The following is a 43,509-nucleotide window of genomic DNA, read 5'->3' as shown; positions in this document are numbered from 1 at the left end:
CAGGCCGCACAGGACCAGGCGCCGGAGCCGGTCGGCACGAGACCGGGCGGCAGGCAGCGGGCGAGGCCAGAGCGGGCGGACGTTGCCCATTGGCGCCCCCACCCTGCGACCCGGCTCAGGCCGTCCGCGCCGTCCCCGTCCCCTTCTCCGCGTCCAGCGCGTACACGCAGCGGTCCTTGCTGCACGCGTACACCACGCCGTCCCTGACCACCGGGGCGCCGGTGATCTCGCCGCCGGTCGCCAGTTTCCATCTCAGGCGGCCGTCGTCGGCCTTCAGGGTGTACAGGAGGTGGTCCGTCGAGCCGAAGTGGATGCGGCCCTCGGCCACCGCCGGGGCGCCGACGATGTCGCCGCCCGCCTGGAAGCGCCACTTGGGGGTGCCCGTCACCGCGTCGAGGGTGTAGAGGCCCTTGCCGCTGCCCACGTGGACGTGTCCCGCGGCCACCAGTACCGGTTCGATCGACGCACGGGACTCCGTCGCGATCCGCCACCTGTCCCGCCCGTCCGCCGCGTCGAGGGCGTACACCGTGCCGAGGTAGTCGGCGAGGTACACGCCGCCGCCCGTGACCGCCGGGCCCGGCGCGAAGGTGGGCGGGGAGAGGAACACCGCCGGGGCCTCGAAGTGCCAGCGGACGTGGCCGCCGGAGACGTCGATCGCCAGGACGCGGGTGCCCGCGGAGACGTACACCTGGCCGTCGGGGCCCGGGGCCGGCCGTACCGGGACTCCGCCGCAGGAGGCGGCGTCGCCGATCGGGTAGGACCAGCGCTCGTCACCCGTACGGGCGTCCAGGGCGCGCAGCCGTCCGTCCTGCCACACGAACACCGTGCCCTCGTGGACCTGGGGCCCGGCCTCCGGGGACTCGAAGTCCGTCTGGGCGCCGGTGTGCTCCCACAGCTTCTGGCCGGTCGCCGCGTCCCAGCCCTGGACGCCGCCGCCGCGCGTACCGGTGACGACCGTGCCCCGGTCGGCCTTCAGGGAGTACACCCAGGCGTCCGTGGACACACGCCACAGGTCCATGCCCTCGCGGGCGTCGAGGGCGAAGAGGGTCGGGCCGTCGGAGGCGTGGATACGACCGTCCGCGACCGCCATCGACCAGGCGACGTCCCTCGTCTTGAAGCGGCGCCGGCCCGTCATCACGTCCAGGGCGTGCACCTCGAAGGAGGTGACGTAGACGAGGTCGCCGGCGACGGCCGGGGTGCCCCACACGTCGTTCGACATACGGAAACGCCAGGGGCGCCAGCCCGCCGGGGCCTCCGGGGGCAGCGGCGGCGCGACCGGGACGGGGCTGGGGTCGGCGCCGTTGACGCCGGGGCGGGGGCGCGACCAGGACGCGACGAGGCCGGCCTCCGGAGGGGGCGCCTGTACGGCGGCGACGCGGGCGTCGGCGACGCGCGGACCGGGGCCGATGGGCACGGGGGCGCCGGCCAGCCGTACGGGGCCGGTGTCGGGCGCTCCGGTGGGTACGGGGGACGGCATGGGGCCGGGTACGAGACCCGGTCGCGCGCCGGGACCGAAGCCCGGCGGCGGGTCGTGGGACGGCGGGGGCGGGATCGCCGGCCTGCCGCCGCCGCGGCCACCGGACGACTGCGGCTTCGCGGCCGGGCGTCCCCCGCGCCGCGTCTCGATGAGGCTCACCGCCCGTTCGGGCAGCCACGCGGACGCCGTACCGCTGTCGTCGGAGCCGGAGCCGAAGAGGTGGGGGGCCAGCTGGGCCTGGAGGTCGGCCGGGTTGGGGCGGCCCGTCGCCTCCATCTGCATACAGGACTCGATGAGGGGGCGGAGTTCGTCCGGGAGGCCTTCGAGGTCCGGGCCCTCCCGCAGCAGCATGAAGACCGTCTCCACCGGGTTCGCACCGTGGAACGGGGCGTGGCCGGTGGCCGCGAAGACGAGCATCGAGCCGAGCGAGAACACGTCGCTCGCGCCGGTCACGCTCCGCGAGTCCTTCGCCTGCTCGGGGGACATGTACGCGGGCGTACCGACGGCGACATTCGTCATCGTCAAACGTGTGTTCGAAACACCTGACGCGATACCGAAGTCGATGACCCGGGGGCCGTCCTCGACCACGAGCACGTTGGACGGCTTGAGGTCGCGGTGGACGAGTCCCGCACCGTGGATGGACTGCAGCGCCTCCGCGACACCCGCCGCGAGCCAGCGCACCGCCTGGGCCGGCAGCGGCCCGCACTCGTTCACCAGTTCTTCGAGGGAGGGCGCGGGCACGTACGCGGTGGCCAGCCACGGCACGGCGGCACGCGGGTCGGCGTCGACGACGGCGGCCGTGTAGAAGCCGGAGACGGCCCGCGCCGCCTCCACCTCACGCGTGAAGCGGACCCGGAACAGCTGGTCCTCGGCGAGCTCCGTCCGGACCGTCTTGATCGCCACGCGCCGGCCCGAGGCCGAGCGCGCGAGATAGACCAGCCCCATGCCGCCGGCACCCAGCCGTCCCAGCACCTCGAACGGCCCGATCCGCCGCGGATCGTGCTGCGTCAGCTGATCCACCACTTGCCTGCCACCTCCCCGTACGAGCCGCGTCACCTACATATGTACGCGACCCCGTGCAGCGTCTCACCACCGCCACCGCCCTGGCGGCACGCACCCCGATTCTTCCTGGCTCGGGCACAGGTTGCGAACTCGGGGCCGGAACGGGGTGTCTCCATATAACCCCGGGCAAAACCCTCGCACAGGGGTACCGCCGGACAGCCCCGAGGCCGTTCATGACGGCTGGTGGCAGCTCATTTTCGGAGCAGTGCGAACGACGCCCCCTGATTGTCCGTGACGACCGCCACATTCCCGTACGAAGTGTCGAAGGGCGGAACCTGGACACGGCCGCCGATCCGGTTCACCGTCCCGAGCGCCGCCTCCATGTCCTCGACGGCGAAATGGACCAGGAAATGCGGCGGCATCTCGGCCGGGAACACCTCCGCGACGGCGGCCCGGCCGAAGTCGGGTGCCGCGTCCGGGCCGAAGAGAGCCTCGCGGAAGAGGTTGCCGTAGAAGGCGTTGGCGACGGCCGTGTCCCGGGCGTACAGCTCGGCCCAGGCGAAGCTGCCGGGCTCGTGACGGCGGCCGAATCCGGGGTGCGTACCGCCCTGCCAGAGACCGAAGACGGCACCCTCGGGGTCGGCGGCCAGCGCCGTCGTCCCCAGCTCGCCCACGGGAACCGGCGCGGTGATCACCTGGCCGCCGGCCGCGTGGATCCGGGCGAGGAGGGCATGGACGTACGGGGTGGCGAAGTACACCGTCCAGACGGTGGGCATCCGGCCGTCGGCCTTGTGGGCGAGGGAGGCGACGGGTTCGCCGTCGCACAGGGCCTGCACCAAGGCCCCCTTCTCCTCGAAGGACCACCCGAAAAGCTCACCGTAGAAGCGCTTGCCCGCCTCGACGTCGGGCAGCTGGGCGTCCACCCAGCACGGGACGCCCTCTGTGCGGACGGATGCCCTGTTTTCGGCCATACCGTCAAGCTAACGGTCCTTCACGCATCCCGCAGAGCAGACGCGGGTTCAGGGCGCGGGACCAGGCACAGCCGCCTCCCACCACCCTTTCCACGCCCTCTCCACGCCCTCTGACCTCCCGCGCACCCCATTTGCAGTCGGCCGAATCGCGCTCCGATCACCCCTCGGTAAGCTGACGGCATGACAGGACAAGTGCGTACCGTCGACGGCCGCGTGGCCGGCCGGCGTGGGCAGGCGACCCGGCAGAAGCTGCTCGACTGCCTCAGCGAGATGCTCAGCTCCTCCCCTTACCGGGACGTCAAAGTCATCGATGTCGCCCGGAAGGCGGGGACTTCGCCCGCCACCTTCTACCAGTACTTCCCGGACGTCGAAGGCGCCGTCCTGGAGATCGCCGAGCAAATGGCCACCGAGGGCGCCGGGTTGACCCAGCTGCTCGCGGGGCGGTCATGGGTCGGCAAGGCCGGGTGGCAGACCGCCCAGGAACTCGTCGACGGGTTCCTGGACTTCTGGCGCAGGAACGACGCGATCCTCCGGGTCGTCGATCTGGGCGCCGCCGAGGGCGACAAGCGGTTCTACAAGATCCGCATGAAGATCCTCAACTCCGTGAACAACTCCCTTACGGACACGGTCACCGAGCTTCAGGCCAAGGGCAAGGTCGACAAGGACGTCAACCCCGCCGCGATGGCCGGCTCCCTCGTCGCGATGCTCGCGGCGGTGGCCTCCCACCAGAGGGGCTTCCAGACCTGGGGCGTGAAGCAGGCCGAACTGAAGCCCAACCTGGCCCTGTTGGTCCACCTGGGCGTGACCGGCAGGAAGCCGACGAAATAGCCCACACCCCTTTGTCCCAGGTCCGGCGGGCCCCCTCAGGCCCAAGTCCTGTCACGCAGGCGGTGGTTCACTCAGGTGGACCACCGCCTGTCGCGCATCACCGTCCGGGACCAGGCACGTTCATCGCCGTACGATCCGGAAGATCCGTATCTCCCGCTCGATGCGCGCCTGGTACGTCGCGTACGGCGGCCAGAACGCGAGCAGTGCCTTCCAGGCGGCGTCCCGTTCCTCGCCCGCCAGCAGCCTGGCGGTGACCGGGATGTCCTCCCCTTTCCAGCTGACCTCGGCGTCCGGATGGGCGAGGAGGTTGGCGGTCCAGGCGGGATGACCGGTGCGCCCGAAGTTGGACCCGATGAGCAGCCAGCTGCCGCCGCTCCCCTTCCCCTCCCCCTCCGGCATGCAGGCGAGCGGCGTGCGCCGCGGCTGCCCGCTCTTCGCCCCGCGCACGGTGAGCACCACCCCGGGCAACAGCTGGGCACTGAGCAGCACCTTGCCCCGGGTCAGCCGGTGCACGGCACGGTCGAGCGCGGGGACGACATGCGGAGCGATCCGCGCGAAGGCGGGCGCCGAGGACACCTTCTGGACCGCTTTCACGACCCTCGCCGCTGTCACAGGCATCAGACCGCCACCTCTCCCGCGTCGAAGAGCCGCGCGGCCTCGGCCGCATGCGCCCGGAGCCGGTGCGCCGGCCCGAACAGCAGCTCGTCGCCGGCGGCACGCTTGAAGTACAGCTGGGCCTCGTGCTCCCAGGTGAAGCCGATACCGCCGTGCAGCTGGATGCCCTCGGCGGCGGCGGTGCGCAGGGAGTCGAGTGCCTGGGCGAGGGCGAGACCGCCAACGTGCTCCCTTTCGTGGGCGGTTGCCGCAGTCGCCGCAGTCGCCCAGGCCGCGTAGTAGGCGGCCGAGCGCGCCGCCTGGACCTGGACGTACACATCGGCGAGCCGGTGCTTCACGGCTTGGAAGGATCCGATCGCCCGTCCGAACTGTTCTCGCGTCAGGGCGTGTTCCACGGTCAGCTCCAGAATCCTGCCGGCGGCCCCGACGGCTTCCGCGGCGAGCACGGCGGCGGCTGTGTCTCCGACTCGGGCCAGGTGCTCTGCCAGATGTGCGGTTCCTTCCCCGCGGCCCGGTGAGGGCTGGTCGCGCCCCTCTGGGGGCGCGCCCCCCAGCAACTCCGCCGGAACGTCCCGCAGTTCGAGGCTCCCTTGCGGCCGGGTGGTGTCGAGGGAGGTCTGCCGGGTGCGGGCGAGGCCGGGGGCGTCGCCGGGGACGAGGAAGAGGAGGGTGCGTGACCGGGCGTATCCGCCTGCGTGCGCGGCGACGAGGAGGAGCCCGGCGCTGTGTCCGTCGAGGACCTGTCCGACCTGCCCGTACAGCCGCCAGTCACCTGCCCGTCGGGTCGCCTGCACGCCACCGGCCCGCCCGCCTCCGGCCCAGTCCCGGCGGGGTTCGCCGGTGAGGGAGAGAACGGTGGCCAGGGCGGTGCCGGAGACGGCGAGGGCCGCGGTCAGGGCACCGGAGGCGATGCGCGGAAGGAGGCCGGCTCGCTGGGCGTCGGTGCCGAGGGCGGTGATCAGGGGGGCGGCCAGTACGGCGGTCGCGAGCAGCGGAGTGGGCGCCAGGGCCCGCCCCAATTCCTCTGCCGCGAGGGCGAGTTCGGTGTTCGTACTGCCGTCGACCCCGCCGTGGGCCTCGGGCAGGGCGAGGCCGGGCAGACCGAGGTCGCGGGCGAGGGCACCCCAGAGGGCGGGGTCGTGTCCGGCCGGGGTGCCGACGGCGGCCCGTACGTCACCGGGCGAGCAGCGCTTGCGGAGCAGCTCGCGGAGGGTACGGCGGATGTGGTCCTGCTCGGGGGTGAAACGGGCGTCCATGACCAGTCCCCCTGGTTCGCTCTCCCGCACGATGTCTGACGGTCCGTCATATTAGGGCGGACGCACCCTGCCGCACAGAGCCCGAGCTGATATACCGTCAGATTCATGCTGAGTCGACGACGGATGGGCAGCCGGTGAGCCGGAAGGTCGCGATCGTCGGGGTGGCCCTGTCGGACTGCGGCCGGGTGGACGACGTGACCCCGTACGCGCTGCACGCGCAGGCCGCCCGGCGGGCGCTGGCGGACGCGGGGCTCGGCCGGGAGGTGGTGGACGGTTTCGCGTCCGCGGGTCTCGGCACGCTGGCCCCCGCCGAAGTGGCCGAATACCTCGGCCTGCGCCCCACCTGGGTCGACTCCACCTCGGTCGGCGGCGCGACCTGGGAGGTCATGGCGGCGCACGCGGCGGACGCGATAGCGGCGGGCCACGCGAACGCCGTACTCCTCGTCTACGGCTCCACGGCCCGCGCGGACGTCAAGGCGGGCCGACGCACCGGGAACCTCTCCTTCGGCGCGCGCGGACCCCTGCAGTTCGAGGTGCCGTACGGCCACACACTCATCGCCAAGTACGCGATGGCCGCCCGCCGCCACATGCACCAGTACGGCACGACGATCGAGCAGTTGGCGTCGGTGGCGGTCCAGGCGAGGGCGAACGCCGCGCTGAACCCGGAGGCGATGTTCCGGGCGCCGATCACCGTCGACGAGGTGCTCGACGGCCCGATGATCGCGGACCCCTTCACCAAACTCCACTGCTGCCTGCGCTCCGACGGGGGCGCGGCGGTGCTGCTGGCGGCCGAGGAGTACGTACGTGACTGCCGTACGCGCCCGGTGTGGATCCTCGGGACCGGTGAGCACGTCTCGCACGTCAGCATGTCGGAGTGGGCCGACTTCACGGTGTCCCCGGCGGCGGTGAGCGGGCGGATCGCCTTCGAGCGGGCGGGGGTTCGGCCGGACGAGATGGACTTCGCGGAGATCTACGACGCGTTCACCTATATGACGCTGGTGACGCTGGAGGATCTCGGGTTCTGCGGGAAGGGCGAGGGCGGGGAGTTCGTGGATACCGGGAAGGGCCGCCTGAGGGTGGAGGGCGGTGAGCTGCCGGTCAACACGGACGGGGGCGGGCTGTCGGCCCAGCACCCGGGGATGCGGGGGCTGTTCCTGCTGGTGGAGGCGGTGCGGCAGTTGCGCGGGGACGGAGGCGCGCGACAGGTCCGTACGGCTGCGGGAGGGCCGCCGGAGCTTGCGGTGGCCTCGGGGACGGGCGGCTGGTTCTGCTCGTCCGGGACGGTGGTGCTGGGCCGGGGATGAGCGGCGGCCCGGCGGCTCACGTCACGGGCGCAGCTCGGGGATCTCGTCCGCCGGCAGGACGTCGGCGACGCGCCACAGCCCGACCCAGCTCTTCGGGGCGACCGACTCGTCGAGCAGCAGGGCGTTGACCTGGGGGTCGGGGTCGTCGCAGGCGTCGGCGCAGACGGTGCCTGTACCCGGTGTCGACCGCCCACCGGGTGGTGGACAGCACGGTCCCGGACGTGGCGACGCCCGCGACGACGATCCGGCCGACACCGGCGGCCTCCAGCAGCTCCCGGAGGTCGGTGGTGGCGAAGGCGCCGAAGCTGGTCTTGGTCAGCACCGTCTCGCCCTCGGCAGGGGCCTGTTCACGGTGCTCGAACGGCTGGTGACGGACGCGGTGACGAAGGCGGACCTGATCGACGCGATCGCCCACGCGGGCCCAGAGGTCCAGGCAACGGTCGACGCGACCTCCGCCGACCTCCACCGCACGCTCGGCCACCTCCTGAGCCGCGCCCAGTCCGCCGGCCCGATCCGCGCCGACATCGGCATCGCGGACCTGATGGCGATCCTGTCGGGCATCCTGCTGGCCCTGCGGCACCGGGCGAACGCGGGGGCAGACCCGCGGCTGGCCCTCGCGGTGCTCTGCGACGGACTGCGGGCGGGACACCGACCCCGCAACGGCGACCTACCGGACGCAGACCCCGCACAGACCCCGGATACGCCACCTCCACCCGGGACACCGTGAAACCGAAGCACTCCTCCGCACCGGGCGAACACGGGAGCAGACCCACGACCGGCCCCCGCCATGCTCTGCGACGGACTGCGGGCAGGACACCGACCCCGCAACGGCGACCTACCGCGCGCAGGCCCCGCACAGACCCCGGTACGTCACCTCGACCTGGGACACCGTGAAACCGAAGCGCTCCTCCGCGGGGAGGTCCGCCAGCGGGTTTCCGGTGGGGTGGACGTCCCGGATCATGCCGCAGTTCGAGCAGATCAGGTGCTGGTGGGGGTGGTGCGCGTTCGGGTCGTAGCGCTTGGCGCGGCCGTCCGTGGCGACCTCTATGACCTCCCCGAGGGACACCAGTTCACCCAGGGTGTTGTAGACGGTCGCGCGGGAGATCTCCGGCAGCCGCTGGGCCGCGCGGGCGTGCACTTCGTCGGCCGTGAGATGGACGTGCTCGCCGTCGAGGACCTCCGCAACGACACGCCGCTGGGAGGTCATGCGCCAGCCGCGTCCACGCAGTCGCTCCAGCAGGTCGCTCATATCGTTCACCTATTCAGGTTCGGTGGAATACACGGATTTTACCAGTGGACGTCCGGGTTCCGATAGGATATGGATTTGTCACACTTCTTGACTTGGACCTTGTCCATTGTAGGATCGCTTACGGCGATGGCCAAGGGACAGGATGAGACTCCAGTACGGCAGGAGACAGCAGAGACGTGACAGCGTGTGTGACCTCCTCCATGCGCTCCGCGTCCCCCACCCCCCAGTTCCTGAGCACGCAGTTCGTGAGCAGTACCAAGATCTGCCCCGTCCGGAAGGATTCCCATGTCTGAGAACCATGACGCGATCGTCACCGACGCGAAAACCGAGGGCACGGGTGGCTGCCCGGTCGCGCACACGCGCGCCCCGCATCCGACCCAGGGCGGCGGCAACCGCCAGTGGTGGCCCGAGCACCTGAACCTGAAGATCCTCGCGAAGAACCCCGCCGTCTCGAACCCGCTCGGCGAGGAGTTCGACTACGCCGCCGCGTTCCAGACCCTCGACCTCCCCGCCGTCAAGCAGGACATCGCCGAGGTACTGACGGACTCGCAGGACTGGTGGCCGGCCGACTTCGGGCACTACGGCCCGTTCATGGTCCGTATGGCCTGGCACAGCGCGGGCACCTACCGCATCAGCGACGGGCGCGGCGGCGGTGGCGCCGGTCAGCAGCGCTTCGCCCCCCTGAACAGCTGGCCGGACAACGGCAACCTCGACAAGGCCCGCCGTCTGCTGTGGCCGGTCAAGAAGAAGTACGGCCAGAACCTCTCCTGGGCCGACCTCATGATCCTCGCGGGCAACGTGGCCCTGGAGTCGATGGGCTTCGAGACCTTCGGCTTCGGCGGCGGACGCGCGGACGTCTGGGAGCCCGACGAGGACGTGTACTGGGGTCCCGAGAAGGTCTGGCTCGACGACGAGCGCTACACCGGCGACCGTGAGCTGGAGGAGCCGCTCGGCGCCGTCCAGATGGGCCTCATCTACGTCAACCCGGAGGGCCCCAACGGCAACCCGGACCCGATCGCCGCGGCCCGCGACATCCGCGAGACGTTCCACCGCATGGCGATGAACGACGAGGAGACCGTCGCTCTCATCGCCGGTGGCCACACCTTCGGCAAGACCCACGGCAACGGCCCGGCGGACGCCGTCGGCCCCGACCCCGAGGCCGCCCCGATCGAGCAGCAGGGCTTCGGCTGGAAGAGCACGCACGGCTCCGGCAAGGGCGGCGACGCGATCACCAGCGGCCTTGAGGTCACCTGGACGAGCACGCCGACCGAGTGGAGCAACGGGTTCTTCAAGAACCTGTTCGAGTACGACTACGAGCTGACCACCAGCCCGGCCGGCGCCCAGCAGTGGGTCGCCAAGGACGGCGCCGGCGCGGGCACCATCCCGGACGCCCACGACGCGTCGAAGTCCAAGCCCCCGATGATGCTGACGACCGACCTCTCGCTCCGGTTCGACCCGGCGTACGCGGAGATCTCCCGTCGCTTCTACGAGAACCCGGACCAGTTCGCGGACGCCTTCGCCCGCGCCTGGTTCAAGCTGACCCACCGCGACCTGGGCCCGGTCGCCCGCTACCTCGGCCCCGAGGTCCCGTCCGAGACGCTGCTGTGGCAGGACCCGCTGCCCGAGGTGACGCACGAGCTCGTCGACGCCGCCGACGTCTCCGCCCTCAAGGCGCAGATCCTCGCCACCGGCCTCACGGTGTCCCAGCTGGTCTCCACCGCGTGGGCGTCGGCGTCCTCGTTCCGCGGCAGCGACAAGCGCGGCGGTGCCAACGGTGCCCGTATCCGCCTCCAGCCGCAGGCCGGCTGGGAGGTCAACAACCCGGACGAGCTCGCCACGGTGCTGCGCACCCTGGAGGGCGTCCAGCAGTCCTTCAACACCGCCCAGTCCGGCGGCAAGCAGGTCTCGATCGCCGACGTGATCGTCCTCGCGGGTGCCGCGGGCGTCGAGAAGGCGGCCAAGGACGCCGGCTTCGACATCGAGGTCCCCTTCACGCCGGGCCGCGCGGACGCGACGCAGGAGCAGACGGACGTCGAGTCCTTCGCCGCCCTGGAGCCGACCGCCGACGGGTTCCGCAACTACCTCGGCAAGGGCAACCGCCTTCCGGCCGAGTACCTGCTGCTCGACAAGGCGAACCTGCTCACCCTGAGCGCCCCCGAGCTGACCGTCCTCATCGGCGGTCTGCGCGTCCTCGGCGCGAACCACCAGGGCTCCACGCACGGTGTCCTCACCGACACCCCGGGCCTGCTGACGAACGACTTCTTCGTCAACCTGCTCGAACTGGGCACGGAGTGGACGGCGACGTCCGAGGACCAGAACACGTTCGAGGGCCGCGACGCCTCGGGCCAGGTCAAGTGGACCGGCACGCGTGCCGACCTGGTCTTCGGCTCCAACTCCGAGCTGCGCGCGGTCGCGGAGGTCTACGCGAGCGACGACGCCAAGGAGAAGTTCGTCAAGGACTTCGTCAAGGCGTGGGTCAAGGTGTCGGACCTCGACCGCTTCGACCTCGTCTGATCGGTCTCGGCTGATCGGTCTCGGCTGATCCGCAGGATCGTCGAACGATGACGTCCAGGCCGGCCTGTACGGGTCGGCCTGGACGCTTTTCGTCGCCCCTCGCACCGCGGGCGATACTCGTCCCCATGCGACAGCCACCGCGACCGGAACCGACCCTCCACGACCTGCTCACGACCCTGCGGGTGTGGTCCCCCGACGCCACCACGCTGCCCGCCTTCGACCCGGACACGGCGCCCGCCGAGCCCCTCCCCCTCTTCACCGCCTGGTTCGCGGAGGCGGTGGCCGCCGGGCAGGCCGAGCCGCACACCATGTCCCTGGCCACGTCGGCCGTGGACGGCCTGCCCGACGTACGCACCGTGATGCTGCACGGCGCGGACGCCGACGGCTGGTCCTTCGCCTCGCACTCCGGAAGCCGAAAGGGACGCCAGCTGGCGGCGCGGCCGTATGCGGCCCTCGGCTTCTACTGGCCCGCGCTGGGCCGGCAGGTCCGGCTGCGGGGCCCCGTCGAGTCCGCCTCCTCGACGGAGGCACAGGCCGACCTGCACGCCCGCTCGACGGGAGCACTGGCCGCCGCGCTGACCGGCCGCCAGAGTGAAGTACTGGGCTCGCTCAGCGAGTTGGCGAGCGTCTCGCGGGCGGCCTGGGAACGGGCGCAGCGCGAGCCGGACGCCCCCTCCCCGACCTGGACCCTGTACCGCCTGCGCCCCGCAGAGGCCGAGTTCTTCCAGGGAGACGCCCAGCGCCGCCACGTACGGCTCAAGTACCGCCGTACGGACACGGGTTGGCTCAGGGAGTTGCTGTGGCCTTGAGTGCTCTCCCGGCTGAAGCCGGGAGATTCCTGCTTACCTCGCGGTAGCGGGCTTGACGCGCTGTGCGCGCCTGACGACTGCCCTCCCGGCAGCCGGGATGAGCGCGTGGCCCATCCGGTACAGGTGCAGGACGTTGCGGGCTGCGTTGTGATCGGCGTTGCCCGACCAGCCGTAGTCCGGGTTCTTGCACACGAACACGGCCTGGGACTCCCGGCTGCCGGGCGTGGTGCAGCCGCAGGCGGAGCAGCGTCCAGAGGTACCGGGGGCAGGGACCTTGACCAGGGTGCCGCCGTGCTGGGCCGTCTTGTACGTCAGCATGGTGACCGTCCGGCCCCACGCCTCCCCGCTGATGGAGCGGTTCAGCCCGGATTTCTGGGCGACGTTCTTTCCCGGCTCTTCGACCGTTCCGCTGGCGGACTTGACCATGTTCGTGATGGTGAGTGCTTCGACCACGACCGTGCCGTAGGTGCGGGCGATGTCGGTGGTCGCCTGGTGCTGCCAGTCAAGGGCCCGGCGCTTGGCTTTCGCGCGCAGTCCTGCGATCTGGTCGTAGGTGCGGTGCAGCCGGCGGCTGGTGCGCTCACCGTGCCCGCGGTGCCGCTTACGCCGTGCGGCACGCTGCTCCAAGTGCATGAGCCTGGCCTTCTCCTTCTCCGTCAGCCATGCGCCGTGCTCGTACGTTTCGCCGTCGGAGAGGGCGATGGGCACGGTGACGCCCACGTCGATGCCGACATCCGGCCCGGTGTGGGGCTCGGGCTTGACCTCCAGGGTCTGAACACGGAAGGCGAGGTGCCAGCCGAGCGCGTCCTTGACCAGCCGTGCCCCGGTGATCCGGTTCTCCGCGCTTGCCCGCTTGCCCACCGGCAGATCCTTGGTCCACCGGAAGCGGACCCGGCCCACCTAAGGATGGCCTTCACCCCCGCCCTGAAGGACAGAGCACTGGCCAAGATCAGAGGTAGACGGCCACCCTCACGCTCCCGCGCCCTCCCCCTGATCCGGCGCCGGGTCCGGGTCCTGGGCGATCCGCGCGTGCAGGTGCACATCCCGGAACGCGTCCTGGCGTCCCTCCTCGAACATCGCGCCCCGCAGCGTTCCCTCGTACCGGAATCCGCAGTGTCCGGCGACGCGGCAGGAGGCGTCGTGGCCGACGGCGTGGCCGAGTTCCAGGCGGTTCAGCCCGAGGACGTCGAAGGCCCAGCGCGTCCCGAGGGCGAGGGCGCGGGTGGCGACGCGTTTGCCGCGGGCCTCGGGGAGGACCCAGTAGCCGACGCGGGCGTTGCGTATGAAGGGGTCGATGTCGTTGAGGCCCAGGTGGCCCCGTATCGCGCCGCTGACGACGTCCGTGACGCAGAAGGACACCCGGGTGCCGTCCGCCGCGGTGTCGGAACGGGTGCCGAGGGAGTCCCGGGCACTGTCGAGGTCGGTGATCGGCTTCATCGGGGTGTTCCAGCGCCGGAAGTCCGGGTCGGTCAGCCCGCGCAGCCAGGCGTCGACGTCGGTGTCGGAGTCCGCGCACCACTGCCGCAGCCGGAGTCCGTGGCCGAGCAGCTCGGGAAACTCGGGGACGGGGTGGGTGAGGGACCGCTCATGGATATGGGCCATCAGCCCATTGAAGCCCGTACGGCTGTACGACTCCCACCCCCGGGACGGAACACGGGCACACCCTGGCGAAAAGCGACCTCCAGCCCCATCCCGACCCGCAACCCGTCTTCCCCGCCGTCCACCACCTCCGTCATCATCCGCGGCCCCTCGTCGAGGTCGACGACGGCGGCGACGTACGGCGTGCGCTCCCCGAAGGGCGGCAGGTCGTTGCGGTGGACCACGGACCAGGTGTAGAGCGTGGCCAGCCCGCTCGCGGTCTCCCACGCCACGTCCTCGCTCCAGCAGTACGGGCAGAACTCGCGGGGGTAGTGATGGGCGCGCCCGCATCCCCCGCAGCGCCGCACGAGCAGCCGCCCCTCGGCGGCCGCGTCCCAGTAGGCGCGCGTGAAGGCGTCGATCTCGGGTAGGTCGAACCGGTCCATGCCAGTGCCCACGACTGCTGACTCCCCTGCGGCCAACCAGAATTGACGGTACGTCAGTTCAGCGCACGGGCGCCGTGCACACAAGAGCGCCGCCGCACCGGGCCTGCACGACCAGGCCCTTTGCGCCACCGGTCCCGCCCACCTCCCCCACAGCCGTGATCAATCCGCAACCAATTCCGAGCTTGACCGATACCCATCAAGTAACTACGCGCATACCCTCAGGCACATGACCGACTCCTCGACCGCGCCTTCGACCACGACCTTGACGGCTCCCGTGTACGTCATCGGCGGCGGACCCGGCGGTCTCGCCGTCGCGTACGCGCTGCGGGCCCAGGGTGTGCGGGCTGTCGTGCTGGAGCGGGGCGATCAGGTCGGGTCGTCCTGGCGGCGGCACTACGACCGGCTGCGTCTGCACACCACCCGGCGGCTGTCATCGCTGCCGGGGCTGGCGATGCCACGCTCCTTCGGGCGGTGGGTGGCGCGGGACGACGTGGTCCGGTACCTCGAAAAGTACGCCGAGTACCACGAGCTGGAGGTCGTCACCGGCGTCGAGGTGTCCCGGGTCGAGCGGACCACCGACGGCACCGGCTGGCTGCTGCACGCCACCGGCGGGCGCGAGCTGACCGGCAGCGCGGTCGTCGTCGCTACCGGGCACAACCACACGCCCCGGATTCCTGACTGGCCGGGGCGCGACACATACAGCGGCGAACTGCTGCACGCCGCCCACTACCGCAACCCCGCGCCCTACGCCGGCCGGGACGTCCTTGTCGTCGGGATCGGCAACACCGGCGCCGAGATCGCCGTCGACCTCGTCGAGGGCGGGGCCTCACGCGTGCGGCTGTCAGTGCGCACCGCCCCGCACATCGTGCGGCGGTCCACGGCCGGCTGGGCGGCCCAGTTCACGGGCATCGCCGTACGACGGCTGCCGGTGCGCCTCGTCGACCGGCTCGCCGGACCGATGGCCAAGGTGAGCGTGCCCGACCTGTCCGCCCACGGGCTGCCCCGCCCCGACACCGGCCTGTACTCGCGCGTCAACGCCGGCTCGATCCCCGTCCAGGACGTCGGCCTCATCGACGCCGTACGGAAGGGCCGGGTCGAGATCGTGGCCGCCGTCGAGGGGTTCGAGGACGGGAAGGTCGTCCTCGCCGACGGTGAGCGCCTCGAACCGGACGCCGTCATAGCCGCCACCGGTTACGCCCGGGGCCTGGAAGGCATCGTCGGCCACCTCGACGTGGTCGACGCGCGCGGCAAGCCGCTCGCCCACGGTTCCCACACCGCGAAGAACGCGCCAGGCCTCTATTTCACCGGCTACACCAACCCCATCAGCGGGATGCTCCGCGAACTGGCGATCGACGCGGTGCGCATCGCGAAGGCGGTCGCGCGGCAGCAGTCCGTCGCGGGGAGGTAGACGAGCAACGCAGGGCAACGCAGGGCGCCCCCGGCCGTCGCACCGGACGCGACCGTGATCGCCTGAGCGCCCCCGCCGAAGAAGTTCCTCGCACGCCGGTTCCTGACGGAGTGTCAGTTCAGTAACCTGACACTGCGTCAGTTTATTGGCTGTCACACAGGAGCGGGCGGACCGATGCTTGGATCAACCCACGGCACCCTCACCACCGACTCCCGCCGGGCCCGGGTCATCGCCTGCGGCGAGCAGCCCTCGCCGGTCGTGCACGGCAGGCCCGCCGACGTCGACGACCTCGACGTCAGCGGCCGGCCCCTGTACGCCGGCGTGCCCGATCTCGACCGCTTCTTCCGGCCCGAGTCCCTGGCGGTGATCGGTGCCTCGGACGCCGAGGGGCGGCCGAACACCGGTATCACCCGGCAGTTGCTGGCATGGGCCGAGCGGGTCGGTGCCCGGCTGCACCCGGTGCACCCGACCCGCGAGGCCGTCTTCGGCATCCCCTGCTTCCCTTCCGTCGCGGACCTGCCCGAACAGGTCGATCTCGCCGTACTCCTGGTCGCCGACCCCCTTCCCGTGGTCGAGCAACTCGCCGAGGCCAAGGTGAAGTTCGCCGTCGCCTTCGCCTCCGGGTTCGCCGAGACGGGCGAGGCGGGCGCGGAGGCACAGGCCCGGCTGACGGCCGCCGTCCGACGCGGCGGCCTGCGCCTGCTCGGCCCGAACACCAACCTGAACGCCTTCGAGAACTTCCGCGAGGACCTCGACGGCCCGGCGATCGCCCTGATCACCCAGTCCGGCCACCAGGGCCGCCCCGTCTTCGCGCTCCAGGAACTCGGCATCCGCCTCTCCCACTGGGCCCCCACCGGCAACGAGGCCGATCTGGAGACCGCCGACTTCATCTCGTACTTCTCCGAGCGGCCCGAGGTGGGCGCCATCGCCTGCTACGTCGAGGGCCTCAAGGACGGCCGCTCCTTTCTCCTCGCGGCCGACCGGGCCGCCCGGCGCGGAGTACCCGTCGTCGCGGTCAAGGTGGGACGCACCGAGACCGGCGCCCGCACCGCCGCCTCCCACACCGGCAAACTGACCGGCGCCGACACGGTGGTGGACGCGGCGATGCGGCAGTACGGGGTGATCCGCGTCGACGGTCTCGACCAGCTCCAGGACACCTCAGCCCTGTTGGCGCGCGCCCGCCGTCCGGTCGCCGACGGGGTCGCCGTCTATTCGATCTCGGGCGGCACGGGCGCGCACTTCGCGGACCTGGCGACCGAGGCCGGGCTGCGGCTGCCGCAGCTTTCCACCGCCAGGCAGACCGAGCTGCACCAGTGGATACCCGACTACCTGAACGTGGCCAACCCGGTCGACAGCGGCGGACATCCCGTCGGCGACTGGCGCGGCCGGAAGATCATCGACGCGATCCTCGCCGACCCGGCGGTGGGCGTCCTGGTCTGCCCCATCACCGGCCCCTTCCCCCCGATGAGCGACAAGCTCGCGCAGGACCTCGTGGACGCGGCCGAGCAGACGGACAAGCTGGTGTGCGTGATCTGGGGATCGCCGGTCGGCACGGAGGCGGCGTACCGCGAGACGCTGCTCGGCTCCTCCCGCGTGGCCACCTTCCGCACCTTCGCGAACTGCGTGAGCGCCGTGCGCGCCCACCTGGACCACGCCCGGTTCACCGCCTCGTACCGCTCCCCCTTCGACGAGGCCCCGCGCACCCCGTCGCCCAGTTTCCGCAAGGCGCGGGCACTGATGCGGCCGGGCGAGGCACTGAGCGAGCACGCCGCCAAGCTGCTGCTGCGCGCGTACGGAATCCGGGTGCCGCGCGAGCAGTTGGTGACCAGCGCGGCGGCGGCCGTCCGGGCGGCGGGGCTGGTGGGCTACCCGGTGGTGATGAAGGCGTCGGGCGGCCAGATCGCGCACAAGACGGAACTCGGGCTGGTGAAGATCGGGCTGACCTCGGCCAGCCAGGTCCGGGACGCCTACCGCGAGCTGACCGACATCGCCCGTTACGAGGGCGTGGACCTGGACGGCGTACTCGTGTGCCAGATGGTCGAGCGGGGCGTCGAGATGGTCGTCGGCGTCACGCACGACGAGCTGTTCGGCCCGACGGTGACGGTGGGGCTCGGCGGCGTGCTCGTGGAGGTGCTGCGGGACACCGCCGTACGCGTGCCCCCCTTCGGCGAGGAACAGGCGCGGGACATGCTGACCGAGCTGCGCGGGCGGGCCCTGCTCGACGGGGTCCGGGGGCGCCCCCCGGCCGACCTGGACGCGCTCGTCGAGGTCGTCCTGCGGGTGCAGCGCATGGCGCTGGAACTCGGCGATGAACTGGCGGAGCTCGACATCAACCCGCTGATGGTGCTGCCCAGGGGGCAGGGAGCGGTGGCGCTGGACGCGCTGGCGGTGTGCGGGCCGGGTCCGGAGGACCAGGACGTGAACCAGCCATTGCCCTAGCCGCCACAAGAGACGGAGCAGCACCCACATGACTTCCTCCCCCGAAGAATCCAGCACGCCGGAAATTCCCCTAGAGCCGGAAAAATCCGCCGAGTCGGCTGATTCATTGGTACTGCACGCCACTGACAACCAAGTCTCGTGGATCACCCTCAACCGCCCCGAAACACTCAACGCCATCACCCCTGACCAGCGAGAACGCCTCATCCAACTTTTCTCGGACGCCTCCGCCGACCCCGCGGTACGCGCCGTCGTCCTCACGGGCACGGGCCGCGGCTTCTGCACAGGAGCGGACCTGCGAGGAGGTGGGCAGGCCGCCGGGGAGCGGATCGCCGGTGACGTGGCCCGCGTCATCCGCCTCGGCGCCCAGCGCCTGATCTCAGCCGTCCTCGACTGCGAGAAACCGGTCATCGCCGCCGTGAACGGCACGGCCGCCGGCCTCGGCGCCCACCTCGCCCTCGCCTGCGACCTGGTCCTGGCCGCCGAACAGGCCCGGTTCATCGAGGTGTTCGTACGGCGCGGACTCGTACCGGACGGCGGCGGGGCGTACCTCCTGCCCCGGCTGATCGGCCCGCAGCGCGCGAAGGAGCTGATGTTCTTCGGCGACGCGCTGACCGCCCCGGACGCCGAACGCCTGGGCCTGGTCAACCGGGTCGTACCGGCCGAGGACCTCCACAAGACGGCCCGCGAGTGGGCGGAACGCCTGGCCACCGGCCCGACCCGCGCCCTCGCCCTGACCAAGCAGCTGATCAACACCTCCCTCGACTCCGACCGCGCCAGCGCCTTCGCCGCCGAGGCCGCCGCCCAGGAGATCAACATGACGACGGCGGACGCCAGGGAAGGGGTCGCGAGCTTCGTGGAGCGCAGAAGCCCCCACTACAGCGGCAGCTGACTGCCCTACGGGACTTCACTTCTGACGATCCGTCAGTTCCAATGGAACCTATGTTGGGACAAGCGGGAATGGCGGCAGCTGCCGTCCGTTATCTCAGGTCGGTCGGGGCGCCCACGGCGGCGCCCACAGTCGCGGGCCCCGTCGAAGCGCTGCCCCGGCCGGACTTACGGGCGGTCGGCGACGACGAGCGGGCGCCGGTCGCCCCGGCCGAATTCCGGCACGTACTGGGCAACTTCGCGACCGGCGTCACCGTCATCACCGCACCGTCCGCCGAAGGGGCGACCGCCCCCGCCGGCTTCGCCTGCCAGTCCTTCGCCGCCCTCTCCCTCGACCCGCCCCTCGTCGTCTTCATGGTCGGCCGTACGTCGAGGACGTGGCCGCTCATCGCCCGCGCGGGCGTCTTCTGCGTCAACGTACTGGGCGCCGAGCAGGGCGAGCTGTGCCGCGGTTTCGCGAGAAGCGGCGCGGACAAGTTCGCGGGGGTGGAGTACGACGCGGCCCCGGTCTCCGGCTCCCCGCGCCTCGCGGGCGCCTCCGCCTGGGTCGACTGCACGATCCAGGCGGTGCACACGGGCGGCGACCACTTGATCGTCGTAGGACGGGTGGACGCGCTGGGGACGGGAGACGAGGACGAGCCGCCGCTACTGTTCCATCGGGGCCGGTTCCTCTGACCCCAGGCCCTCCCGGCTCGCCGGGCCGCTGCCGATGACACGAGCACCGGCAGCGCACCACCAGCAGGATGCCCGTCGCGTGCGGCAGCGGCACGTCCTCGATCTGGCGGCACCGTGCGTGCATGTCCACGTAGCCCGGCTCGCTCCCCACCGTGTACTCGACGGACAGAGCGGGTGTGATGGTTACGCCCATGGGCGCCCACCACCGCAGATCCCCTGACCGCCGGCCCCGAAGTCACCCTCCGGCTCCGGCAGTCGGGCACCCCGACTGCCGGCGACGCGGAGCACGTCGCCCAGTACCTGCGTAACGGCCCGCAGCGCGCGCCGCAGGGTGTCTTCACCGGTCGGCAGCGACCGCTACTCCCGCGCCCACCGCGAGACCGGCCTCGCCCCCTTCCGGCTCGAAGCCCAGCGCCAGGGCAAGGAAGCCCGTATCGACGTCGTGGGCATCACCCGGTCACGCCCGCCGCAGGACATCGCCGAGCGCCTTGACGTCCCGGCCGACGACGAAAGCGTGCCGCACCGGGAGAACCACTACTTCGCCGACGACGAGCCTGTTCAGATCGTGTCGACCTACCTTCGCTGGGACGAAGCACAGGACACGGCACTGACGCAGCCCAGGACCGGTCAGGACGGCATCTACGGCCGACTCGAAGACCTCGGCCACGTCATGACCCGCGTACGGGACGAGATCACGGCGCGCATGCCGACGCCGGCCGAAGCCGCCATTCTCGACCTGCTCCCCGGAGTCCCGGTCCTCGACGTCCTGCATACGAGCCTGGACCAGGAGGGTGAACCGTTCGAGGTGTCCCGTTACGTGCACCGCGCGGACCGCACCGGCCTGCTCTACGAACTGCCTGTCGAGTGAACGCCCACCCCAGCAGGAGTCCACCATGGACAGCACCATCGGCATCCGCCCCTTCGAGGACACCGACCTCCCAGGTGCGGCAGCCGCGCTGACCGAGGTGCACGCCGCCGACGGCTACCCGGTCGAGGGCGTCGCCCACCCGGAGGCATGGCTGCGGTCGGACAGCCTACTGGCCTCCTGGGTCGCGGAGGCGGAGGGAAGGATCGTCGGCCACGTCGCGGTGATGCGGCCGGACGGCGAGGATGCCGTGTCCCTGTGGGCCGAGCGGAGCAGGGTCGACGAGCAGCGCATCGGGGTGTTGGCCCGTCTGTTCGTCGTCAGGGACGCGCGGCAACGCGCCCTGGGCGAGCGACTGGTCCGGACAGCCATGGACTACGGACAGCACAGCGATCGCCGCCTCGTACTGGACGTCATGGTCAAGGACACCGCCGCCATCCGCCTCTACGAGCGCCTCGGCTGGCTCAGGACCGGTCGGGTCACACACCACTTCGGCACAGGGCAGTCCATCGAGGCGATCCGCTTCGTGGCCCCCAGCACCTGACCCGGGCCCCGGCGTGACAAGGACAAGGACAAGTGGAGAATTCGGGGTACCGATCGGGCAGGGTGGAGGGATGCCCGAGTCGTCCTTGCCCGGTGGTTTCGTCAATGCCGTCGTTCGTGTCGGGGACACGGTGCGTCGTCCAGCCTCTACTCGCATCAAGTTCGTGGGTGATCTGCTGAGGTTGCTCGAAGCCGGTGGCTGGAGCGGAGCTCCGCGGCATCTGGGTGTGGACGAGGAGGGCCGAGAGGTGCTCAGTTACCTTCATGGCCATGTGGCGTGGGAGCCGCGACAGCCTGCCGCTGTGTCATCGGACGAGAGCCTGGTGACGGTCGCCCGGCTCGTGCGCGAGTTCCACGACCTGACAGCCGACACGCCGCTGGCTGGAGCCCACGAGGTCGTGTGTCACAACGACCTGTCGCCCAAGAACACGGTCTATCGGCTCGTCAGTGGCGAGCTTCGGCCAGCGGCGTTCATCGACTGGGACCTCGCGCCGCCGGGCGCCCGGATCCATGACATCGCCCATGCCTGCTGGCAGTACCTCGATCTGGGCCCCGCGGCGGCCGACGTCGGGGAGGCAGCCCGACGCATGAGGCTGATCGCTGACAGCTACGAGTGGTCGGACCGGCAACGTCTTGTGTCCACGGTCTTGTGGTGGCAGGACCGCTGCTGGCGAGGCATCGAAACCGGGGCAGATGCGGGCGACGTCGCCATGGTCCGGCTTCGTGATGCCGGGGTGGTGAGGGAAGTTCAGAGGGCGTATCAGTGGGTTTCCGACCATCGGGATGCATTGGAACGCTCCTCGCAGTGAGCGCGTGGGGACGGTCGCTCCAGGCCGTAGTGCGGCTTCCTGCACAGGTTGGTCAGAGCGATGAAGGCGCGGTCGGTGCCCAGCTGCTCAGGCGTCGGGCCGGCAGGAGTGGGCGTGTCCGCGAGACTCTCGGCCGAGAAGAAGGACCCTTTTTTTCCACTTCACTCAGCGGGTACGTGCGGAGAAGCGGCAGATCGAGGAAACGAGCGGAGGTGAACTCTTAGATCCTCTTGCTGGCTCCGCTCGGCCCGGGAACGTAGGCCCCGCCTCGCGACCCTGACGCTCCTGAACAGGGGACCGCTTCGGGTAGAGTCCTTAGGACTGCACCCCTAAGAAGTACAGTCCTAAGGATTGCTCGTGCGCCAGGCAACCCCCCCCAAGCCGTCGCGGGTTTTCGACCGCGGCCCAGAATGGGACGCGCTCACCGCCTTCGCGAGCCGGCCCGTACCCCACGCCGGGCTCGGGATCGTCAGCGGTAGGCGGCGTATGGGCAAGACCTATCTCCTGCGGGCACTCGTCGAGCAGTACGGGGGCTTCTACTTCGGGGCCACGGCCGGGACCGAGGCCGAGTCGCTCCGCCAGTTCAGCGCCGCGCTGGCCGAGCATGTCGGTTCCCCCGCGCACTTTTCCTTCGCCACCTGGGATCACGCGATCACGTATCTCTTCGGGCTCGCCACGCCCGGACAGCGGACTGCCGGGAGTCCGGCCGCGGCGGGCGACCCCTTCCTGGTCGTCATCGACGAGTTCCCGTATCTCGCCAAGGTGGCTCCGGAACTCCCTTCGCTCATCCAGCGGGAGATCGACCGCTTCCAGGTGGAGGAGAGCCGTGCGCGGCTGCTCCTGTGCGGGTCGGCCATGTCCGTCATGGGCGGGCTGCTGGCCAGCAACGCTCCCCTGCGGGGACGGGCACAGCTCGAACTCGTCGTTCGGCCGTTCGGGTACCGGGCGGCGGCGGACTTCTGGGGGGCGACGTCCGATCCCGCGCTCGCGGCCCGGCTGCACACCGTGGTCGGCGGCACCCCCGCCTACCGCCGCCAGTTCCTGGCCGACGACGTTCCCATGAGCCTGGACGACTTCGACGACTGGATCTGTCGCACGGTCCTCTCCCCGTACAGCCCCCTCTTTCGCGAAGCGCGGTACCTCCTCGCCGAGGAGGCGGACATTCGCGACACGGCGCTCTACCACTCCGTACTGGCGGCCGTGGCGCAGGGCAATGCGACACGAGGGGGCATCGCGAGCTACATCGGCCGGAAGTCCGTCGACATCTCCCATCCCCTGAACGTGCTGGAAGACAGCCATCTCCTGGTTAGAGAGGCCGACATCTTCCGGGCGGGGAAATCGCAGTACCGCGTCACCGAGCCCCTGATCAACTTCTACGAAGCCGTCATGCGCCCCGCATGGACCCGGCTGGAAGTCGGCCAGGCGGCGGAGGTGTGGGCGCAGGCCGGGGAACGCTTCGCCGCGCAGGTGGCCGGTCCGCACTTCGAGGCGGTGTGCCGTGAATACGTGATGGGTCCCGGGCGCTCGATGCTGAGCACGTCTCTGGGCGAGGTGGCCAGCGGTGTCGTGACCGATCCGAAGCAACGCCGTCAGATCCAGGTCGACGTGGCCGTGGTCGAGCAGGGGTCCGGCGGAAACCGTCCCTCGGTCTCTCTCCTCGGCGAGGCGAAATGGGGCACGGTCATGGGCCTCGCTCACCTTGAGCGCCTGAGCCGGGCGAGAGAACTGCTCGCCGGACGGGGCATGGACACCTCGCAGTGCGGGTTGGCATGCTTCAGCGCGGCAGGTTTCAGCGAAGCCCTGCGGACTGAGGCCGCACGCGGCGGAGTCCTGCTGATCGGTCTCGCGGAACTGTACGGACGGGCGATGCCGACCGGGTTCCTGATCTAGCTCTGATCTGGCTCAGAGCCGCCGGCCTTCCCCCGGACCGACCGGCCGCCGCCGTATCACCAGCGCCATCAGCGCCGCAGCCGCGCACAACGCCCCCGCATGTGGGAGCGCACGCGGGCACGGCCGGAAAGCCAGCCGCCCCGACTCAGAACGTCAGCACCCCCCGGGCCACCCGCCCCGCCTCCGCGTCCCCCATCGCCTTCTCGAAGTCCTCGACCGGGTACGTCGCCGTCACCAACTCGTCGAGCAGCAACCGCCCTTCGCGGTACAGCTCGGCGTACAGCGCGATGTCCCGCTGCGGCCGCGAGGACCCGTAGCGGCAGCCCAGGATCGACTTGTCGAGGTACATCGACGAGACGAGGAAGGACGCCTCGGCGGTCGCGGGCGGTACGCCGAGCAGGACCGCCTGGCCGTGCCGGTCCAGCAGGTCGATGGCCTGCCGTACGAGTTCGACGCGCCCGACGCACTCGAAGACATGGTCCGCGCCCGTAGGAAGCACGTCCCGTACCCCTTCCGTCGACGTCAGGAAGCCGGTCGCGCCGAACCGCCGCGCCACCGCCTCCTTCGCCGGGTTCGCGTCCACGGCGACGATCCGCAGGGCGCCCGCGATCCGCGCGCCCTGGAGGACGTTCAGCCCGACCCCGCCCGTGCCGATCACCACGACGCTGTCCCCGCGGTCCACCCGGGCCCGGTTGAGCACCGCGCCCACGCCGGTCAGCACCCCGCACCCGATGAGCGCGGCCGACGGCAGGGGGATGTCCTTCGGGATGCGTACCGCCTGAACGGCCTTCACCACCGTGCGTTCCGCGAACGCCGAGTTGGACGCGAACTGGAACACCGGCCGCCCGCCCCGGGTGAACGGCTGCCCGGGGCGCCCGATCGCGTGCCGGCACATGGTCGGCCGCCCCCGGTCGCACTCCGCGCACGCACCGCAGTTCGCGAGCGTCGACAGAGCCACGTGATCCCCGGGCACCACATGCCCGACCCCGGCCCCGACGGCCTCCACCACCCCCGCGCCCTCGTGTCCGAGCACCACGGGGACAGGGAAGGGAATGGTCCCGTCCACCACGGAGAGGTCGCTGTGGCACAACCCCGCCGCCGAGATCGCGACCAGCACCTCGCCCGCCCCCGGAGCCCGCACCTCCAGATCATCGACGACCTGGACCTGCTTCCCGTCGAACAGCACACCGCGCATCAGACGACCCCCTTGGGCTCCCTCGGCAGACCGAGCACGCGCTCGGCGATGATCGTGCGCTGGATCTGGTCGGAGCCGCCGTAGATCGTGTCGGCCCGGGAGAACATGAACAGGTGTTGCGCGGGGTCGAGTTCGTACGGCGCCGCCTGCGACCACTCCACCGGCCCCACGGCGGCCCCCGCGCCCCGCACCAGCACGGCCAGTTCCCCGAGCCGCTGATGCCACCCGCCCCACAGCAGCTTGGCCACACTCGGCGCGCCGGCGTCCCCCGAACTCCCCAGTGTGCGCAGGGCGTTCCAGCGCATGACCCGCAACTCGGCCCACTGCCGCACAAGCCGCTCCCGTACGACGGGATCCTCCACCGCCCCGCTGTCGACGGCGGCCCGCACCACCCGCCCCAACTCCCCGGCGAAGCCGATCTGCTGGGCGAGTGTCGAGACCCCCCGCTCGAACCCGAGGAGACTCATCGCGACGCCCCAGCCGCCGCCCTCGCCTCCGACGACGTGCTCCACGCGCGCGCGTGCCCCGTCGAAGAAGACCTCGTTGAAGTCGCTGGTCCCGGTCATCTGCCGGATGGGCCGGACCTCGATCCGCCCCGGCTGGTCCATGGGTACGAGCAGAAAACTGAGTCCGCGATGACGGACGGACCCCGCTTCGGTACGGACGAGCACAAAGCACCAGTCCGCTTCCTGGGCAAGGGAGGTCCAGATCTTCTGGCCGGTTATCCGGTACGTCCCGTCAGCGTCCCGTTCGGCCTTCGTGCTCACCCCGGCGAGGTCCGAGCCGGCGCCGGGCTCGCTGTAGCCCTGGCACCAGAGCTCCTCGCCCGCGGCGACCGGGGGCAGGAACCGGGCGCGCTGTTCGTCGCTGCCGTGCGCGAGAAGGGTCGGAGCGAGCAGGTTCTCCCCGATGTGCCCGGACCGCGTCGGCGCCCCCGACCGCGCGTACTCCTCGGCCCAGGCCACCTGTTGGGTGAGAGTGGCGCTGCGATTGCCGTACCCGGTCTCACCCCAGGAGAGCCCGATCCACCCGGCCTTCCCAAGAATCCGCTCCCAGGAACGCCGTTCAAGTGCCCCATCGACATGCGCACAGAGCCAAGCCCGAGCTTCCTGCCGGAACTCCTCATCCCCGACGCTGAACCCAAAGTCCACAGACCTCTCCTCTCAACACCGGGCGCCCGCACCCGCCCAGGGGCGCTGGGCTGTATCCGATTTGCGGCTCCGCCGCGTGGGCGCGACAAGCCACGGACGGCCCGCAGCCGCCGGACAACACACGCACCCCGAGCTACTGGGCGTTCGGCCGCGATCCATCCCGCGCCGCCTTCTCCATCCGCTCCAACCGCGAAAGCATCGGCATCGGATCAACCCCCACCGACCCCGGCAGGAACTCCGCGATCGTTTCCGGCGTCCACCCGCCGGAGGCATACGCGGCCCGCAGCTCCCGAGGCTGCGCCCACACCGCGATCTTCGGCCCGGCGACCGTGTACACCTGCCCGGTGATCGCCTGCTCCCGGGCCTTCTCGGAGAGCAGGTACACCACCAACGCGGCCACGTCCTCCGGCTCCCCGATCTCCGCCAGCTCCATGGGCACGTTGGCCGACATCCGCGTACGGGCGACCGGCGCCACCGCGTTCGCGCTCACCCCGTACTTGTGCAGCCCCAGCGCGGCGCTCCGCACGAGCGAGATGATCCCGCCCTTGGCCGCGCTGTAGTTGGCCTGGGACACCGACCCCTGGTGGTTTCCGCTGGTGAACCCGATCAGCGTCCCCGTCCGCTGCTGTCGCATCACCGCCGAGGCTGCCCGGAACACCGTGAACGTTCCCTTCAGATGAGTGGCGAGCACCGGATCCCACTCCTCCTCGGACATGTTGAACAACATTCGCTCGCGCAGGATCCCGGCGACGCACACGACCCCGTCGAGGCGTCCGTACGACGACAGGGCCACGTCGACGACCCGCTGGCCGCCGGCCATCGTGGACACGTCGTCGGCCACCGCGACCGCGTCCCCGCCCGCCGCCTCGATCTCCTTGACGATGCTCTCGGCGACCTCGCTCGTCGGCGAGGCGCCGTCGATGGAGACCCCGTAGTCGTTGACGACGACCCGCGCCCCCTCGGCGGCGGCCGCGAGGGCCACCGCCCGCCCGATGCCCCTCCCCGCGCCCGTCACGGCGACCACCTTGCCTGCCAAGAAGTTCCCCATGCCCGGCCCCTTCCCGCGGTTTCTGACGGACCGTTAGATTTTATGTCCCGTCAGATATCCGGAGGCAAGCCCCGGGAGGGACCGGACTCCAGGAAGGACCGGACTCATGTCATTGCCGGCCGAGTTCCACGCCATCGCCAAACACGTGAACAACTGGGGGCGTTGGGGGGCGGACGACGAGATCGGCACCCTCAACCTCATCACCGACGCCGTCGTACGCGAGGCCGCCGCGACCGTCCGCACCGGTCACCGCGTCCCCCTCGCCCTCCCCCTCCAGCAGGACGGCGTCCAGACCGGGGCGATTCCGGGCCGGCTGAACCCCGTGCACGCCATGATCCAGATCAACCAGGAGCTGTTCGGGCCGCCGGGCGGCGGGACGGTCGCGACCAGCGACGACATCGCGACCCTGGGGCTCCAGTGCGCGACCCACTGGGACGCCCTCGCCCACGCCTCCCACTCCGGGAGGCTCTACAACGGCCGCCCGGCGGACACGATCACCGCCCACTCCGGTGCCGGGTTCGCCGGCATCGACAAGGCGCGGCACGTCGTCTCGCGCGGGGTGCTGCTGGACGTGGCCCGCGCCCGGGGCGTCGACCGGCTCGACGGGGGACACGCGGTCACCCCGGAGGACCTGGACGCGGCAGAGGAACTCTCCGGAACACGTGTACGAGCCGGTGACATCGTGCTCGTACGGACCGGGCAGATCCAGGTGTACCTGGGCGGCGACAAGCACGGGTACACGTACCCCTCGCCCGGGCTGTCGATCCGTACGCCGGAGTGGTTCCACGCCCGGGATGTCGCGGCTGTCGCGAACGACACGCTCACCTTTGAGATCTTTCCACCGGAATCGGATGATCTCTGGATGCCCGTCCATGCGCTCGACCTGGTGGAGATGGGGATGCCGCAGGGCCAGAACTGGAATCTCGAAAAGTTGTCCACAGCCTGTGGACAAGAAAACCGGTACGAGTTCCTGCTGTCGGCGACCCCGGAACCGTTCACGGGCGCCACGGGCAGTCCCGTGGCGCCCGTGGCGGTCCTCTAGCCCCTGTCGGCCGGCCGGCGGCGCGCCATCGCCCACCCCAAGTACGGCACATCGCGCACCGCCGCCCGCCTTCGGCGTTCCCACCCCGCTCCCCGTGACCCTGAGGGAGCCAGACGCCGAACCACGACCCGCACTCGCCGAGGGCCCCCGTCACCGAAACCCTCGCCGTCCCCTCGCGGCGAATCGCGCTCACCACAAGCGTGTTCAAGTGGTCACGTCACGTCAACACCCGTTCGGGGATTTATCACTTACGCCCTATTTGCGAGAGCCGCGCACAGGGGCACACCCCGGCGCACCGCACCACACCCGGCCCGAAAACGCCGCCGTTTCTGCAACCGTGCCCCGTCGAGCGCCACGGCGACAGGGCGTCCCGTCAGACGGCTTCGTACGCCGCCATGCCCCCGTACGCGGAGGCGGTGGTGGCGGCCGTGGCGGCGACAGCGTTTCCACCTCCGCACGGGGCCGGGGCCGGACAGCGGTCCAGTTCGCACCAGATCCGCTTGCCGACGCCCTCGGGGCTCCACCCCCACCGGTCGGCGAGCCCGTCGACCAGCTCCAGCCCGCGCCCGTTGGTCTCGTCACGGTCGGCATACCGGGGCGCGGGCGGACAGGCGCTCAGGTCGGCGACCTCCAGCCGGACCATCCCGGCGGCCACACCCTGTGCGCCGGGCTGCGCACCGCACACGCCCTGGAACGACAGCCGGAGCACGGCCGGACACCCGGTGTGCACCACCGCGTTGGTCACCAGTTCGGAGACGAGAAGAACCAGCGTCTCGGCCAGCGGCTCGTCGTCCGCCACCCCGGACCCGGCAAGCCGCGACCGCACCCATCTCCGGGCCCGCCCCACCTCAGCGGGGTCGGGCCGGATCTCCAGCTGCACTTGAAGCACCTGCACCGCTCACACCATCCGAACCGGCGGACACATCGCCCCGCGCCGCACGAGGGCCACGATCGTAGCCATTTTCCGCATGCCCAGAACAACGGCTGGGCCCATGGCCAGATCAGGAATCACAGAACGTGAGTCCCTTACGAGAAAGCATGGTTGACGTACAGTCACGCGAACAAGCGCTTCAGGCATATTCCAACGCGAAGGAGTACGCCTGCGGCATACTGTGCGACGCTCGCCCCGGGAAGTCGAACAGGCGGGTACGGAACTCCGAACCGCCCCGCGAGCGGCGCGCACTGCCGGATCCGGGGCCGCCTCAGGGGCAACACCGGGACGGCTCGACCTCGGAACCACTCGCATCCCACAGAAGGTACCGGAGCGAACACGCGACTCCAGGCCGTGACGAGTCACGCGAAGGACACAACCCGGTATCGACGCTGCGTGATCTCAGCACACTTCGATCACATTTCCATCACGCCACGATCCGCGACACAACTCGGGCCCTCCGCAGCCGACCACGTCCCCCGGCCCTCTCCATCACGCCTCGGTCAGTAACTCGGCGGCGAGCAACTCCTCACACTCCGTCACCGAACCGGGGCGCCGGGCCCGTACCCATGCCCGCTTCAGATACAGATGGACGTCCGACTCCCAGGTGAAGCCCATCCCTCCGTGTACCTGGAGGCAGTCGCGGGCGCCGCGCACAGCGGCCTCGTCGGCGAGCAGCCGGGCCGCCGCGACGTCCGCCGGATGGACGGTGACGGCAGCCGCGTACACCGCCGCCCGCGCCACCTCGACCCGCACCAGCATCCCGGCACACAGCTGCTGCACCGCCTGGAAGGCCCCGATCGGGCGTCCGAACTGCTCACGGGTCCGGGCGTGTTGGACAGCCAGCTCGCACACCCGGGCGGCGGTGCCGAGCTGTTCGGCGGCGGTGAGCAGCGAGGTCAGGAGTACGTCCGGACAGGCGTCGGAGTCCGGCTCGGCCGCCCGGTGCAGTGGCGTGAGCGGATCCACCGACCGCACCGGTACCGCCCCCGCGGCATCCCCTCGTACGACGTCGGCCGCCCCCAGCCACTCCACCACCCCGCCACCGTCGACGACGGTGACCACCGCCTCCCCCGTCGCCGCGCCCGGCACCACCCCCGCCGCGAGATGCGTGGCGATCAGCGGGCCGGGCAGCAGCACGCGCCCCGCCTCCTCGAACGCCAGCACCGCCTCGGGCAGCCCCAGTCCGACCCCGCCCGCCGCCTCCGGCAACCGCAGCGAGAAGAACCCGGCGGCGCCCAGCTCCCGCCACAGCCCCCGATCCAGCTCGGGCGCGGCTTCCGCGGTCTCCATGGCCGCCCGCAGCCGCTCGCGCCCGAACCGCCCCGCCAGCAGCCCCCGTACACCATCCCGCAACGCCCGCTGGTCTTCGGTGAGTTGGAAGCGCATGTGCGATGTCACCGCCCTTTCGGCAGCCCGAGAACGCGTTCGGCCACGATGCTGTGCTGGATCTGGGAGGTGCCGGCGGCGATGGTGTAGGACAGCGAGGACAGCCGGTCGAGCACCCAGGGCCGGTCGAGATCCAGCGCGGCCCAGTCCCCCAGCACCTCTGCCGCCGCCTCGTACAACTCCTGCCGGGCGTGGGAGTACCGCAGTTTGAAGACCGACCCGCCGACCCCGGGAACGGACTTGCTCACGTTCCACTGCGTGAGTCGCCACAGTGCCCGGAACTCGGCGTTCAGCCGTCCGAGCCGGCGCCGGAGTACGGGGTCCTCCCAGCGTCCGTTCTCCCGTGCGGCCAGGGCGAGTTCACCGAGGACCCGGCGACAGGCCACCACCTCCCCGACGAACGCCGTACCGCGTTCGAAGGACAGCGTCACCATGGTCACGCGCCAGCCGTCGTTCTCCTCTCCGACCCGGTTGGCGACCGGCACCCGGACCTCGTCGAGGAAGACCTCGGCGAACTCGTCCGACCCGGCGAGCGTGCGCAGCGGCCGTACGGTGATGCCCGGCGCGTCCATGGGCATGGCCAGCCAGGTGATCCCGCGGTGCTTGGGCGCGTCCAGGTCGGTGCGCACCAACAGCTCGCACCAGTCGGCGACTTCGGCGTGCGAGGTCCAGATCTTGGAGCCGCTCACCACATAGTCGTCGCCGTCCCGCCACGCGCGCGTGCGCAGCGCCGCGAGGTCGGAACCGGCGTCCGGTTCGCTGAACCCCTGGCACCAGACCTCCTCGCCGCGCAGCACGGGCGGCAGCCAGCGCGCCCGCTGTTCGTCGCTCCCCTCGGCGGCGACGGTCGGCCCGGCGTGCAGCAGCCCGACGAAGTTCGCGCCCACATAGGGCGCGCCGGCCTTCTCGGTCTCCTCCAGGAAGATCATCCGTACGGCGGGGTCGGCGCCCCAGTGGACTTCGCCGTACCCGGCGTCGTACAGCGTCCGCTGCCAGCCGAGGTCGTACGCGCGCCGCCCGGGCCAGTCGTCGGGCGAGGGCCTCGGCGGCAGGGAGGGCAGGGCCTTGCCCAGCCACTCCCTCAACCGAGCCCGGAATTCCGCCTCTTGGGGCGTGTCCGTGAGATCCACTAACGGTCCCGGTCCAGATCGAGTTGGAGCATGCGGATCGCGTTGCCGCGCATCAGCTTGTAGACGGTCTCGGCGTCGAGGCCCTTCACATGGTCGAGAGCGACCTCCTTGGTGTGCGGGAAGGTCGAGTCGACGTGCGGGTAGTCGGTCTCGAAGGTGGCGTTGTCGCGGCCGACGACGTCCAGTGAGGCGACTCCGTGCTTGTCGCGGAAGAAGCAGCAGAAGATCTGCCGGTAGTAGTACGTCGAGGGCGGCTCCGGGATCAGGTCCCTGACCCCGCCCCAGGCGCGATGCTCCTCCCACACGTCGTCGGCGCGCTCCAGGGCGTACGGGATCCAGCCCATCTGCCCTTCGCTGTAGGCGAGTTTGAGCGCCGGAAACCTCACCAGCACCCCGCTGAACAGGAAGTCCATCATCGACGCCATCGCGTTGTTGAAGCTCAGCGCGGCCTGGACCGCGGGCGGTGCGTCCGGGGAGGCGGCGGGCATCTGGCTGCTGCTGCCGATGTGCATGTTGACGACCGTCCCGGTCTCCTCGCACACCGCGAAGAACGGGTCCCAGTAGCCGGAGTGGATCGACGGCAGCCCGAGGTGCGTCGGGATCTCCGAGAACGTCACCGCCCGCACTCCGCGTGCGGCGTTGCGCCGGATCTCCGCGACCGCCAACTCGATGTCCCACAGCGGGATCAGGCACAGCGGGATCAGCCGGCCGCCGCTGTCGCCGCACCACTCCTCCACCATCCAGTCGTTGTAGGCGCGCACGCACGCCAGGGCGACCTCCTTGTCCTGCGCCTCGGCGAAGGTCTGCCCGCAGAACCGCGGGAAGGTGGGGAAGCAGAGTGAGCCCTCGACATGGTTGAGGTCCATGTCGGCGAGCCGGGCCTTCGGGTCCCAGCAGCCGCGCCGCATCTGTTCGCGGGTGATGCCGTCGAGGGTCATCTCGTCCCGGGAGAACCCGACGGCGGCGATGATCCGCTTGTACGGGAACTGCAGGTCCTCGTACTGCCACCAGTCGGTGACCGGGCCCTCGGGGTCGGTCGTGATCCGGTACTTGCCGCCCACGTAGGCGAGTTCACCGATTCCGGCGGTGAAGGGCTTCGGTCCCCTGTCCCGGTACTTGGCCGGCAGCCAGGTCTCGAAGAGGTGTGCGGGTTCGATCACGTGGTCGTCGACGCTGATGATGCGGGGCAGTTCGGTCATGGGTCCCCTCCGCCTGGCCGTTCGGTGATTATCTGACGGTCCGTCAGTTCCAGCCCCCTAGAAGGTTAGTCCCGCACCTATGGACCGACAAGGCGCCAAGCCCTACGCTCCCCGCACAATCTGACTGTCCGTCAGGCCGTCTTCTGGTCAGCTGGCAACTGGGGGCCACGTGAACCTCGTCGACACCGCACACGCCCTGGGTTCGGCCCGTACCCTCTGGGAACTGGTGACCCGGCGCGCCGAACTCACCCCCGACCAGCCCGTCCTCCTCCAGGACGACCGCTCCCTCACCTTCGGCGAACTCCGCGCCCGCTCCGAGCGGGTGGCGGCGGGCCTGTACGACATGGGCGTGCGCCCCGGCACCGTCGTCGCCTGGCAGCTGCCCACCCGTATCGAGACCGCCCTGCTCTCCTTCGCGCTGGCCCGCCTGGGCGCCGTGCAGTCGCCGGTCATCCCCTTCTACCGGGACCGTGAAGTGGGCTTCGCGCTACGGGAGTCGAAGGCGGAGTTCTTCGCGGTGCCGGGCGTGTGGCGCGGCTTCGACCACACGGAGATGGCGCGGCGGCTCGGGGCCAAGGGAGTGTTCCAGGCGTACGACAACGACGAACTCCCCGACGGGGACCCGTCGTCGCTGCCGCCCCCGCCCGCCGACGGCACCTCCGTCCGCTGGATCTACTGGACCTCGGGAACGACCTCCGACCCCAAGGGCGTGCTCCACACCGACCGTTCGCTCATCGCGGGCGGCTCGTGCCTCGCGCACGCCCTGCGGCTCACCGAGTCCGACGTGGGCTCGATGGCCTTTCCGTACGCGCATATCGCCGGCCCCGACTACACGGTCATGCTCCTGCTGTACGGCTTCCCGGCGGTGATGTTCGAGCAGTTCGCACTGCCGGACGCACTGGAGGGGTACCGCGAACACGGGGTGACCGTGGCCGGCGGGTCCACGGCCTTCTACTCCATGTTCCTCGCCGAGCAGCGCAAGCAGCCGGGCGTTGCGGTGATCCCCTCCCTGCGGCTGCTCGCGGGCGGCGGGGCGCCGAAGCCGCCGGAGGTCTACCACTCCGTCGTACGCGAGATGGGGGTGCAGCTCACGCACGGGTACGGGATGACCGAGGTGCCGATGATCACCATGGGGGCGCCGGACGACACGGTCGAGAACCTGGCGACGACGGAGGGGCGACCGCCGGAGGGCATGGAGATACGGGTGGTGGAGGGCGAGGTGAGGCTGCGCGGGGAGGCCGTGTGCCAGGGGTATCTCGACCCCGCGCAGACCGCCGAAGCCTTCGACGCGGACGGCTTTCTGCGCACCGGTGACCTCGGATTCCTGACCGGGAGCGGGCACTTGGTGCTCACCGGGCGGCTCAAGGACGTCATCATCCGCAAGGGCGAGAACATCTCGGCGAAGGAGATCGAGGACCTGCTGCACACGCATCCGGCCATCCGGGACGTCGCCGTGGTGGGGCTGCCGGACACGGAGCGCGGGGAGTTGGTCTGCGCGGTCGTGGAGCCGGCGGAACAGCCGGACGGGGCAGGGCAGTTGACCCTGGCCGCGCTGACCTCGTACCTGCGCTCGGAAGGGCTGTCCGTACACAAGCTGCCGGAGCGGCTGGAGGTGGTGGACGCCCTTCCGCGCAACGAGGCCCTGCGGAAGGTGCTCAAGTACAAGCTGCGTGAACGCTACTCGGAGTCGGTGCCCGTGTCGGACTCCGCGTCGGAGACGGTGAAGTAGCGGGCGAACGCGTCGATGATCTCCGCCTCGCCGACCCGGCCGTCGGCGTCGGTGTCGAGGGTCGCGGCGGCCACGGCGGCGATGTCCTCGGGCACACCGAGTGCCTTGAGGACGCGCTCGGTGTCGCCGACCGTCGCCGCGCCGTCGCCGTCCAGGTCCGCGACGGCCAGGACCGCGTGCAGGAAGGGGCGGGCGATCTCGGCGAACCGGCCGGGATTGTCACGCAGCCGCTTCACGGCGCCGGTCACGAACTCGTCGCGGGTGATCCGCTGGTCGCCGTCCCGGTCCGCCATCCCCGCCATGCCCTGCCAGAAGGCCTCGGCGCCGCCGTAGAGGGCCTGTCCCTTGTCCGACCGGGCGGGGGTGCCGAACTCGGCGAGCAGCGCCTTGGCCGCCACGTTGAAGTCCTCCCGGTCGATGTAGCCGTTGCCGTCCTGGTCGAAGGTGGCGAACCGGGCTGCGATCTTCCGCCCGTACTCGGAGCTGACCATGTCTGTCGGGCCTGCCTTACGTCTGCGTGTGGCGTCCGCGTCTTACCTCTGCGTCGAGGTCCGTCTCGCACGGAGCGTACGACGCGCAGGTGACAACCGGGGCAGGAAAACGGCGCCTGTGCCAAGACTGGGGGAATTCCGCGACAACGGCGTCACGCGCGCGTGGCCGCCTGGAGGGGGGCCGCGCTCTCGTCGGTGGCCGTGGTGAGGTCCGCGTAGACGTCGAAGAGGCGGCGGACTCCCAGGGCGCCGAGGACCCGGTTGACGTGGTGGGCCTGGGCGTTGTCGGGGGCGTCCTGTGCGGGCAGGATCAGCCGCAGCCGGCCCTGGCAGGAGCGCAGCAGCCTGCGGACGGCGATGAGGACGCCCACCCCGCTGGAATCGCAGAAGACGACCCCGGAGAGGTCGAGGACGACGCGGTGGCGGCCCTCGGCCACCGCGTCGTGCACCCGCTGACGCAACTCCGGTGAGGTCACCAGGTCCATCTCTCCGGACACCTCAAGCACGGTCCAGCCGCCGCGCTCGCCGTCGGTCACCTTGAACGCCACCATCACGCCTCTCGTTCAACTCGTCCGACTGATCCGGCAGAAACGACAGAAACGACAGAACCGGAAGCCCGCCCTACGCTTCCTTTCGACGCGGCTGCCCGATAGTCGTGCCCTCAAACACCGCACATCGACTCGGCCTGGATCGCAAGAGGCTTGCAAGCGGTTTGCAAGGGACTTGTTTCGGTCACCCGTGATCCCGTTCGATCGAAAGCGACGCGAATTAGGTCACGTTGGGTCGATCTCTGATGGTTCTCTACCATCCGTGGCCCTACGGAGGGCGCACAATGCCGCAAAGCGAAGTGGGCTGTCGGAGGTGCCGACTACATTCGAGGAGAGGGTGGGCAGCCGCCGGACCTGGACAGGAACACGGCACGGGCACGACCGGGACGTACGGGGGTGAGGGGGCCGCATGGCGAAGAGGGACACACCGCCCCGCTGGGACCGCAGGATGCAGCAGCGGCTCTCGCGCGGGGAGGCAGCCGCGCTCGGTGAGCTGTACGACCGGTTCGCCTCGCTCGTGCACGGCCTCGCCCACCGTGTCCTCGGAGACGAGCAGGACGCCGACCGCATCACCCGCGAGGTCTTCGCCCACGTCTGGCAGCACCCCGACGCGTACGACCCCAAGCAGGGCCCGCTGCGTTCCTGGCTGGCCACCCTCACCCACCGCCTCGCGGTACAGCGCCTGCGCCAGACGGAGACGGCGGCGCTGGCCCACAGTGACCCGGCCGACACCTGCGCGGGCGCCCCAGGCTCCTCCAAAGCCTCCCTGGAGGAACTGGAACGCAGGATCCGCCGCGCCTCCGTCGCCGCCCGCGCCGACTACATCGTCACGTCCATGCCCGCCCCGCTGCGCGCCGCCCTGGAGCTCGCGTACTTCCAGCGGCGCGACTACCGCCAGACCGCCGCGGACCTGGGCGTCACGGAGGCCGAGGCCCGCCGCCGCCTCCGCCTCGGCCTCCAACTCCTGTCCACGGCCCACGACACCGGCACACCCGGGGCACCCCCCGAACACGGGGGTGCGGTGTGAGCGGCGCGGGGCACGAGGACGACGACTGGGAGAAGCTGGAGGGATACGACCCCAAGGGCCCCGAAAAAGGCGACGGTGCCGGTACCGGCAGGGGACCGGCACCCGGCGCCGGAGACGGCCCGCCCCGCATACCGATGCCGCGTTCCTCGGTGGAGGACACGGGCCGCCCCCTGCCCGACGCGCGGGACCTGCCCGTCGTACCCCTCGTACCCCTCGTCCTGGAACACGACGTACTGAGGTCGCTGCTCGGAGCGTGGGCGCTGGCCGCCTGCACACCGGAGGAGACTCTGGCCGTCGAGGAGCACCTCGGGGAGTGCGGTGCCTGCGCGGACGAGGCGCGGCGCCTGCGCGAGGCCGTCGAGCTGCTGCAGCGCCCGGAGCCCCTCGACCTGGACCCGACCCTGCGCACCCGCGTCCTGGAGGGCTGCCTCGGCCGCCGCCCGCCGCGCATCCCGGTCCCGGAGTGGGCGGCTCCGTACGACGCGGAGACCGCCCGCCTCGACGCCCTGCTCCAGGACTTCGGCGACGCGGAGTGGCACGCGCCCGTGCGGCTGCGCTGGTTCGAGGGCGACGAGCAGACGACCCGTAGGACGACGGTCGCCGGTGTCATCGCGCATCTGCTGAGCGTGGACGGCCTGGTCGCGGTCGCGCTGGGCCTGGACGACCCGCTCACCGGCGAGCACAGGAAACCGGTCGCACCGACTCCGGCGGGCCGTACGGAGGCGTACTGGCGAGCCTCGTACTTCCCACCGACCCGTTCGGTGCGGGTGCCGTGGCGGGAGCAGAGCCACGGCGTCGTACGGACGGTCTCCTTCGCGGCCGGGGGTACCTCCCGCGCGAGCGAAGCCGAGCGCGGGGGCGGCTCGGGAAAGCTGCCGGTGTCCTACGGCGACTTCGAACTGCCGCTGCACGACGCGATGCTGGACCGCGCCTTCGAGTGCTGGCTACACGCGGGCGACATCGCGGAGGCGGTCGACTACCCCTACGAACCTCCGGCCCCCCGCTACCTCCACGGCATGATCGACCTCGCGGCCCGAATGCTCCCGGAAGCCCTGGCCGCCCGCCGCCGGGCGGGCCTTGCCTCCCCGGGCCGGACCACCCGCCACCTGGTCCCGGCGGGTGAGCCCGGCCGCAGCCTCCGTCTGGAGATCGAGGGCTCGGGCGGCGGCGAGTGGCTGATCCCCCTGGACTCCCCGGCCGCCCTCCCCTCGGCCGCCCACGAGGTGGCCCACGTAGCCCTGGACGGGGTCGAGTTCTGCCAACTGGCGGCGGGCCATGTGTCCCCGAAGGAGGCGGCGGCGGGACAGGACGGCGACAGGGAGGCGATCAGGGACGTGCTGTTCGCGGCGGCTTCACTGAGCCGGATGTAGGTGCGCCCTCACGACATCGGTTCCGTGAGGTTCTCGTGATGGTCGCAGAGAGCCACGACGGAGCGGGCGAGACGCTTGACGCGGTCGAACTCGCCGGCCAGGCCCGCACGTTCGATCTCGTCGAGGCGACGGTGGGTGCGCCGACGCCGCAGCCCAGGACAACGACCGACGCGCCGCCACCCGACATCTCGCGTTCTCCCGAAACCGCCATCAGCCGCTCCCTCACTGATTCCGGTGACTCCTGGGCCGCGCACGACTCGCCCGGCCGATGGGCACACGAATCCGCCGTGTCCCTCTCCCGCCTCGGCGACCTCGACGCGGCTGAGGAACACCTGCACCTCGCCCTGGAGTTCCCTGTCTGGACAGGCGACGCACTCGCGCCATCGTTTTCACCGACCTGGGCGGCGTCCAGCCCCTGAAGTTGGCTCGGTGGAGGTCCGACGTCGACGCGGGGCGGAGCCGCTGTCAGGACGGCCGAAATGCCCTGCGCAATCGCCTTGTCACGGAAGGGACTCAACGTGTCCCGCATCTCAGGAGTCATGAACAGACCGTAGAGCCAGGCACTGACATCACCCGGTGTGTGGTCTTCCGCGCCGTCAGGAAGCGAACCTGATGCCGGCCACGACCGGAAGGTGATCGCTGCCCGTAGCGGGCAGGGTCCGGACGTCGGTGACGGTCGCCGAGCGGGTCATGACATGGTCGATGCGGGAGACGGGGAAGACCGCGGGCCAGCTGAAGGCGAAGCTACGCACCGACGACTTCATCTGTGAGGTGACCGGGGCCAGGCCGCGATCGTCCAGCGTGCCGTTGAGGTCGCCCAGCAGGATCACCGTGGCCGGCTCCTCGGCGGCGACGGCCTCGCCCAGCAGTCCCGCGCTTTCGTCCCGGTAGCCGGAATCGAGGCCGGTCAGCCGGATGCGGACCGAGGGCAGGTGGGCGACATGGACGGCGACCTCGCCCCACGGTGTACGTGCGGCGGCCCGCAACCCACGGTTCCAGCCCTCTCCGATCCCGCTGGGCCTGATGTCCAGCAGTCGCACGTCTGTCAGCGGGTACTTCGACCAGAGGCCGACGGTGCCTTCGACCGCGTGGTGGGGGTAGGCGGGTGCCAGGGACCTCTCGTAGAGCGGCAGCGCGGAGGGTGTCAGCTCCTCCAGCGCGATGAGATCGGGGCCGGCGTCGATCAGCGCTTCTGCGGTACCCACGGGGTCGGCGTTCTCGTCACTGACGTTGTGCTGGACCGCCGTGAGGTCGGGTGCGCCGCGGCCCCCGGCCCCGGCCCCCGGGAGGAGCAGCCCGCCGTAGAGGTGTGCCCAGACCGCCACGGGGAGCAGCAGCGCCACCAGCGCGGTGGCCGAGCGGCGCAGCAGCGCCAGGACCAGGAGCCCGGGGACGGCCAGGCCCAGCCAGGGGAGGAACGCCTCCAGCAGGCTGCCCAGGTTGCCGACGGTGTTGGGCACGGCCGTATGGAAGACCGACAGAGCGGACGTCAGGACGGCGAGTGACGCGAGCACACGTCCGCGCGTCCAGGGCGACCGGCCCTTGGCGTCCTTGCCCCACCGCACCCGCCACCGGGCTGCCGCGGTCCTCGATCCGGGTGCCACGCCGCCGTTCACCTGTCCCCTGCCTACGCGAACACCACAGTCCGCCGCCCGTTCAGCAGAATCCGTCGCTCCGCGTGCCACTTGACCGCCCGCGCCAGCGCCTGGCACTCCACGTCGCGGCCGATGGCCACCAGCTGGTCCGGCGTGACGTCGTGGGCGACCCGCTCGACCTCCTGCTCGATGATCGGGCCCTCGTCCAGGTCGGCCGTGACGTAGTGGGCCGTCGCGCCGATCAGCTTCACGCCCCGCGCGTGGGCCTGGTGATACGGCTTCGCGCCCTTGAAGCTCGGCAGGAAGGAGTGGTGGATGTTGATGATCCGGCCGCTCAGCTGCTTGCACAGGTCGTCCGAGAGGACCTGCATGTAGCGGGCCAGGACCACCAGCTCCACGCCCTCCGCGCGCACCAGCTCCAGCAGCCGTGCCTCGGCCTCCGCCTTCGTGTCCTTCGTCACCGGGATGTGGACGAAGGGGACGTCGTACGAGGCGACCAGCTCGGCGAAGTCCGGGTGGTTGGAGACGACCGCCGCGATGTCGACCGGCAGCGCGCCGATACGGGCGCGGAAGAGGAGGTCGTTGAGGCAGTGGCCGAACTTGCTGACCATCAGGACGACCCGCATACGGTCCTCGGCCCGGTGGATCTGCCACTCCATGTGGAAGGCGTCACCGATCGCCGCGAAGCTCGCGCGCAGCTTCTCCACGGTCACCGGCGCCTCGCCCGAGAAGTGGACGCGCATGAAGAACAGTCCCGTGTCCCGGTCGCCGAACTGCTGACTGTCCTCGATGTTGCAGCCGGTCATGAAGAGGTAGCTCGACACGGCGTGCACGATGCCCTGCTTGTCGGGGCAGGAGAGGATGAGGACGTACTGCTCGGCGGGCTGCTGCTCTGCGGGGGCCGCGGCTCGGCCGGACTGCTCGTTCATGCCGGACAGGGTCCCATATCCGCCCCGGTCCGCCGACTTCCGTCCGCCGGCCGGAACAGTCGGGTGCCTGGGAGGCGGCTATGCCGAGCGCGTCAGTATCCGGAGTGTCTCCAGCGTGCGTGGCGCGGTGTCCGGTTCCTCGCCGTCGCTCGCCGCGAGGCGTACGTGGGCGTCCCGGGCCGCCCGGACCGCCTCCGGCCAGCCTGCGTGGTCGAGGTAGGCCGAGACGGGTGCGTCCGGGCCGACCTGGTGCATGATCCGCAGGACACGGAGTACGGCGGTGTCGACGAGGGCGGCTTCCTGGGAGTCCCGGAAGATCGTGCCGACGTATTTCTCGGCGGACCAGCTGTCCAGCCAGGTGTCCTCGACCAGGCGGTACACGGCGTCGGTGACGTCCCCGTACCCGTCGACGCCGGCCAGCCAGACGTCCCGCTGGAACGCCGGATCGGAGAGCATGTGCAGCGCGGAGCGCACATTGCTGCGCCAGCGCCACCACGGCATGTCGTTGAGTGGCATGCCGCCCATGGTGGGGGAGCGACGGCCGCGACGGGAAGAGTCTTCCGAACCTTGCACGGTCATCGATCGTACGGTCCCCCCGAAATCGAGATCAACACCCCCCGTAATTCACCTCCCCGTCACCGGACGTTGACCAAGGGTCACACCTGGGTTGGCTGTGTGACGGAATCGTGCATGCCCATGACCGGCAGGCGACGCACCCGCAGCACCTTCCGCAACACCGTCCGCACGAGTTTCAGGCGCACCCCCTCCCGGCCCAGGTCCGGAGTCCGGTTCGACCGGTCCATGGCCGCGCTGGCCGTGTGCACGGCGCTCGCCGCCGGCTGCGGGGTCGTACCGGGCACCTCGGACGGTCCGGAGAGCGGTGACATCACCGTCATGACCTGGGCGCCGGAGGGCACCGACGCGACCAACAAGCCAGGCATGCCGGCCATGGCGCAGGCGTACGCCCGGTGGATCAACTCCACGGACGGCCTCAACGGGCGCAAGCTCAAGGTTTTGACCTGCAACGACCACAACGACCGGGTGACCGCCGCGAAGTGCGCCCGGCGCGCGGCCGACGAGGGCGTCGTCGCGGTCGTCGGCTCCTACAGCCAGTTCGGCGACGCCTTCCTGGGCCCGCTGGCATCCGCCGGAATCCCCTACATAGGCGGCTACGGCGTCACCAACGACGAGTTCACCAACCCGATGTCCTACCCGGTCAACGGCGGCTCGCCCGCCCTTCTGGCCGGCCTGGGCAGGGAACTCGCCAGCGTCTGCGGTCCCGTCGCCCTGGTCCGCCCCGACTCCATCGCGGGCGACCAGCTGCCCCAGCTCCTCGACTCCGGTCTGCGGGCGGGCGGCCACGCCCCGGCGCGGGACCAGCTGGCCTCCGAGGACGCCAACGAGTACGCGGCGCAGACGAAACTCGCCCTGGAACGGACGACGGACACGGAGACCGGGAGCGAGAGCGAGGGCTGTGTGGTGCCGGCGCTCGGGGACCGTACCAGCACCTTCATGGACTCCTTCCGGCGCAACCGCGAGGACTACCCGGACGTGCGCACCGCCACCGTGCTCGGCAGCGTCGACCAGACGGTGATCAACGCGACCGGCGGCAAGTCGGGGCCGTACGAGGGCTCGTACATCACCGGCTGGTACCCGGTGGCCAGTGACGCCCGCTGGGACGAGATGAAGAAGGTCATCAGCGAAGAGGCCTTCGACGACAACCGCATCGACCCGCAGGACGCGGGTGTGCAGACCACCTGGATCGCGTACACCGTCCTGAAAGCGGTCGTCGAGTCTCTGGACGGGGGCGAGGTGTCCTCGATCACGGTCCGGCGGGCCCTCGACGACGGCCTCCAGGTCACCACCGGCGGCCTCACCCCGCCGCTGCGCTGGCGGTTCGAGGACCTGCTCTCGGTGATCAGCTTCCAGCGCCTGGTCAACTCGCAGGTGACTCTCCAGATCGTCCGCGAGGGCCGGCTCGTCGCCGCCCGCAAGGGCTTCATCGACACGACGAAGCTGCTGGAGAGCGCGGACGACTGACGCGCGGCCGGCACGGCCCGCACGGACGGACGCGTCGGGTCAGAGCTGGGTCGACTGGCGCTCCGTCAGGCCGTACGTCTTCGCGATCGTGTTCCACAGCTCGGCCGCCCTGGCCTTCTGGGTGGTGGCGATACCGCTCTGCTGGTTGCCCTTCTGGGTCTGGTTCGTCGTACGGGCCTGGCCCTTCTTGCAGCCGTTCTTGCCCGCGACCTGGTCGGCCCAGGCCGCGTAGTGGTTGTCGGCCGACTCGGAGGCCTGCCACGCCTTGGTGAGAGCGGTGGTCAGCTCGGCGTGCTCGGGGAGTTTGTCGACGGCCAGCGTGGAGAGCCTGGTGACCAGCTCGGCGCGCTGCTGGGCGGCGCCGCGCAGGTCCGTGGCCGCCTGGCCGAGGTTGGCGCAGGACTTGACGTCCGCCACGGCCTTGATCACCGTGTCGCGGCTGCTGTTGCTGTCGGCGAGCAGTTTGTCGAGTTCGGCGGCCTGCGCCTTCGCCGGGTCGGCGGCCGGTGACCCGGACGCCTCCGGCGCGGCCGAGTTCGCCGCGACGGTCTTGTTGCCGTCGTCCTGGTCGCTGTCCCCGCCTCCGCTGCTCAGCAGGGCGCCGGCGCCGACGCCGAGGACGGCGATGCCGATCCCGAGGGCCGCGATGACGGGCACCCGCGAACGTCGGCCTCCACCGCCCCGCCCGTCGTGCCGGTCGTCCAGGTCGTGGGGCGCGGCGGCCCGGAAGCCGTACGGGGGCTGCTGGGCGGCGTACGGAGCCTGCTGGTGCTGCTGCTGCGGCGGGATGCGGGGCAGCTGCTGGGTGGCACCGGCAGGTGCCCCGTCGCCCGGGCCGTCGCGGAAGAGGTTGTCGAAGTCGGAGGGCGGCTGACGGTCGTCGGCGCCGCCCGGGCGTACGCCGTACGAACCCCCGGGCACCGGGGGGATGTACTGCGTGGCGTCGGCGTCGGACCCGGCGGGGGCCGCCTGCGGCACCCGGCCCAGGAACGTGGTCGCCTCGGCGTTCGTCTCGGGCGGCAGCGCCCCGGGGCCCACGGGCGGGAGAAACTGCGTCGCCGCCTCGTTGACGTGCGGGGGCGCGTGCCCCGCGACCGGCGGGAGGTACTGGGCGGCCGGCTCCGCGACCGGA

39 protein-coding genes and 2 pseudogenes are annotated in these 43,509 nt (G+C 71.0%); 19 read left to right on the top strand and 22 right to left on the bottom strand.

The features are described 5' to 3' along the window. Window positions 1–115: 115 nt before the first annotated feature. Together RB628_RS00340 and RB628_RS00335 are read right to left on the bottom strand one after the other, a co-directional pair. Window positions 116–2,500, bottom strand: a complete 2,385-nt coding sequence (locus tag RB628_RS00340; RefSeq protein ID WP_318318171.1) for a PQQ-binding-like beta-propeller repeat protein — start codon at window positions 2,498–2,500, stop codon at window positions 116–118. A 230-nt stretch (window positions 2,501–2,730) separates the two neighbouring features. Then, on the bottom strand, window positions 2,731–3,450 hold the full coding sequence (locus RB628_RS00335; protein WP_318318170.1) for a VOC family protein: 720 nt from the start codon (window positions 3,448–3,450) through the stop codon (window positions 2,731–2,733). 180 nt (window positions 3,451–3,630) lie between these two features. On the opposite strand from RB628_RS00335, the gene RB628_RS00330 reads away from it, so the two are divergent. Continuing rightward, entirely contained in the window at window positions 3,631–4,278 is a 648-nt protein-coding gene (locus RB628_RS00330; RefSeq protein ID WP_318318169.1) for a TetR family transcriptional regulator, read from the top strand. 120 nt (window positions 4,279–4,398) lie between these two features. Here the strand turns inward: RB628_RS00330 and RB628_RS00325 are convergent, their stop codons facing one another. Both RB628_RS00325 and RB628_RS00320 read right to left on the bottom strand, forming a co-directional pair. After that, on the bottom strand, window positions 4,399–4,896 hold the full coding sequence (locus RB628_RS00325) for a nitroreductase family deazaflavin-dependent oxidoreductase (protein ID WP_318318168.1): 498 nt from the start codon (window positions 4,894–4,896) through the stop codon (window positions 4,399–4,401). Continuing rightward, window positions 4,896–6,149 (bottom strand): acyl-CoA dehydrogenase family protein, encoded by a 1,254-nt coding sequence (locus RB628_RS00320; RefSeq protein ID WP_318318167.1) that lies wholly within the window; start codon window positions 6,147–6,149, stop codon window positions 4,896–4,898. Before RB628_RS00320 ends, RB628_RS00325 begins: the two co-directional genes overlap by 1 nt. A 134-nt stretch (window positions 6,150–6,283) precedes the next feature. Here RB628_RS00320 and RB628_RS00315 point away from each other — a divergent pair, with 134 nt between their 5' ends. Beyond that, complete coding sequence (locus RB628_RS00315; protein ID WP_318318166.1) at window positions 6,284–7,453, top strand: thiolase C-terminal domain-containing protein; 1,170 nt, start codon at window positions 6,284–6,286, stop codon at window positions 7,451–7,453. Window positions 7,454–7,469: 16 nt separating this feature from the next. On the opposite strand, the gene RB628_RS42480 is transcribed toward RB628_RS00315, so the two are convergent. Further along, a complete protein-coding gene (locus RB628_RS42480; protein ID WP_412180564.1) occupies window positions 7,470–7,775 on the bottom strand; it encodes a cysteine hydrolase family protein in 306 nt (101 codons plus the stop codon). Between the two features lie 30 nt (window positions 7,776–7,805). Between RB628_RS42480 and RB628_RS00310 the strand changes: the two genes are divergently transcribed. Further along, the gene (locus RB628_RS00310; RefSeq protein WP_412180563.1) at window positions 7,806–8,180 is read left to right on the top strand and encodes a hypothetical protein; all 375 of its coding nucleotides are present in this window, start codon (window positions 7,806–7,808) and stop codon (window positions 8,178–8,180) included. A 108-nt stretch (window positions 8,181–8,288) separates the two neighbouring features. Here RB628_RS00310 and RB628_RS00305 read toward each other — a convergent pair whose 3' ends face one another. Continuing rightward, window positions 8,289–8,702, bottom strand: coding sequence for a Fur family transcriptional regulator (locus RB628_RS00305; RefSeq protein WP_318318274.1), 414 nt, complete (start codon window positions 8,700–8,702; stop codon window positions 8,289–8,291). A 285-nt stretch (window positions 8,703–8,987) separates the two neighbouring features. On the opposite strand from RB628_RS00305, the gene katG reads away from it, so the two are divergent. Further along, window positions 8,988–11,216, top strand: a complete 2,229-nt coding sequence (gene katG, locus RB628_RS00300; RefSeq protein ID WP_318318164.1) for a catalase/peroxidase HPI — start codon at window positions 8,988–8,990, stop codon at window positions 11,214–11,216. A 125-nt stretch (window positions 11,217–11,341) separates the two neighbouring features. After that, window positions 11,342–12,025, top strand: a complete 684-nt coding sequence (locus RB628_RS00295) for a pyridoxal 5'-phosphate synthase (RefSeq protein ID WP_318318163.1) — start codon at window positions 11,342–11,344, stop codon at window positions 12,023–12,025. Window positions 12,026–12,058: 33 nt separating this feature from the next. Here RB628_RS00295 and RB628_RS00290 read toward each other — a convergent pair. From RB628_RS00290 to RB628_RS00280, 3 genes and pseudogenes are all read right to left on the bottom strand, one after another. After that, window positions 12,059–12,925, bottom strand: a pseudogene (locus tag RB628_RS00290) (RNA-guided endonuclease InsQ/TnpB family protein); the annotation flags it as partial. A gap of 69 nt (window positions 12,926–12,994) precedes the next feature. After that, window positions 12,995–13,627 carry a GNAT family protein gene (locus RB628_RS00285; protein ID WP_318318161.1) on the bottom strand — a complete coding sequence of 211 codons (633 nt, stop codon included), beginning with the start codon at window positions 13,625–13,627 and terminating at the stop codon, window positions 12,995–12,997. Next, entirely contained in the window at window positions 13,627–14,049 is a 423-nt protein-coding gene (locus tag RB628_RS00280; RefSeq protein WP_318318273.1) for a Zn-ribbon domain-containing OB-fold protein, read from the bottom strand. The genes RB628_RS00285 and RB628_RS00280 overlap by 1 nt, the downstream gene beginning before the upstream one ends. A gap of 226 nt (window positions 14,050–14,275) precedes the next feature. Between RB628_RS00280 and RB628_RS00275 the strand changes: the two genes are divergently transcribed. The 8 genes from RB628_RS00275 to RB628_RS00240 all read left to right on the top strand — a co-directional run bounded on the left by RB628_RS00275 (window position 14,276) and on the right by RB628_RS00240 (window position 23,563). After that, window positions 14,276–15,457, top strand: coding sequence for an NAD(P)/FAD-dependent oxidoreductase (locus RB628_RS00275; RefSeq protein ID WP_318318160.1), 1,182 nt, complete (start codon window positions 14,276–14,278; stop codon window positions 15,455–15,457). A 174-nt stretch (window positions 15,458–15,631) separates the two neighbouring features. Then, complete coding sequence (locus RB628_RS00270) at window positions 15,632–17,896, top strand: acetate--CoA ligase family protein (RefSeq protein WP_318318159.1); 2,265 nt, start codon at window positions 15,632–15,634, stop codon at window positions 17,894–17,896. A gap of 28 nt (window positions 17,897–17,924) precedes the next feature. After that, window positions 17,925–18,785: an enoyl-CoA hydratase/isomerase family protein gene (locus RB628_RS00265; RefSeq protein WP_318318158.1), complete on the top strand. Its 861-nt coding sequence runs from the start codon at window positions 17,925–17,927 to the stop codon at window positions 18,783–18,785. A gap of 68 nt (window positions 18,786–18,853) precedes the next feature. Beyond that, complete coding sequence (locus tag RB628_RS00260) at window positions 18,854–19,456, top strand: flavin reductase family protein (RefSeq protein ID WP_318318157.1); 603 nt, start codon at window positions 18,854–18,856, stop codon at window positions 19,454–19,456. 331 nt (window positions 19,457–19,787) lie between these two features. Beyond that, on the top strand, window positions 19,788–20,324 hold the full coding sequence (locus tag RB628_RS00255; protein WP_318318156.1) for a UTRA domain-containing protein: 537 nt from the start codon (window positions 19,788–19,790) through the stop codon (window positions 20,322–20,324). Between the two features lie 25 nt (window positions 20,325–20,349). Next, window positions 20,350–20,865, top strand: a complete 516-nt coding sequence (locus tag RB628_RS00250; RefSeq protein ID WP_318318155.1) for a GNAT family N-acetyltransferase — start codon at window positions 20,350–20,352, stop codon at window positions 20,863–20,865. Between the two features lie 70 nt (window positions 20,866–20,935). Continuing rightward, on the top strand, window positions 20,936–21,673 hold the full coding sequence (locus RB628_RS00245) for a phosphotransferase (RefSeq protein WP_318318154.1): 738 nt from the start codon (window positions 20,936–20,938) through the stop codon (window positions 21,671–21,673). Window positions 21,674–22,159: 486 nt separating this feature from the next. Continuing rightward, a complete protein-coding gene (locus RB628_RS00240) occupies window positions 22,160–23,563 on the top strand; it encodes an AAA family ATPase (RefSeq protein WP_412180570.1) in 1,404 nt (467 codons plus the stop codon). A 145-nt stretch (window positions 23,564–23,708) separates the two neighbouring features. Here RB628_RS00240 and RB628_RS00235 read toward each other — a convergent pair whose 3' ends face one another. From RB628_RS00235 to RB628_RS00225, 3 genes are all read right to left on the bottom strand, one after another. Then, the gene (locus tag RB628_RS00235) at window positions 23,709–24,758 is read right to left on the bottom strand and encodes an alcohol dehydrogenase catalytic domain-containing protein (protein ID WP_318318152.1); all 1,050 of its coding nucleotides are present in this window, start codon (window positions 24,756–24,758) and stop codon (window positions 23,709–23,711) included. Then, complete coding sequence (locus tag RB628_RS00230; protein ID WP_318318151.1) at window positions 24,758–25,909, bottom strand: acyl-CoA dehydrogenase family protein; 1,152 nt, start codon at window positions 25,907–25,909, stop codon at window positions 24,758–24,760. The genes RB628_RS00235 and RB628_RS00230 overlap by 1 nt, the downstream gene beginning before the upstream one ends. Window positions 25,910–26,042: 133 nt before the next feature. Then, window positions 26,043–26,957 (bottom strand): SDR family NAD(P)-dependent oxidoreductase, encoded by a 915-nt coding sequence (locus RB628_RS00225; RefSeq protein ID WP_318318150.1) that lies wholly within the window; start codon window positions 26,955–26,957, stop codon window positions 26,043–26,045. Window positions 26,958–27,063: 106 nt separating this feature from the next. Here RB628_RS00225 and RB628_RS00220 point away from each other — a divergent pair, with 106 nt between their 5' ends. After that, complete coding sequence (locus tag RB628_RS00220) at window positions 27,064–27,999, top strand: cyclase family protein (RefSeq protein ID WP_318318149.1); 936 nt, start codon at window positions 27,064–27,066, stop codon at window positions 27,997–27,999. Window positions 28,000–28,372: 373 nt separating this feature from the next. On the opposite strand, the gene RB628_RS00215 is transcribed toward RB628_RS00220, so the two are convergent. From RB628_RS00215 to RB628_RS00200, 4 genes are all read right to left on the bottom strand, one after another. Continuing rightward, the gene (locus RB628_RS00215; protein WP_318318148.1) at window positions 28,373–28,894 is read right to left on the bottom strand and encodes an ATP-binding protein; all 522 of its coding nucleotides are present in this window, start codon (window positions 28,892–28,894) and stop codon (window positions 28,373–28,375) included. A gap of 528 nt (window positions 28,895–29,422) precedes the next feature. Beyond that, window positions 29,423–30,319 (bottom strand): acyl-CoA dehydrogenase family protein, encoded by an 897-nt coding sequence (locus RB628_RS00210; RefSeq protein ID WP_318318147.1) that lies wholly within the window; start codon window positions 30,317–30,319, stop codon window positions 29,423–29,425. A gap of 8 nt (window positions 30,320–30,327) precedes the next feature. Then, a complete protein-coding gene (locus RB628_RS00205; protein ID WP_318318146.1) occupies window positions 30,328–31,449 on the bottom strand; it encodes an acyl-CoA dehydrogenase family protein in 1,122 nt (373 codons plus the stop codon). Continuing rightward, on the bottom strand, window positions 31,449–32,648 hold the full coding sequence (locus tag RB628_RS00200) for an amidohydrolase family protein (protein WP_318318145.1): 1,200 nt from the start codon (window positions 32,646–32,648) through the stop codon (window positions 31,449–31,451). The genes RB628_RS00205 and RB628_RS00200 overlap by 1 nt, the downstream gene beginning before the upstream one ends. 169 nt (window positions 32,649–32,817) lie before the next feature. Here RB628_RS00200 and RB628_RS00195 point away from each other — a divergent pair, with 169 nt between their 5' ends. After that, window positions 32,818–34,377, top strand: a complete 1,560-nt coding sequence (locus RB628_RS00195) for a class I adenylate-forming enzyme family protein (protein ID WP_318318144.1) — start codon at window positions 32,818–32,820, stop codon at window positions 34,375–34,377. Here RB628_RS00195 and RB628_RS00190 read toward each other — a convergent pair. Then, a complete protein-coding gene (locus RB628_RS00190; RefSeq protein WP_318318143.1) occupies window positions 34,326–34,868 on the bottom strand; it encodes an EF-hand domain-containing protein in 543 nt (180 codons plus the stop codon). The two genes, RB628_RS00195 and RB628_RS00190, sit on opposite strands and share 52 nt — an antisense overlap. Window positions 34,869–35,020: 152 nt before the next feature. Further along, a complete protein-coding gene (locus tag RB628_RS00185) occupies window positions 35,021–35,422 on the bottom strand; it encodes an STAS domain-containing protein (protein ID WP_318318142.1) in 402 nt (133 codons plus the stop codon). A 403-nt stretch (window positions 35,423–35,825) separates the two neighbouring features. Between RB628_RS00185 and RB628_RS00180 the strand changes: the two genes are divergently transcribed. Genes RB628_RS00180 through RB628_RS00170 form a run of 3 tightly spaced genes read left to right on the top strand, consistent with a single transcriptional unit; the run spans window position 35,826 to window position 38,232 of the window. Then, a complete protein-coding gene (locus tag RB628_RS00180; protein ID WP_318318141.1) occupies window positions 35,826–36,443 on the top strand; it encodes a sigma-70 family RNA polymerase sigma factor in 618 nt (205 codons plus the stop codon). Then, window positions 36,440–37,813: a zf-HC2 domain-containing protein gene (locus tag RB628_RS00175; RefSeq protein ID WP_318318140.1), complete on the top strand. Its 1,374-nt coding sequence runs from the start codon at window positions 36,440–36,442 to the stop codon at window positions 37,811–37,813. Before RB628_RS00180 ends, RB628_RS00175 begins: the two co-directional genes overlap by 4 nt. 38 nt (window positions 37,814–37,851) lie before the next feature. Continuing rightward, window positions 37,852–38,232, top strand: coding sequence for a hypothetical protein (locus RB628_RS00170; protein ID WP_318318139.1), 381 nt, complete (start codon window positions 37,852–37,854; stop codon window positions 38,230–38,232). A 177-nt stretch (window positions 38,233–38,409) separates the two neighbouring features. Here the strand turns inward: RB628_RS00170 and RB628_RS00165 are convergent, their stop codons facing one another. From RB628_RS00165 to RB628_RS00155, 3 genes are all read right to left on the bottom strand, one after another. Next, on the bottom strand, window positions 38,410–39,378 hold the full coding sequence (locus RB628_RS00165; protein ID WP_412180569.1) for an endonuclease/exonuclease/phosphatase family protein: 969 nt from the start codon (window positions 39,376–39,378) through the stop codon (window positions 38,410–38,412). A gap of 62 nt (window positions 39,379–39,440) precedes the next feature. Next, window positions 39,441–40,337 carry a formyltetrahydrofolate deformylase gene (gene purU, locus RB628_RS00160; RefSeq protein ID WP_318318138.1) on the bottom strand — a complete coding sequence of 299 codons (897 nt, stop codon included), beginning with the start codon at window positions 40,335–40,337 and terminating at the stop codon, window positions 39,441–39,443. 78 nt (window positions 40,338–40,415) lie between these two features. Beyond that, window positions 40,416–40,916: an SCO4402 family protein gene (locus tag RB628_RS00155; RefSeq protein WP_318318137.1), complete on the bottom strand. Its 501-nt coding sequence runs from the start codon at window positions 40,914–40,916 to the stop codon at window positions 40,416–40,418. A 117-nt stretch (window positions 40,917–41,033) separates the two neighbouring features. Between RB628_RS00155 and RB628_RS00150 the strand changes: the two genes are divergently transcribed. Further along, on the top strand, window positions 41,034–42,377 hold the full coding sequence (locus RB628_RS00150; protein WP_318318136.1) for an ABC transporter substrate-binding protein: 1,344 nt from the start codon (window positions 41,034–41,036) through the stop codon (window positions 42,375–42,377). 39 nt (window positions 42,378–42,416) lie between these two features. On the opposite strand, the pseudogene RB628_RS00145 reads toward RB628_RS00150, so the two are convergent. Beyond that, window positions 42,417–43,509: pseudogene (locus RB628_RS00145) on the bottom strand (hypothetical protein); the annotation flags it as partial.

The organism is Streptomyces sp. ADMS (genome assembly GCF_033441795.1).
In the GTDB taxonomy this organism is placed as follows: Bacteria; Actinomycetota; Actinomycetes; order Streptomycetales; family Streptomycetaceae; genus Streptomyces.
This window is presented reverse-complemented; position numbering and strand designations above follow the sequence as displayed.

What these genes read in the sequence shown, in the direction of transcription:
- RB628_RS00295 (WP_318318163.1), top strand. Translation starts at nt 11,342, where the DNA reads ATGCGACAGCCACCGCGACCGGAACCGACCCTCCACGACCTGCTCACG.
- RB628_RS00270 (WP_318318159.1), top strand. Translation starts at nt 15,632, where the DNA reads ATGCTTGGATCAACCCACGGCACCCTCACCACCGACTCCCGCCGGGCC.
- RB628_RS00170 (WP_318318139.1), top strand. Translation starts at nt 37,852, where the DNA reads ATGGTCGCAGAGAGCCACGACGGAGCGGGCGAGACGCTTGACGCGGTC.
- RB628_RS00285 (WP_318318161.1), bottom strand. Translation starts at nt 13,627, where the DNA reads ATGGCCCATATCCATGAGCGGTCCCTCACCCACCCCGTCCCCGAGTTT.
- RB628_RS00275 (WP_318318160.1), top strand. Translation starts at nt 14,276, where the DNA reads ATGACCGACTCCTCGACCGCGCCTTCGACCACGACCTTGACGGCTCCC.
- RB628_RS00265 (WP_318318158.1), top strand. Translation starts at nt 17,925, where the DNA reads ATGACTTCCTCCCCCGAAGAATCCAGCACGCCGGAAATTCCCCTAGAG.
- purU (WP_318318138.1), bottom strand. Translation starts at nt 40,337, where the DNA reads ATGAACGAGCAGTCCGGCCGAGCCGCGGCCCCCGCAGAGCAGCAGCCC.
- katG (WP_318318164.1), top strand. Translation starts at nt 8,988, where the DNA reads ATGTCTGAGAACCATGACGCGATCGTCACCGACGCGAAAACCGAGGGC.
- RB628_RS00180 (WP_318318141.1), top strand. Translation starts at nt 35,826, where the DNA reads ATGGCGAAGAGGGACACACCGCCCCGCTGGGACCGCAGGATGCAGCAG.
- RB628_RS00155 (WP_318318137.1), bottom strand. Translation starts at nt 40,916, where the DNA reads ATGACCGTGCAAGGTTCGGAAGACTCTTCCCGTCGCGGCCGTCGCTCC.
- RB628_RS00240 (WP_412180570.1), top strand. Translation starts at nt 22,160, where the DNA reads ATGGGCAAGACCTATCTCCTGCGGGCACTCGTCGAGCAGTACGGGGGC.
- RB628_RS00320 (WP_318318167.1), bottom strand. Translation starts at nt 6,149, where the DNA reads ATGGACGCCCGTTTCACCCCCGAGCAGGACCACATCCGCCGTACCCTC.
- RB628_RS00225 (WP_318318150.1), bottom strand. Translation starts at nt 26,957, where the DNA reads ATGGGGAACTTCTTGGCAGGCAAGGTGGTCGCCGTGACGGGCGCGGGG.
- RB628_RS00260 (WP_318318157.1), top strand. Translation starts at nt 18,854, where the DNA reads ATGGCGGCAGCTGCCGTCCGTTATCTCAGGTCGGTCGGGGCGCCCACG.
- RB628_RS00190 (WP_318318143.1), bottom strand. Translation starts at nt 34,868, where the DNA reads ATGGTCAGCTCCGAGTACGGGCGGAAGATCGCAGCCCGGTTCGCCACC.
- RB628_RS00235 (WP_318318152.1), bottom strand. Translation starts at nt 24,758, where the DNA reads ATGCGCGGTGTGCTGTTCGACGGGAAGCAGGTCCAGGTCGTCGATGAT.
- RB628_RS00280 (WP_318318273.1), bottom strand. Translation starts at nt 14,049, where the DNA reads ATGGACCGGTTCGACCTACCCGAGATCGACGCCTTCACGCGCGCCTAC.
- RB628_RS00210 (WP_318318147.1), bottom strand. Translation starts at nt 30,319, where the DNA reads ATGCGCTTCCAACTCACCGAAGACCAGCGGGCGTTGCGGGATGGTGTA.
- RB628_RS00305 (WP_318318274.1), bottom strand. Translation starts at nt 8,702, where the DNA reads ATGAGCGACCTGCTGGAGCGACTGCGTGGACGCGGCTGGCGCATGACC.
- RB628_RS00335 (WP_318318170.1), bottom strand. Translation starts at nt 3,450, where the DNA reads ATGGCCGAAAACAGGGCATCCGTCCGCACAGAGGGCGTCCCGTGCTGG.
- RB628_RS00200 (WP_318318145.1), bottom strand. Translation starts at nt 32,648, where the DNA reads ATGACCGAACTGCCCCGCATCATCAGCGTCGACGACCACGTGATCGAA.
- RB628_RS00250 (WP_318318155.1), top strand. Translation starts at nt 20,350, where the DNA reads ATGGACAGCACCATCGGCATCCGCCCCTTCGAGGACACCGACCTCCCA.
- RB628_RS00325 (WP_318318168.1), bottom strand. Translation starts at nt 4,896, where the DNA reads ATGCCTGTGACAGCGGCGAGGGTCGTGAAAGCGGTCCAGAAGGTGTCC.
- RB628_RS00245 (WP_318318154.1), top strand. Translation starts at nt 20,936, where the DNA reads ATGCCCGAGTCGTCCTTGCCCGGTGGTTTCGTCAATGCCGTCGTTCGT.
- RB628_RS00150 (WP_318318136.1), top strand. Translation starts at nt 41,034, where the DNA reads ATGACCGGCAGGCGACGCACCCGCAGCACCTTCCGCAACACCGTCCGC.
- RB628_RS00330 (WP_318318169.1), top strand. Translation starts at nt 3,631, where the DNA reads ATGACAGGACAAGTGCGTACCGTCGACGGCCGCGTGGCCGGCCGGCGT.
- RB628_RS00220 (WP_318318149.1), top strand. Translation starts at nt 27,064, where the DNA reads ATGTCATTGCCGGCCGAGTTCCACGCCATCGCCAAACACGTGAACAAC.